The 57,671-nt window shown below is 49.9% G+C and carries 57 protein-coding genes and 2 tRNA genes (2 of these 59 cut by a window edge); 6 read left to right on the forward strand and 53 right to left on the reverse strand.

Annotated elements, in window-relative coordinates:
• The 23 genes from AC07N2_RS15475 to flhD all read right to left on the reverse strand — a co-directional run.
• A protein-coding gene (locus AC07N2_RS15475; RefSeq protein ID WP_494779053.1) for a ShlB/FhaC/HecB family hemolysin secretion/activation protein crosses the window boundary here: on the reverse strand, positions 1-1,267 show its 5' portion. Its footprint begins 482 nt before the window's first position; only the first 1,267 of its 1,749 coding nucleotides appear in the window; its start codon is at positions 1,265-1,267; its stop codon lies beyond the left edge, outside the window.
• Positions 1,268-1,631: 364 nt separating this feature from the next.
• Positions 1,632-2,420, reverse strand: coding sequence for a flagellar motor protein MotD (motD, locus tag AC07N2_RS15480; protein ID WP_494779054.1), 789 nt, complete (start codon positions 2,418-2,420; stop codon positions 1,632-1,634).
• 38 nt (positions 2,421-2,458) lie between these two features.
• Positions 2,459-3,199, reverse strand: a complete 741-nt coding sequence (locus AC07N2_RS15485; protein WP_076591036.1) for a flagellar motor protein — start codon at positions 3,197-3,199, stop codon at positions 2,459-2,461.
• Positions 3,181-3,912, reverse strand: a complete 732-nt coding sequence (locus AC07N2_RS15490; protein WP_076591035.1) for an RNA polymerase sigma factor FliA — start codon at positions 3,910-3,912, stop codon at positions 3,181-3,183. The genes AC07N2_RS15485 and AC07N2_RS15490 overlap by 19 nt, the downstream gene beginning before the upstream one ends.
• A 7-nt stretch (positions 3,913-3,919) precedes the next feature.
• Positions 3,920-4,735 carry a MinD/ParA family ATP-binding protein gene (locus AC07N2_RS15495; protein ID WP_494779055.1) on the reverse strand — a complete coding sequence of 272 codons (816 nt, stop codon included), beginning with the start codon at positions 4,733-4,735 and terminating at the stop codon, positions 3,920-3,922.
• The gene (gene flhF / locus AC07N2_RS15500; protein ID WP_494779056.1) at positions 4,728-5,993 is read right to left on the reverse strand and encodes a flagellar biosynthesis GTPase FlhF; all 1,266 of its coding nucleotides are present in this window, start codon (positions 5,991-5,993) and stop codon (positions 4,728-4,730) included. Before flhF ends, AC07N2_RS15495 begins: the two co-directional genes overlap by 8 nt.
• Complete coding sequence (gene flhA / locus AC07N2_RS15505; RefSeq protein ID WP_076591032.1) at positions 5,990-8,074, reverse strand: flagellar biosynthesis protein FlhA; 2,085 nt, start codon at positions 8,072-8,074, stop codon at positions 5,990-5,992. The genes flhF and flhA overlap by 4 nt, the downstream gene beginning before the upstream one ends.
• Positions 8,071-9,243, reverse strand: coding sequence for a flagellar biosynthesis protein FlhB (flhB, locus tag AC07N2_RS15510; protein WP_076591031.1), 1,173 nt, complete (start codon positions 9,241-9,243; stop codon positions 8,071-8,073). The genes flhA and flhB overlap by 4 nt, the downstream gene beginning before the upstream one ends.
• Positions 9,244-9,397: 154 nt before the next feature.
• On the reverse strand, positions 9,398-10,612 hold the full coding sequence (locus tag AC07N2_RS15515; protein ID WP_494779057.1) for an EAL and HDOD domain-containing protein: 1,215 nt from the start codon (positions 10,610-10,612) through the stop codon (positions 9,398-9,400).
• Positions 10,613-10,671: 59 nt separating this feature from the next.
• Complete coding sequence (gene cheZ / locus AC07N2_RS15520) at positions 10,672-11,328, reverse strand: protein phosphatase CheZ (RefSeq protein ID WP_494779058.1); 657 nt, start codon at positions 11,326-11,328, stop codon at positions 10,672-10,674.
• Position 11,329: 1 nt separating this feature from the next.
• The gene (cheY, locus tag AC07N2_RS15525; RefSeq protein WP_012079943.1) at positions 11,330-11,728 is read right to left on the reverse strand and encodes a chemotaxis response regulator CheY; all 399 of its coding nucleotides are present in this window, start codon (positions 11,726-11,728) and stop codon (positions 11,330-11,332) included.
• A 151-nt stretch (positions 11,729-11,879) separates the two neighbouring features.
• Entirely contained in the window at positions 11,880-12,959 is a 1,080-nt protein-coding gene (locus AC07N2_RS15530) for a protein-glutamate methylesterase/protein-glutamine glutaminase (protein ID WP_494779059.1), read from the reverse strand.
• Between the two features lie 45 nt (positions 12,960-13,004).
• Positions 13,005-13,616, reverse strand: coding sequence for a chemoreceptor glutamine deamidase CheD (cheD, locus tag AC07N2_RS15535; RefSeq protein ID WP_076591027.1), 612 nt, complete (start codon positions 13,614-13,616; stop codon positions 13,005-13,007).
• Between the two features lie 8 nt (positions 13,617-13,624).
• Complete coding sequence (locus AC07N2_RS15540) at positions 13,625-14,503, reverse strand: CheR family methyltransferase (protein ID WP_076591026.1); 879 nt, start codon at positions 14,501-14,503, stop codon at positions 13,625-13,627.
• Positions 14,504-14,629: 126 nt separating this feature from the next.
• A complete protein-coding gene (locus AC07N2_RS15545) occupies positions 14,630-15,121 on the reverse strand; it encodes a chemotaxis protein CheW (protein WP_076591025.1) in 492 nt (163 codons plus the stop codon).
• 14 nt (positions 15,122-15,135) lie between these two features.
• The gene (cheA, locus tag AC07N2_RS15550) at positions 15,136-17,280 is read right to left on the reverse strand and encodes a chemotaxis protein CheA (protein ID WP_494779060.1); all 2,145 of its coding nucleotides are present in this window, start codon (positions 17,278-17,280) and stop codon (positions 15,136-15,138) included.
• Positions 17,281-17,332: 52 nt separating this feature from the next.
• Positions 17,333-17,698, reverse strand: coding sequence for a response regulator (locus tag AC07N2_RS15555; RefSeq protein ID WP_494779061.1), 366 nt, complete (start codon positions 17,696-17,698; stop codon positions 17,333-17,335).
• Between the two features lie 64 nt (positions 17,699-17,762).
• Positions 17,763-18,341 carry a chemotaxis protein gene (locus AC07N2_RS15560; RefSeq protein ID WP_494779062.1) on the reverse strand — a complete coding sequence of 193 codons (579 nt, stop codon included), beginning with the start codon at positions 18,339-18,341 and terminating at the stop codon, positions 17,763-17,765.
• Between the two features lie 18 nt (positions 18,342-18,359).
• Positions 18,360-19,340: a flagellar motor protein MotB gene (gene motB, locus AC07N2_RS15565; RefSeq protein WP_494779063.1), complete on the reverse strand. Its 981-nt coding sequence runs from the start codon at positions 19,338-19,340 to the stop codon at positions 18,360-18,362.
• Between the two features lie 54 nt (positions 19,341-19,394).
• Positions 19,395-20,255: a flagellar motor stator protein MotA gene (motA, locus tag AC07N2_RS15570; protein ID WP_494779064.1), complete on the reverse strand. Its 861-nt coding sequence runs from the start codon at positions 20,253-20,255 to the stop codon at positions 19,395-19,397.
• A gap of 185 nt (positions 20,256-20,440) precedes the next feature.
• Positions 20,441-21,241 (reverse strand): class I SAM-dependent methyltransferase, encoded by an 801-nt coding sequence (locus AC07N2_RS15575; protein ID WP_494779065.1) that lies wholly within the window; start codon positions 21,239-21,241, stop codon positions 20,441-20,443.
• 33 nt (positions 21,242-21,274) lie between these two features.
• Entirely contained in the window at positions 21,275-21,823 is a 549-nt protein-coding gene (flhC, locus tag AC07N2_RS15580) for a flagellar transcriptional regulator FlhC (protein ID WP_076591018.1), read from the reverse strand.
• 50 nt (positions 21,824-21,873) lie between these two features.
• Complete coding sequence (flhD, locus tag AC07N2_RS15585) at positions 21,874-22,191, reverse strand: flagellar transcriptional regulator FlhD (protein WP_076591017.1); 318 nt, start codon at positions 22,189-22,191, stop codon at positions 21,874-21,876.
• Between the two features lie 683 nt (positions 22,192-22,874).
• Between flhD and AC07N2_RS15590 the strand changes: the two genes are divergently transcribed.
• Positions 22,875-23,081 (forward strand): hypothetical protein, encoded by a 207-nt coding sequence (locus tag AC07N2_RS15590; protein WP_076591016.1) that lies wholly within the window; start codon positions 22,875-22,877, stop codon positions 23,079-23,081.
• A gap of 188 nt (positions 23,082-23,269) precedes the next feature.
• Here AC07N2_RS15590 and AC07N2_RS15595 read toward each other — a convergent pair whose 3' ends face one another.
• From AC07N2_RS15595 to cysS, 7 genes are all read right to left on the reverse strand, one after another.
• Positions 23,270-23,821 (reverse strand): hypothetical protein, encoded by a 552-nt coding sequence (locus AC07N2_RS15595; protein ID WP_494779066.1) that lies wholly within the window; start codon positions 23,819-23,821, stop codon positions 23,270-23,272.
• 54 nt (positions 23,822-23,875) lie between these two features.
• Positions 23,876-23,969 (reverse strand) — tRNA-Ser (locus AC07N2_RS15600).
• Between the two features lie 99 nt (positions 23,970-24,068).
• Complete coding sequence (locus AC07N2_RS15605) at positions 24,069-25,322, reverse strand: aspartate kinase (RefSeq protein WP_494779067.1); 1,254 nt, start codon at positions 25,320-25,322, stop codon at positions 24,069-24,071.
• 151 nt (positions 25,323-25,473) lie between these two features.
• The gene (tilS, locus tag AC07N2_RS15610; protein WP_494779068.1) at positions 25,474-26,871 is read right to left on the reverse strand and encodes a tRNA lysidine(34) synthetase TilS; all 1,398 of its coding nucleotides are present in this window, start codon (positions 26,869-26,871) and stop codon (positions 25,474-25,476) included.
• Positions 26,872-26,874: 3 nt separating this feature from the next.
• Positions 26,875-27,849 (reverse strand): acetyl-CoA carboxylase carboxyltransferase subunit alpha, encoded by a 975-nt coding sequence (locus AC07N2_RS15615; protein ID WP_494779069.1) that lies wholly within the window; start codon positions 27,847-27,849, stop codon positions 26,875-26,877.
• Positions 27,850-27,894: 45 nt separating this feature from the next.
• The gene (locus AC07N2_RS15620) at positions 27,895-28,542 is read right to left on the reverse strand and encodes a DNA-3-methyladenine glycosylase family protein (protein ID WP_494779070.1); all 648 of its coding nucleotides are present in this window, start codon (positions 28,540-28,542) and stop codon (positions 27,895-27,897) included.
• Positions 28,543-28,546: 4 nt separating this feature from the next.
• Entirely contained in the window at positions 28,547-29,941 is a 1,395-nt protein-coding gene (gene cysS, locus AC07N2_RS15625) for a cysteine--tRNA ligase (RefSeq protein ID WP_494779071.1), read from the reverse strand.
• A gap of 428 nt (positions 29,942-30,369) precedes the next feature.
• On the opposite strand from cysS, the gene AC07N2_RS15630 reads away from it, so the two are divergent.
• The 3 genes from AC07N2_RS15630 to AC07N2_RS15640 are packed head-to-tail and all read left to right on the forward strand — an operon-like array spanning position 30,370 to position 32,325.
• The gene (locus tag AC07N2_RS15630) at positions 30,370-30,948 is read left to right on the forward strand and encodes a peptidylprolyl isomerase (protein WP_494779072.1); all 579 of its coding nucleotides are present in this window, start codon (positions 30,370-30,372) and stop codon (positions 30,946-30,948) included.
• Positions 30,949-30,992: 44 nt separating this feature from the next.
• Positions 30,993-31,481, forward strand: a complete 489-nt coding sequence (locus AC07N2_RS15635; RefSeq protein ID WP_076591009.1) for a peptidylprolyl isomerase — start codon at positions 30,993-30,995, stop codon at positions 31,479-31,481.
• A 34-nt stretch (positions 31,482-31,515) separates the two neighbouring features.
• Entirely contained in the window at positions 31,516-32,325 is an 810-nt protein-coding gene (locus AC07N2_RS15640) for a UDP-2,3-diacylglucosamine diphosphatase (protein ID WP_494779073.1), read from the forward strand.
• 31 nt (positions 32,326-32,356) lie between these two features.
• On the opposite strand, the gene AC07N2_RS15645 is transcribed toward AC07N2_RS15640, so the two are convergent.
• From AC07N2_RS15645 to rnr, 4 genes are all read right to left on the reverse strand, one after another.
• The gene (locus AC07N2_RS15645; protein WP_494779074.1) at positions 32,357-33,067 is read right to left on the reverse strand and encodes a YceH family protein; all 711 of its coding nucleotides are present in this window, start codon (positions 33,065-33,067) and stop codon (positions 32,357-32,359) included.
• A 10-nt stretch (positions 33,068-33,077) separates the two neighbouring features.
• Positions 33,078-33,821 (reverse strand): serine O-acetyltransferase, encoded by a 744-nt coding sequence (cysE, locus tag AC07N2_RS15650; protein ID WP_076591007.1) that lies wholly within the window; start codon positions 33,819-33,821, stop codon positions 33,078-33,080.
• 120 nt (positions 33,822-33,941) lie between these two features.
• Positions 33,942-34,685, reverse strand: coding sequence for a 23S rRNA (guanosine(2251)-2'-O)-methyltransferase RlmB (gene rlmB / locus AC07N2_RS15655; RefSeq protein ID WP_076591006.1), 744 nt, complete (start codon positions 34,683-34,685; stop codon positions 33,942-33,944).
• A 2-nt stretch (positions 34,686-34,687) separates the two neighbouring features.
• Complete coding sequence (gene rnr / locus AC07N2_RS15660; protein ID WP_494779075.1) at positions 34,688-37,120, reverse strand: ribonuclease R; 2,433 nt, start codon at positions 37,118-37,120, stop codon at positions 34,688-34,690.
• 148 nt (positions 37,121-37,268) lie between these two features.
• On the opposite strand from rnr, the gene AC07N2_RS15665 reads away from it, so the two are divergent.
• Positions 37,269-37,353 (forward strand) — tRNA-Leu (locus AC07N2_RS15665).
• A gap of 182 nt (positions 37,354-37,535) precedes the next feature.
• Here AC07N2_RS15665 and AC07N2_RS15670 read toward each other — a convergent pair.
• The 16 genes from AC07N2_RS15670 to ndk all read right to left on the reverse strand — a co-directional run bounded on the left by AC07N2_RS15670 (position 37,536) and on the right by ndk (position 53,872).
• Positions 37,536-38,072 carry a phosphoribosyltransferase gene (locus tag AC07N2_RS15670; RefSeq protein WP_076591004.1) on the reverse strand — a complete coding sequence of 179 codons (537 nt, stop codon included), beginning with the start codon at positions 38,070-38,072 and terminating at the stop codon, positions 37,536-37,538.
• Positions 38,073-38,098: 26 nt separating this feature from the next.
• Positions 38,099-39,412, reverse strand: a complete 1,314-nt coding sequence (locus AC07N2_RS15675; protein ID WP_494779076.1) for an adenylosuccinate synthase — start codon at positions 39,410-39,412, stop codon at positions 38,099-38,101.
• A gap of 3 nt (positions 39,413-39,415) precedes the next feature.
• Entirely contained in the window at positions 39,416-40,567 is a 1,152-nt protein-coding gene (locus tag AC07N2_RS15680; protein ID WP_494779077.1) for an ATP phosphoribosyltransferase regulatory subunit, read from the reverse strand.
• A gap of 222 nt (positions 40,568-40,789) precedes the next feature.
• The gene (hflC, locus tag AC07N2_RS15685; RefSeq protein WP_494779078.1) at positions 40,790-41,680 is read right to left on the reverse strand and encodes a protease modulator HflC; all 891 of its coding nucleotides are present in this window, start codon (positions 41,678-41,680) and stop codon (positions 40,790-40,792) included.
• Complete coding sequence (hflK, locus tag AC07N2_RS15690) at positions 41,680-42,984, reverse strand: FtsH protease activity modulator HflK (protein ID WP_494779079.1); 1,305 nt, start codon at positions 42,982-42,984, stop codon at positions 41,680-41,682. Before hflK ends, hflC begins: the two co-directional genes overlap by 1 nt.
• 50 nt (positions 42,985-43,034) lie before the next feature.
• A complete protein-coding gene (gene hflX / locus AC07N2_RS15695) occupies positions 43,035-44,153 on the reverse strand; it encodes a GTPase HflX (RefSeq protein WP_494779080.1) in 1,119 nt (372 codons plus the stop codon).
• 35 nt (positions 44,154-44,188) lie between these two features.
• Entirely contained in the window at positions 44,189-44,425 is a 237-nt protein-coding gene (hfq, locus tag AC07N2_RS15700; RefSeq protein ID WP_012079975.1) for an RNA chaperone Hfq, read from the reverse strand.
• Positions 44,426-44,533: 108 nt separating this feature from the next.
• Positions 44,534-45,877 (reverse strand): ribosome biogenesis GTPase Der, encoded by a 1,344-nt coding sequence (gene der / locus AC07N2_RS15705; RefSeq protein ID WP_494779081.1) that lies wholly within the window; start codon positions 45,875-45,877, stop codon positions 44,534-44,536.
• 8 nt (positions 45,878-45,885) lie between these two features.
• Positions 45,886-47,055, reverse strand: coding sequence for an outer membrane protein assembly factor BamB (gene bamB / locus AC07N2_RS15710; RefSeq protein WP_494779082.1), 1,170 nt, complete (start codon positions 47,053-47,055; stop codon positions 45,886-45,888).
• 18 nt (positions 47,056-47,073) lie between these two features.
• Positions 47,074-47,724 (reverse strand): tetratricopeptide repeat protein, encoded by a 651-nt coding sequence (locus AC07N2_RS15715; protein WP_494779083.1) that lies wholly within the window; start codon positions 47,722-47,724, stop codon positions 47,074-47,076.
• 12 nt (positions 47,725-47,736) lie between these two features.
• Positions 47,737-49,083 carry a histidine--tRNA ligase gene (gene hisS, locus AC07N2_RS15720; RefSeq protein ID WP_494779084.1) on the reverse strand — a complete coding sequence of 449 codons (1,347 nt, stop codon included), beginning with the start codon at positions 49,081-49,083 and terminating at the stop codon, positions 47,737-47,739.
• Positions 49,084-49,125: 42 nt separating this feature from the next.
• Positions 49,126-50,394: a flavodoxin-dependent (E)-4-hydroxy-3-methylbut-2-enyl-diphosphate synthase gene (gene ispG, locus AC07N2_RS15725; protein ID WP_076590994.1), complete on the reverse strand. Its 1,269-nt coding sequence runs from the start codon at positions 50,392-50,394 to the stop codon at positions 49,126-49,128.
• Positions 50,395-50,401: 7 nt separating this feature from the next.
• Positions 50,402-51,436: a RodZ domain-containing protein gene (locus tag AC07N2_RS15730; RefSeq protein ID WP_494779085.1), complete on the reverse strand. Its 1,035-nt coding sequence runs from the start codon at positions 51,434-51,436 to the stop codon at positions 50,402-50,404.
• Complete coding sequence (pilW, locus tag AC07N2_RS15735; protein ID WP_494779086.1) at positions 51,429-52,223, reverse strand: type IV pilus biogenesis/stability protein PilW; 795 nt, start codon at positions 52,221-52,223, stop codon at positions 51,429-51,431. Before pilW ends, AC07N2_RS15730 begins: the two co-directional genes overlap by 8 nt.
• Complete coding sequence (rlmN, locus tag AC07N2_RS15740) at positions 52,223-53,386, reverse strand: dual-specificity RNA methyltransferase RlmN (protein ID WP_494779087.1); 1,164 nt, start codon at positions 53,384-53,386, stop codon at positions 52,223-52,225. Before rlmN ends, pilW begins: the two co-directional genes overlap by 1 nt.
• 60 nt (positions 53,387-53,446) lie before the next feature.
• Positions 53,447-53,872, reverse strand: a complete 426-nt coding sequence (gene ndk / locus AC07N2_RS15745) for a nucleoside-diphosphate kinase (RefSeq protein WP_076590990.1) — start codon at positions 53,870-53,872, stop codon at positions 53,447-53,449.
• Positions 53,873-54,080: 208 nt separating this feature from the next.
• On the opposite strand from ndk, the gene AC07N2_RS15750 reads away from it, so the two are divergent.
• A complete protein-coding gene (locus AC07N2_RS15750) occupies positions 54,081-54,770 on the forward strand; it encodes a Bax inhibitor-1/YccA family protein (RefSeq protein ID WP_494779088.1) in 690 nt (229 codons plus the stop codon).
• A 68-nt stretch (positions 54,771-54,838) separates the two neighbouring features.
• Here the strand turns inward: AC07N2_RS15750 and rlmD are convergent, their stop codons facing one another.
• The 3 genes from rlmD to AC07N2_RS15765 all read right to left on the reverse strand — a co-directional run.
• Positions 54,839-56,212: a 23S rRNA (uracil(1939)-C(5))-methyltransferase RlmD gene (gene rlmD, locus AC07N2_RS15755; protein ID WP_494779089.1), complete on the reverse strand. Its 1,374-nt coding sequence runs from the start codon at positions 56,210-56,212 to the stop codon at positions 54,839-54,841.
• Between the two features lie 142 nt (positions 56,213-56,354).
• Positions 56,355-57,389, reverse strand: a complete 1,035-nt coding sequence (gene rpoS / locus AC07N2_RS15760) for an RNA polymerase sigma factor RpoS (RefSeq protein ID WP_494779090.1) — start codon at positions 57,387-57,389, stop codon at positions 56,355-56,357.
• Positions 57,389-57,671: the 3' portion of a peptidoglycan DD-metalloendopeptidase family protein gene (locus AC07N2_RS15765; RefSeq protein WP_494779091.1), read on the reverse strand. Its footprint extends 632 nt past the window's final position; only the last 283 of its 915 coding nucleotides appear in the window; its start codon lies off the right edge, out of view; it ends in the stop codon at positions 57,389-57,391. Before AC07N2_RS15765 ends, rpoS begins: the two co-directional genes overlap by 1 nt.

The raw sequence follows: 57,671 nt of genomic DNA on the forward strand, positions 1-57,671 counted from the left end.
GTGCATCGAGCGCATTGAACGCACCCGTGCCATGACGATAGGTAAGATTCAAATCGAGTGTATTGGCACCCATGAATTCGCGATGCCCAATACCCAACTCCCACCCTGCAGTCCTTCGACGCTGAGTTTGCACTTCAGTGTCATCAATGAAGTTGTCTGACTCTTTCAGATAAGCACGTAAAGACATAGTCGTTTTACGTTGAGCATCTCGGTAAACGACACGAGATAGCTTCAGATCATTGGTCGCACTCGTACCCGAATAGACGTAACTCTGACTCAGGCCGGCGATAGTCTGGAAGTAACGATTGCGCGTAGCGGTTGTACTCAGAGTCCAATATCCAAACGGCACTGAATAATGAACGACGCCACCACGTGTACCTCGTGCTCCACGGTCACCACCACCCAAATCATGGTTGATGCTGACATAAAACAAATCATTCAGCGTCCACCAATTGTCATAGGAAAGGGTCAGGCCACCTTGGTATTTACCCGTTGATTTGGAACCTGAATCATCGATAGAAACGGATACGCGAAAAGGAAAACTCTGCTGATAGGAAATAACCAGATCACTTTGCCCCGGCTGCGCACCTTCTCCTTCGGCCGCTTCAATCTTGATGTCAGCAGCTGCAGTAGGAACACGCTTGAAGTTCTCCAAACCTTGCTCGATGTCGCGCAAATTCAGAATGTCGCCAGACTTGATCGGGATCGCATTCCATTTAGTTCCGCGTGAATCGGAGTCAGATGCAAAGCGTATATTCCGAACACGTCCTGGAATGACAGTAAGAGTCAAATCACCGGACTTGAGGTCTTGTGGGGAAACAAGCACGCGTGTCGTAACAAATCCCTTATCTACGATTGCGTTCTGTATGCGACTCACGACCAGATTAATGCCATTGACACCAAGGCATCTCCCGATGGGCGAGTCTTTTCCATCAATCACACTTTGCAAACCGAATTGAAAGCGATCGGCAGCATCACCTGCTAGTGTGATGCGATCAATACGGAAACATGGTGACTCGTCCTCAGGTAAAAGAGTCAATGTCGGTGTGACCGGGGCCTGTAAGCGCACATCAGGTGTTTGCTCCTGCTGCAGGCGTAATTGCCTTTCACGCTCTTGCTGCCTTAATAATTCATCAGCAGCAAGACTCTGGGCAAATGCAGAAGAAATGCAGAAGAGCCCACTGATCACCAAATGAATTGAAACTAAAAGCGACTTGCGGAAAAAAGGGATTACAGCGACTTGCTCTTGCGTTGCTATTGCGATCATTGAAGAACGTCCTAATATTGCCCAAAAGAAATATTCGACAATATAGAAAGTTGTATGCGATTACATCCCATAGCCATGGGATATTTTGCTAAACATGTATAAATATATTTATATGTTTTTATCTACATATAAGACACATTAAAAACAAATAACTAAATATGTACTTTTACATCTGTAGAAATATCTAATATCAACTAAACAATCACAGAAAATTTGAGGTGCGTGTTTTTACAGCTGCTGCAGCCTTGCAAGGCCATTTTGGCAAGCAAGAATGGAGGGAATTAGATAAAACGGGGGATTTAGAAAATCGAATTTAAAGGGTAACAAACCTAAAAATCAAGGCATAAAACCTAACTGGCAATACTTAGTCTTCCGGCGTTACCGGCACTTCAGTCACCACATCCGGCATGCCTGAGAGAATCATTAACTGCACCCGGCGATTGCGCAAGCGGCCTTCCGGTGTCTCGTTGGTGTCTACCGGCAGATTGGCGCCGTGTCCCATGGCCACCATGCGTTTTTCATCGACACCGCTGTCAATGAAAAGTCGTACGACGCTGCTGGCGCGCACCGCTGACAATTCCCAGTTGGATGGGAACGCTGAGTTGTTAATAGGTGTGTTATCAGTGTGGCCTTCCACCTGAATATCGTTGTCGACCTTTTTCAATACTTGTGCGACGGCACGCAAGGCGGCATCCGATTGCGCATTCAACTTCGCTTCACCTGGCGCGAATAAAACGCTCGCATTAATTTCTACGCTGACGCCGCGATTGGTTTGCGTGACACGCACCTTGCCTTGGCTAATCAGCGGCGCCATTGCTTTGAGGATATCGCGCGCAATATTGGTCATCCGTGCTTTTTCACGTTTGACGATAGCGTCATTGGCACGTTGTGCTGCCGATGATGGTGCGGGAATCGGCAACGACATGATCGCCGTGTTCGATTCGGCCGGGTCTTTCAAGACTGGCGCTTTGGCGGTGACACCACCGAAGGCGATGCCCAGGGAGTTGGAGAGAATGCGATACTTGCCTTCGTTAACAGAAGAGATCGCATACATGACGACGAAGAAGGCGAACAAGAGTGTGATGAAGTCGGCATAGGACACCAGCCAACGCTCATGGTTTTCATGTTCTTCTTCGTGTTTTCTACGTGCCATGGTTGATCAATCTGCAGATGCTGTAAGCAAAACTACCGTTACATCAAATAGATATTCATGCGCTCTTCGATCAAGCGCGGATTGTCACCTGCAGCAATACCGGCAAATGCATCAGCCAACATTTCGCGTTTGAAGATATCGCGACTGACCAGAGCTTTGAGCTTGCTGGAGATAGGCAAGAAAACCAGATTGGCAAAGCCAACACCATAAATCGTCGCCACAAATGCGACGGCAATCCCACTGCCGAGGCGGCTTGGATCTGATAAGTTTTCCATCACGTGTATCAGGCCGAGAACAGCGCCCAAAATTCCGATAGTCGGCGCGTAGCCGCCTGCTGCTTCCCATATCTTGATTGCCAAACGCTGACGCGTTTCGTAAGCGCCGATTTCCATATCCAGCACTTCACGCAATTTATTTGGATCAACGCCATCAACGATCAAACGCAAACCGTGCGCGATAAATGGATCGTTAACATCCTTGATGACGCGCTCCAAACTAAGCAATCCTTCGCGACGTGCGATCACACTCCAACTGGTAATGTCGCTGATCAAAGCTTGATAGTCATCATCCTTCGGCACAAAAACCAAACCCGCCATTTTTACGCCTTGCGCAAAATTGCGCCAACCGCTTTGCAGAAGGACCGCACCTATAGTGCCAACGATGACAATGATGAACGCGGCAGGCTGCACCAGCGAACCCAGCCCTCCTCCTTCGAGCATTTGCCCAACGAGGATGCCACCGAGCGCCAGCGCGATACCAATTAAGCTACCCCAGTCCACGCTTTCTCCCTTAAGTTTGCACGCATCCTGGCGATAGCCTGGCTATGCAATTGCGATACGCGTGATTCGGTCACGCCCATAACGGCACCGATTTCCTTCAGATTCATTTCCTGCTCGTAGTACAAACCCATGAGGATTTTTTCGCGTTCCGGCAGCGCATGAATTGCTTCAATAACTGCAGCACGAAAACCGGTATTCATCAAATTCTGCAGTGGGTCCGGCGACTCATCTGTGCAATAACGATCGAGGAAATGTTCGTTGTCTTCGCTATCGTGGAAATCTTCGTAATACACCAGTTGATGACCGCCGCCATCACTCAACAAATCCTGATAATCAGCCAGTGACAATTTGAGTTGCTTCGCAACTTCGCTCTCGTTCGGCGCACGTCCCAGACGTTGCTGCAAGGTGTTCATTGCCACCTCGATCTTGCGCATGTTTTGACGCATGCTGCGCGGCATCCAGTCACTGCTACGCAACTCATCCAGCATCGCGCCGCGTATACGTTGTACGGCATAGGTTTCGAATTGCGCGCCATGTGTTTCTTCGTAGCGGCTAACAGCATCCAGCAAGCCGATCATGCCGGCTTGAATCAAATCATCCACTTCCACGCTAGGCGGCAACTTGGCTTTCATCTGATGCGCTAGTTTTTTAACCAGGGGCGCATGTTCTCCTACGAGATGATCTTTGTCTGATTTTCCAGCCGCGGTATACATAGGTGATTCAGGCTCCGAACTTGGCGCCATGGGCGGATAAGGTAAAACGTTCTGCAAGACGTCTGAAAGCAACCGATGCACCAGCCATCGGGAAGGCCTCTATCACCGCACGACCAAGACGCGCCGCGCGTGTCGTTTGCTCATCTTGTGGCACAGAGCCTATCGAATGCAATTCCACTGCCAGATAACGGCTGGCAGCTTGTGCCATGTTTTGATAAACAAGCGCTGCTTCCTGCTCGTCTGCTCCAGTCACCAGAATGCTGAACGGACGACGGCCTAATTGCGCATTCAATCGTTTGATCAATGCATAGGCGTTTTTGATCGATGCCGCATCGGGAGAAACTTGCACGACGATATCGCCGTTCGCCATCGCAGGAACAGGTAAATTGCCGTCTTCATCCAGTTCGGCATCAACCATCAGCACGTCAGATTGCGATGCCAGCACGCCAAATGCATTCGACAAACGGCGCAGTTGATTCGCATCACGTGTTGCGGCATGGAGTGAACCACGCGTCAGCGATGCCAGACCGAAGCCTTGTGGCATGGCTTGCACGACTTGATTCAGCGCGCGCTCCTGGCGCGCAACGTCCAGCAAGGTTGCTTGTACTTCTGCCCCCATGCGATGCGTGATGCCATTTGTGGAGACGCAAGCATCCAACAGCACGACATCACTGCCGCTCGATGCAAGCGAGGCGCTCAGATTGACCAGCATCGCGCTTTTTTCTGCCGCTGAAGTGGCTGACAAAAAAGTGAAAATGCGCGGCTTTGGTCCGGCGAGCAGTCGCCGCAGACCTTCTGCCTGATCACATTTAAAACTACCCAAGAATCACCTCACGCAAGCTCTTATCGTTCATCGAACGTGCCGTATTTGCCATCACCAAAGGTATCTCCGCATCACTGAACTGGAACGGCGCTGTTTCGCGCTTGAGTTTAAATGCACGTTCAACCAGATATTGCTGATTGGCGACGTGCAGATCTTCCGGTACGCGTTGACCGTTCGCGACGTAGTATAAGTTCAATTTCTGCCGTATGACTATATCTAGTGCACTACCAATGGTTGCAGCTTCATCCATTTTGGTCAATATGCAACCTGCGAGGCCATTGCCCATGTAAGAACGCACTACTTCATTGAGCGTTTCACCGGTTGAAGTCGCATTCAGGCACAACAGACGTTTGACCTGACTACCAGCACCGGACAACATTGCGATCTGATCTGCGACCATTTGATCGCGCTGGCTAACGCCAACGGTATCGATCAAGACAGTATGCTTGCCTTTCAACTCATCCAGCGCAATGCGCAGGTCAGCTTCATCCTTGACCGAATGCACCATGACACCGAGGATTTTGCCGTAGATGCGCAATTGCTCGTAACCGCCGATACGATAGCCGTCGGTCGTAATCAAGGCAAGCTTGCCAGGACCGTGACGCATAACGCAACGCGCAGCTAATTTTGCCGTGGTTGTCGTTTTACCTACACCGGTCGGGCCAACCAATGCGTAGACGCCACCTTTTTCAAGGATCTCGTTTTCATCACCGATGGTGGTCAGGTTGCGGGTCAATATCGACTTGATCCATTCCATCCCGCTTTGATTGCTAGAACCTGCCGGCAAACGCTCAATCAGATAGCGCGCCAGGCTGGCGCTGAATCCGGCAGCCAGCATCTCACGCAACACTGTGGATTTGACCGGTTCACGCTTGTGCTGGCCGTTCCATGCGATTTCAGTCAATTGCATTTCCAGCATGCCGCGCATCGAACGGATTTCGTTCATCACATCGTTCAGCTCGGCGCTATTGATTTCTGTCGTATCTGCTTGGCTGGCGACATTGGATGTAATTGCCAAAGTGGGTGTATGACCTAACTTGTGCTGCGGTGCCAATGCGGCAAACGTAGATTCAGAAAGTGCTGTTTTTTCGATAACAGGCTCGGAAAGCGAAGCCATGTCTTCACCGGCCAGCGCCAGAATTTCGACACCATCATCCACCGCACGATTGGAAAGGATGACCGCATCTGGTCCGAGTGCTTCACGCACCAAACTCCATGCGCCTCGCGACGTGCTTGCTGTAAATTTTCTAACGTTCATACCTGACCTCCAACTAAGCTAGTTACTCTGATTGTTTTTGAATCCGGGACTTCTGCATGCGACAGCACTTTGAGCTGCGGCAAGGCACGACGCAGGAAGCGCGCCAGCAATGCGCGCAATTGCGCTGGCACCAGCAGTACCGGTGTTAATCCTAATGATTCCTGTTGGCGCGTCGCGGCTTCTGCCTGCGCAGCTATCGTGTCAGCCAAGCCTGGCTCGATGCCGGCGCCTTCGGATCCGCTTGCTTGCAAGGCTTGTGTCAGCAAACGTTCAAGGCGGTTGTCCAATGTCATGACTGACAATTCGTTCGTCGATGGGAACAATTGCTGCACGATGGCACGACCCAATGCCACACGCACCAATGCGGTCAATTCATTCACGTCTTGTGTGTAAGGAGCATGCTCGGACAAGGTTTCGATAATGGTGTGCATATCGCGGATATGGACGCCTTCGATTAACAGGTTTTGCAATACTTTTTGCAGAGTCGAAAGTGGAATCACCTTAGGCACCAAATCTTCTGCCAACTTCGGCGATTCCTTGGCCAAGTGATCGAGCAATTGCTGCACTTCCTGACGACCTAGCAATTCAGCAGCATGCGTTGTGATCAAGTGATTCAAATGGGTCGCTACGACAGTACCGGCATCGACGACGGTGTAACCCATGCCTTGCGCTTGTTCACGCATGTTGGAATCGATCCAGGTTGCTGGTAAGCCGAAGGCTGGATCGCTGGTTGTTGGTCCAGGCAAAGTGCCGCTGACCATGCCTGGATTGATTGCCAAGAACTGACCCGCCAGTGCTTCGCCGCTACCAACTTCCACACCTTTGAGCGTGATGCGATAAGCAGATGGCTTCAATTCCAGGTTATCGCGGATATGTACGGGCGGCGACAGGAAGCCGACTTCCTGTGCGAATTTTTTGCGTATGCCTTTGATCCGACGCAGCAGTTCCCCACTTTGTGATTTATCGACCAAAGGAATCAGGCGATAGCCGACTTCCAATCCCAAGGTATCGACTTGCACAATATCTTGCCAGCTCGCTTCTTCAACTTCCGGCGCCGCTGGTGGTGCAGTCACTTCAGGTTCGACTTGCGGGGCTTTCAATGCACGTTGCGAAATCATGTATGCCGCACCGGCCATGATGCTGGCGAGGAAAAGGAAAGAAACGTGTGGCATGCCAGGAATCAAGCCCATGCCGCCAATGATCGCAGCGGTGATATACAGCACTTGTGGCTTGGCAAACAACTGCCCTACCAATTGACCGCCAATATCTTGCTCACTGGCCACGCGTGAAACGACGATACCTGCAGCAGTGGAAATAATCAGCGAAGGAATCTGCGCAACCAAGCCATCACCAATTGCCAGCAAGGTATAGTTTTCCAGCGCAGCGGAAAAACCCATATCGTGTTGCACCATACCGACGATCAGACCGCCGACAATATTGATCACCGTGACGATAATGCCGGCGATCGCATCGCCGCGCACATATTTACTTGCACCGTCCATCGCGCCGTAGAACTCGGCTTCTTGTGCAACTTGCGTACGACGCAGACGTGCATCCTGTTCACCGATCAAGCCAGCATTCAAGTCGGCATCAATCGCCATCTGCTTACCCGGCATCGCATCCAATGCGAAACGTGCACCCACCTCAGCGATACGGCCCGCACCTTTGGTCACAACCGTAAAGTTGATGATGGTCAAAATCACGAACACCACGATACCAACAGTGTAGTTACCACCAATCAGAAAATGGCCGAAGGCCTCAATCACTTTACCTGCGGCATCCGGACCGTTATGGCCATCCGTCAGCACCACGCGTGTAGATGCCACGTTCAAGGACAGACGCAACATGGTGCTGACCAAGAGCACCGTCGGGAACACCATGAAATCGAGTGGCTTGACCGTGTACAAAGCGGTCAACAATACGATGATGGATAGCGCAATATTGAAGCTGAAGAAAATATCGAGCACGATGGCCGGCAGCGGCAGCACCATCATCGACAACATCATGATGATGATCAGCGGTGCGGCGATGGCTCTCGAACCTTCGCCGGTCATCCAGGCGGGTAATTTCAGGCTATTCATTGTGGCAGGCCATTCGTATCTGCATCTTCTGCAGCAGGGTTAAGGGGATCCATCTCTGGCGGGACATCGAGATCGTCCGGTTTAACCGGACGTGCGCCACCGCTCTTGCTGTATGCGCGCAACTGGAATACATAAGCCAATACTTCGGCCACAGCGATATAGAGTTTTTCAGGGATTTCATCGCCCAATTCGGCATGACGGAACAGCGCACGCGCCAGTGGTGGTGCTTCCAGCAGCACCACATTGTTTTCCATTGCCAGTTCACGGATCTTGGCGGCGACTTCATCTGCACCTTTGGCGACGACCTTCGGTGCGCGCATGCCGTTTTCGGAATATTTCAATGCGACTGCATAGTGCGTCGGATTGGTCACGACGACGTCTGCGGTTGGTACTTCGGACATCATGCGGCGGCGTGCCATCTCGCGTTGTTGCTGGCGTATCTTCGCCTTGATTTCCGGATTACCTTCAGATTCCTTGGATTCCTGACGGACGTCCTGACGCGACATCATCAATTTCTTCGCGTGCTGCCACATTTGATATGGCGCATCGATCATCGCAATAATGACCAAGCCACTCGCAATAAAGATAAAACTGACGACCAGCAAATGGCCCAAATGTTCGGTGCCTGACTTCAACGGTTCCACGCTCAGCGCCAGCACCGCATCAAATTCATAACGGATTACCATCCAAGCGATCCAGCCGATCAGAATGGTTTTGGCAATTGCCTTACCCAACTCCACCGCTGAGCGACTGGAAACCATATTGCCCAAGCCCTTCATCGGGTTCATACGGCCAAAATTAGGTTGCAAGGCTTGTGCACTGAACAACCATCCGCCTATCAACGCTGGTGATGCCAATGCCACCACAATCAGGATTAATGCCGCAGGTGCAAACGCGATCAGCAAATCGATAATGCTGGCGGCGGCATGCGCCAGCAACAACTCCATATCGAAGGCCATCTCGCGATCAAAAGAAAGACCAGACGCCAGCGTGGCGTTCAGTTGAGCGATCATGCGGCCACCGGTGATCCAGAAAGCAGCGCCCGCAGCCAGTAACAGCGTACAGGTCGCCAACTCGCGCGAACGCGGCACATCACCCTGCTCCCGCGCTTGCTCCAGCTTGCGCGGTGACGCGGGTTCAGTCTTTTCGAGATCACTTTCTTCAGCCAAAGCCGACTCCTGAGGTACTCCCGCTGGCATTCAACATGACGCCATACGGACCTATGAGTGGATTATTGGCTAGAAAGCCTTAAGGTGATCGAGGGAATAGGATGGGAAAGATCCCGCTTTTTAAGTCGTGCTAAGCGGGAAATTGAAGGGAAAACTAAATCTTGATGGCTTGCGCCCAGGCCAGTGCGGCCAAATGCGCCTCATTGACCTGACGCGAACTGATGAAAAGAGAGTCAGCCAACGCTGCAATATCGCCATTATTCGGCTCGCATGCCTCGGCAAGTGCCAAGAATGGACCGTACATGCCATCACGCGTCAGCAATGCCTGTGCTACCGGTTCCGAGAGCTGAATTTTACTCAATACCTCTTCCATCGGAATACCCAGCAAACGATCCAGCAGGGAAAACATACCGACCACGAACAGGTTTTCAGCCTCATGTTTGGGCAAAATGCCATGCCCGGCCAATTCTGCAAAGCGACCACGCACAATCGCCGTCTGCATCAGCACGGCCGAATGGCTATGCGTACTTGCCGTGGCCAGCAACAAAGACAACCAGCGATACAAAGGCGAATAACCAAGCATCGTCACGGCATGACGCAGGGATTGGATTTCCGCCCCCAAACCGTAACCGACGTTGTTGATGTAACGGAATAACTTGTATGACAGAGCAGCATCGCGCTTCAGCACTTCTTCCAGCTCGCGAATATCGGCATTTTGCCGCACCATTTCCATCAACTGGACAATGATGAGCTGTGCTGAATTCAATCCCTTTTTCTCAGCATTTGGGCGCTGTGTCAGGTATAGATTGCCTATGAACGCATACAGTCCGTTTGCGACACAATGATCGTATTCACGCCAATCAGCGATCTGACGCGCGACCAATTTGACACCGGCAGATTTCAAACCGCTCTGCTCGATTACTTTTGCATCAACACTATCACGACTGAAGTGCCCCTCAACATGACTGACGACTTGCAAGAGCTGGCTGTTATGCGGCAAAGTATCTGCATCACGCAGCGAAATTCCATAACCTTGCTGTCGCAAGTCACTCACTACTCTGAGCGTTTCTTTATCCGCCAGATCGGCTGAGGTCAGGCGAAATACTGTATTTTTTGCAGGCAGTTTCTTTGCTACATCAGAAGCAATCAAAGCCGGCGTCGCTTCAAAAAACAGCACGCTGTCATTCAGCAACCAATTTGATTCTTTGTCGTGCAATTGCGTAGCGACAAAGGTCACCAGCTCCAGCAAATCCTCATCGCTGGCCATGCCGCCATCTTGTTCATTGCTTTGCCACGACAGCTCGTATCCAAGGATCTGCTGTGTTGCATTCAGCAACGGCTCACGCACGATGAATTTCATTTCAGACATAGGAAATAAGCGGAAAGTACAACGGAAGTCGGAATGACAAACGGCGGCGCATCAATGGATTAGAAACCCAGGCTTTCAAGCAAGTCGTCGACCTGTTCCTGACCAGCAACCACATCATTACCGACTGGATTGATTTGCGGCCCGTTCAGCAAGCCAGTATCGACTTCTTTCTTCTTCTCAGGCGGAGCGTAATCGACCAGTAATTGCAGCAACTGCTGCTCCAAGCCATGCGCCAGCTCGGTAACTTTCTTGATGACCTGCCCGGTCAAATCCTGAAAGTCCTGCGCCATCATGATGTTCATCAGATGCTGTCTGGTTTCTGTCGTCGCACTTTGTGTGGCATTCAGATGAGCTATGGTCTGTTCTGCCAAGGCGCGATATTTTTCTTCAGAAAAGTCGCCTTGCAAGGCTTGCTGCCATTCGGTAGACATTGCGGCGGCATCAGATTGAATGCGCTCTTGCAAAGGACCAGCTGCCTCAGTCGCATTCAAGACACGTTGTGCAGCCTGCTCTGTCATGCGTGCAACGTAATCGAGGCGATCACGTGCATCAGGGATATCGTGCGAAGCACGTTCTATCAATTGATCGAAACCCAAGCCGCGCAGACTCTCATGCAGCGCGCGGGTCATGTGACCAACGCGCGACAGCACTTCGTCGTTCGCCAAATTTGCGTGATCTGTTTCGGATACCGTCTGTGCAGATGAGGCGCCGCTCAACTCAGGCTCCGGCTGCAGCCAGTTTTTCGAAAATCTTCGCGAGTTTTTCGTCCAGTGTCGCAGCGGTAAATGGCTTGACCACATAACCATTTGCGCCGGCTTGTGCTGCCGCAATGATGTTTTCTTTTTTCGCTTCTGCCGTGACCATCAACACTGGTAATTTGGAAAGTGCTGGATCGGCACGAATATGTTGCAACATCGTCAAACCATCCATATTCGGCATGTTCCAGTCGGACACGACGAAGTCGAATTGTTCGCTACGCAATTTCGCGAGGGCCATTGCGCCATCTTCGGCTTCATCGACGTTCGTATAGCCCAGTTCCTTCAAGAGGTTGCGAACAATGCGACGCATTGTTGAAAAATCATCAACAACTAAAAATTTGGTATTTGGGCCTGCCATGAATTACTCCATTAATTCTTTAAATCGTCATCGATCCTGATAAGGAATCGAACATGGTCTAACGCATCGTCTCATTTTGATGCATCGCTATTATGCACCGAGGATACAAGCAAATCGGAAGAAACCAACACTAGCTGTATCAAAAAACCACTTAGACGCGCAATGCGCGGCTGCTATGCGTCGCCAGATGACCCAAAACCATTCCTGGCAGTGCATTTAAAGGGCCAACTTCATGCGTCGCACCGACCGCAATCGCTTCACGCGGCATACCGAATACTACGCATGACGCCTCATCTTGCGCGAAGTTATAAGCACCGGCATTCTTCATTTCGAGCATACCCAATGCGCCATCTTTACCCATCCCTGTCAGAATTACACCGACAGCATTCTTGCCTGCATGCACTGCAGCAGAATGAAACAACACATCGACCGATGGACGATGACGATTGACCGGCGGGCCTTGATCAAGTTGCGTGACATAGTTGGCACCACTGCGCACCAACTGCAAATGCGAATGACCAGGAGCCAGATAGGCATGGCCAGGCAAAATCCGTTCGCCGCCTTCCGATTCCTTCACACCGATTTTGCACAAGCTATCCAGACGTTGCGCAAACGATTTGGTAAATCCAGCCGGCATGTGTTGTGTAATCAGAATGCCAGGGCAATCAGATGGCATCTGCATCAGGAAATCCTTGATCGCTTCGGTGCCACCGGTAGATGCACCGATGATGATCAGTTTCTCACTACTGGTAAGCGGATTACGTATCAATGGTAAAACGCCATCGCCAGTTTGCTTGTTCGGATCGTGCGGCACGATAGGTCGTGACTTGATGCGCGCTTTCGATGCTGCACGAATTTTGTCGGCGATCATCTCGGTATATTCAAGCATGCCGCTCTGAATCGACATCTTCGGCTTGGTCACAAAATCAACCGCGCCCAACTCAAGTGCACGCAAGGTAATTTCCGAACCGCGTTCGGTCAGCGAAGACACCATCACCACCGGCATCGGACGCAAACGCATCAATTTTTCCAAGAAGTCCAAGCCGTCCATACGCGGCATTTCAACGTCCAGCGTTAATACATCAGGATTTGTTTGCTTGATCAAATCGCGCGCGACAATCGGATCTGGCGCCACACCGACAACTTCCATATCCGGCTGGCTATTGATGATCTCCTTCATCACGCTGCGTATCAGCGCTGAATCATCCACGATCAATACTTTAATTTTCATGAGGCTGCCTTGGTATAGCGTTTTTTATAGATATATTTATTTGCATCAAGAAAAGAGTTCCACGTCTCCGCTGACACTGCCAGACTGTAGACGATTCGCATAATCCTGTTCGCGATTGACCAATGTATTGTTGTTCAACTGCCTGAGTTTTTTGACCAATACTTTGCCCGTACGCGGGAAGTAATACACCTTGCGTGGATGTATGTCATTCAAGTCTTCTGCAACGATACGAATGTTTTCTATCTTCAGAAAACTACGTACGAATTGTGCATTACGCTGACCGACATTAATCGAGCTGAAGCCACTCAAGACATTACCGCCGCCAAATACTTTGGCTTCCAGATTCTCGCGCCGCGCACCAGCTTTCAACAAATCATTGATCAGAATCTCCATCGCATACGTGCCATACCGCGCCGATGCAGAAATCGGGCTATCTGCATCACCACCACTATCCGGCAACATGAAGTGATTCATCCCACCGACACCGGTGACACGATCACGTATGCAAGCTGATACGCATGATCCAAGAACGGTCACAATCAGCATATCTTTACCGGTGTAGTAATACTCACCCGGCAAGATCTTGGCTGCGTCGCGATCGAATGTCCGGTCGTAATAGACATTCGTGGCGAAATGTTCTTTGGTCAATTCATTCATAGATTCTGTTATGTTCGACGTGTTGGCGACGAACCCGCTTTCTTATTCTGTTCCAGCTCGTAAACCGTTTTCCCGCGCAACTTGAACGCATCCGTGACATACAGGAAGTTTTCGGAATGACCGGCAAATAACAAACCATCCGACTTCATCAAGGGCGCAAAGCGATCCAGTATTTTTCCTTGCGTAGGCTTGTCGAAATAGATCATCACATTGCGGCAGAAGATCACATCGAACTGTCCCGAAATTGCCCAGTTGCTCGCCAGCAGATTCACCTGTTTGAAGGTAATCATTTGTCGCAGCTCGGGACGTACGCGCACCATGCCTTCTTTGGCACCCTTGCCGCGCAAGAAGAAGCGCTTCGCGCGCTCCGGCGACATTTTATCCAGTCGATCCATCGAATACACACCGTTGGCACCAGTGTTCAATACATTGGTATCAATATCGGTTGCAATGATGCGCACCGGTGGTGTCAAGGTATTGAACGCCTCGCATGCGGTCATCGCAATCGAATACGGCTCTTCACCAGTTGATGCAGCAGAACACCAGATTTCGATCGGTTCTTTAATTTTTTTCAGATGCTCGGCAAGAATCGGGAAATGGTGTGCCTCGCGAAAAAATGAAGTGAGGTTGGTTGTCAGTGCGTTGGTAAACGCTTCCCACTCTTCATCATTGCCACCTTGTTCAAGCTGGTCCAGATAACTAACAAACGAGCCGATACCCGTTGCGCGCAGGCGACGGGCCAAACGGCTGTAAACCATTTCCTGCTTGCTCTCGGCCAAAGCGATGCCGGCTCTTTTATAAATAAGAGCCCGCACTCGTTCAAAATCACGAGCTGTAAACTCGAACTCTTTGGAGCCTTCCGATCTGATCTGAGAAGTCACTTTCATACTGCCGATTTCCCTTTCGCCTGTTGCATATCACGCTAGCTGAATATGCGTCTTTCAATAACCATACACGCGACTGTTTGCGCAGCCTTGTTCTGCTCGCTCACACGGCAATTTTTATTTCAATGATTACGCTGCAATTTTTTCAATCAAACCCATCTCTGTGCTGGACATCAATTTGTCGATATCCACCAAGATCAGCATCCGTTCATCCAAGGTTCCCAAACCGATCAAATAATCGGTATTGAAAGCAGTGCCCATTTCCGGTGCCGGTTTGATTTGCTCAGGTGACAAAGTAATCACGTCCGAAACACTATCCACTACCATGCCAACTACACGGCCACCGATATTGAGAATAATCACGACTGTAAATTGATCGTAGGTCGGTTCACCAAGATTGAATTTGATGCGCATATCGACGATAGGCACAATGATGCCGCGCAGATTGACCACACCTTTGACAAACTCTGGCGCATTCGCAATGCGTGTCACTGCTTCATAACCGCGGATTTCCTGAACTTTCAGGATGTCGATGCCGTACTCTTCCTTGCCTAGCGTAAAAGCCAGAAACTCGTTGCCGTTTTCAGCACCAGTTGTATTGTTTTGTATGTTGTGAATCATAGTGATTCTCCTCCTCAGGAATAAATGGATTCGTCATTCAACTGACGGCTTGAACGTAGTAGTGCTGCAACATCGATAATCAGCGATACGCCACCGTCACCGAGAATTGTGGCTCCTGATATTCCTGCCACCTTACGATAATTCGATTCGATATTTTTGACGACAACTTGTTGTTGCCCGACCAGATCGTCGACAAATAAAGCCGCTTTTCTTCCCTCTGATTCCAGAATAACAACGATGCCTTCAGACGGATCGGTAAAACGTGGTTCGATATTGAACATTTTATAAAGCGGGATCAAAGGCAAATAATCGCCACGCACTTTGACCACCTGCCCTTGCCCACTGATATCTTTTATATCAAGCAATTCCGGTTGCAGCGACTCAACAACATAACCGAGCGGAAGAATATAAATTTCGTCACCGACCTTGATCGACATGCCATCCAGAATAGCCAGCGTCAGCGGCAGAGAAATCGATATCGTCGTGCCATAACCTTTGCTAGAACGAATATCGACCACGCCGCCCATTGCGGTGATGTTCCGTTTGACGACGTCCATACCAACCCCGCGGCCGGACACATCGGTGACTGCTTCAGCGGTCGAGAAACCAGGCGCAAAAATCAATTGCCAGACTTCTTCATCTGGCAAGTCATCCGATACCGGCATGCCTTGTTGCTTGGCTTTAGCCAGGATACGGTCGCGGTTCAAACCACCGCCATCATCACTGACTTCAATGATGATATTGCCGCCTTGATGACCGGCAGAAAGAGAGAGCTGACCGGATGCCGCTTTACCAGTCGCCACGCGCGCTTCTGGCATTTCAATACCGTGATCAATACTGTTCCGTACTAAATGCGTCAGAGGATCGACAATGCGCTCAATCAGACCTTTGTCCAATTCAGTTGCCGCACCATGCGTAACGAACTCCACCTTCTTGCCCAGCTTCGTTGCCAGATCGCGCACCATGCGCGGAAAGCGCGAAAATACATAATCCATAGGCATCATGCGTATCGACATGACAGCCTCTTGTAGATCGCGCGTATTACGCGTCAATTGCGATACGCTATTCAACAAACGCTCGTGCAGCATCGGATCTAACGAACCAGTCCGCTGTTCTATCATCGCTTGCGTGATGACCAGCTCTCCTACCAAATTGATCAGTTGGTCGACTTTTTCTATGCCCACGCGTATCGATGATGACTCCGCACTGACATTCATCTTGTCGGCGTCACGTTTGACGGCAGGCTTCTTATCCGTTGCTGCGGCTGCATGCACTTCTTCTACCGCCAACGCATTCCCTTTGTCATCATCCTGCTCGGCAGTGTCTTTATTGACAGGATCAGGCAAAGGCAAGGGAACAAATGGCGCAAAGAATCCATAACCTTGCGCGTTCTCGGCAATAGTCGAATGCAAGGGTTCGAAGAAACCGTAACCCTGCTCCTCCTCATTGCGGCTGCGATCATCAATCGACTGATGCACGCCTTTAATGACAGCCTCTTCTGTAATCTTTAAATCTTGCGGATCGAGAATGAAAGAGCAAATCGCGATAATGTCGTCGACACCTTCTTGCGTGCTCAGCGTAAATACTGCGCGTTGATCCGGCAGCACATCACGCTGAATTTCACCCAGCAAACCTAACTCTGCCGCCAGCGCATCAACATCGCGTGCAGTAGTTACTGGCAACTCAATCCGGAAGCGACGATCTGTCTGTACTGTGCTTGTCTTGCCATGCGCAGCAGATGTATTTGACGCAGCAGCGGGTGTCGGCGACGCATCCTGCGATAGTGACTCCAGCAACACGCGTATATCAGCGACCGCATCCAGATCGACTGGTGTGTGCAAGCGATGACCATCTAGCTGCATTTTCAACACATCTTTTGCCGATAGAAACGCGTCGACATGTTCAGACATCAATACCATCTCACCCTTGCGTATGCGATCCAGCAAGGTTTCCAGTACGTGCGTTACTTCCGTTAAATCGGTGATACCAAACGTGGCAGCGCCACCTTTGATTGAGTGCGCAGCACGGAAGATGGCATTCAAATCTTCTGCATCAGGGGCTGATACGTCAACCGCCAGCAACAGCTTTTCCATCTCGGCCAGTAGTTCTTCCGTCTCGTCGAAAAACACCTGGAAGAACTGACTCATATCGATGGTCATTGTTCCACTCCGTAGTCTGCGCTCTTGATGATGTCCCTACTCATGGCGAGCCTTAACCGATCACTTTTTTGACAACTTCAGTCAATCGCTGCGGATCAAATGGTTTTACCAGCCAACCGTTTGCACCGGCTGCACGTCCTTTTGCCTTCATCTCGTCACTGGACTCCGTCGTCAATACGAGAATCGGTATTTTTTGATAAGTCGACAAGGCGCGTAATGAGCGAATCAAGGTGAAGCCATCCATGCGTGGCATATTTTGATCGGTCAATACCAGATCGAAAACCTGCGTCTTCGCCTTCTCCAGACCATCTTGTCCATCAACAGCTTCCGTCACCTGATAGCCGGCAGCCCTCAAACTGAAGACCACCATTTGTCGCAATGAACCCGAATCATCGACTGCCAATATTGTCTTTGCCATCTTTACTCCTGCTCACTTTCGTTTCAGGCTTGTACACCCGGTTATCTAAATTTTAGTAGCGCGCTTAAAACAATTCGATATCGCCGCTTTCCATGTGCGTCTGGCACACGGCTTTCCATAATTCTTTTTCCAGATTGCTGCTTTGCGTTCTCAGCGTTTCATTAACCTTAGCCAGCAAGGCAGCCACTCTTTCGTTATCCGCATCTACAGACAGCGCAGCGGCATCCGTACCCAGCATTTCCAGCACATCACGGAATCCAATGACTCTGCGCATCGCGCGACCAATCAATTGGTTCGTCATATCTTGGAACTGTAGACCAGTCACCGCAGCATTCACATGCTGATCAAGCTGAGCCGAATTATCTTGCAACTCCGACATGACCTGAGGTGAAACAGCAGCTTGTTCTATCAGCACATCAACAATCTGCTGCTGCGCAGCCACTGTCGCATGAATTGCCATGAAACTCGCACTCAGTTTTTCAATTGCTTCACTCAGCAAAATATTTGTCTGAATCAGGTCTGTTTCGATTTCTGTCAGATGTTGAGCTCCATGATCTGACAGTCCAGATAATAGATCCTTTATTTGCAGCGCCAACGAATTTTGTATTGTCATGGGAAATACCCGGTCATCATTTTCGTTCACTTACAATCAATGCTCTACTTATCTTGCTACAGGAGTAGGCGCTGCAACTGGAACCGGTGGTTTCACTTCGGATAAATTAGCTCCTACTTCCACCGCATCTTTCGCACTTGCCTTATCTGCCACTTCAACCATCCGATTTTCTTGCGTAATGGAGTCTTCTGTTTTCTTGTTCATCACGATAATGCTGATGCGGCGATTAATTGGATTGAGCGGATCTTTGGTATCAAACAACACTGCAGATGACAGGCCGACAACACGCAAAACCTTGGTCTCTTCCATCCCGCCAGCGACCAGTTCTCGACGTGAAGCATTGGCGCGATCAGACGAAAGCTCCCAGTTGCTGTAGCTTTTTTCACCGCTGGAATATGGGGTTGCATCCGTGTGTCCGGACAAACTGATTCTGTTGGGAATATCGTTGAGCGTCTTGGCGATCTCATGCAGAATCACCTTGGTGTAAGGCTGCAATTCTGCTCTTGCCAATGCAAACATCGGCCGATTTTTTTCATCGACGATTTGGATGCGCAGACCTTCGGTCGTGATATCGATCAAAAGTTGATTTTTAAATTGTTTCAGACCGGGAATTGTTTCGATTGCGCGCTCGATACGCTCTTTCAATGCTTTGAGCCGATCAACTTCCCTCCGCTCCAGCTCTGCCTCTGCAGCCTTCAAGTTGAAGTTTTTTGCAGGCGTCAGGTCTTCACCTTTTTTCTGCTGGCCATCGATACGGGTCATGTCTTTACCACCACCCTTGATGACGCTTGAGCTATCGCCACTGCCAGAACCGCCGGCCATTGCCACCTTCAAAGGTGTACTGAAATAGTCGGCGATGCCTTGCAGATCGCCTTTGGTTGTCGAACCCAACAACCACATCAACAGAAAGAACGCCATCATCGCCGTGACAAAATCGGCGTAAGCAATCTTCCAGGCGCCGCCATGATGGCCGCCCCCGGATTTTTTAATGCGCTTAACAATAATGGGACGGAGTCCTTCGTCAGCCATGCCAGTCTCCGTTAGATTGCGTGTGTTCTTGTGATTTGATAGTGAGGAATCGGTTTATTTTGTTTTCGACTGTCTGATGTGTTCTTCCAACTCACTAAAGGAAGGACGTTCAGTAGAGAACAATACTTTGCGACCGAATTCCACTGCCAGCGCCGGCGCATAGCCATTCAAACTCGCAAGCAATGTCACTTTGACGCATTGGAATATCTTCGAAGATTCATGCAACTTCTGTTCCAATACGCTCGACAGCGGAGAAACGAAACCGTAGGAAAGCAAAATACCGAGGAAAGTACCAACCAATGCGTTAGCAATCAAAATACCTAATTCTGCCGGCGGCAAACCAACCGATGCCATGGTATGTACCACGCCCATCACAGCCGCAACAATACCGAACGCAGGTAAGCCATCACCAATTTTGGCTATGCAATGCACTGGAACTTCGCCTTCGGCATGGTGCGTATCGATCTCGTTATCCATCAGATTTTCGATCTGAAAGGCATCCATATTGCCCGATACCATGAGCCGCAAATAGTCGGTCATGAATTCAATAATGTGGTGATCGGCCAGAACCGTTGGGTATTTGGTGAAAATGGCGCTTTCTTCCGGTGCGTCGATATCGCCTTCAATCGACATCAAACCTTCCTTGCGCACTTTGGTCAGAATTTCAAACAAAAGCGTCATCAGTTCCATATACAAGCTTTTTGTATATTTGGAACCTTTAAAAACGTTAGGCAGCGCTTTTAACGTTGCCTTGATTGCCTTGCCGTTATTCCCAACGAAGAATGCGCCGACAGCCGCGCCGCCGATCATTAACAATTCGATAGGCTGCAACAATGACGCCAGATGCCCACCTGCCAACGCAAAACCACCGAAGACCGATAGCACTACAGCCAAATATCCAATAATGACTAACAAGTGCGCTTACTCCGTTCTTAGGGTTAGGGTGCCATTATTGCCTTAACAATTGCTTATATGCAACCGCCATGGCACTGCACCTGTTGTATCAGGGTTGAAATTGATCGCTTACGCGCTCATACACATTCAACGACCTGAATCCTCGGAACTTGAGTCATTTTGGTGCGCAACTGCTTGAAATAACTTTAGATATGCCAGATGTAAAGCTCAGGGCCATTTACCTCGGGCGATACGATGACATGAGGTGTCACATTTGGAATAGAGAACTCATAACTGAGTAGCATCGTACCGGGGCGCATTTCTGACTTTGCCTTTGCCCACAAAGCAGGCATGGCAACCGGTGATAGATAGGCGAACACAACATCATAATCGGCAAAATTCAACCGACCGTAATCCCCTCTTTCGAAACGCGCCGAACTACCAGCCAACCGCGCTCGCACTACACTCACCAACCATGGCAAGGGTGCAATCTCGGTACCGACAAATCGACTTTCCGGACGTCGTTTGGCCAAATCCAAGACTAATCCACCCAATCCACTACCAATATCAATGAAGTGAAGCTCTTTATCAGGCGGCAACAACTTGGCGACCACTTCCCACGTCGATAAACGAGATGGATAAAATGGAACCTGAGTACGAAATGTCGTCCAGTACAAGCAAAGGAAGAAAAGGAAAGCAACAAGAAAAACAGACGGAGGCAACTGCCAGGACAAAGCCAGCACCAACACAAGAGGAAACAGAAATTGAATCGCGAGCCACCACGGCGCCAATCCGCGCCACCAGGCAAGACCCGCAGCGATCGCGCCTTGCAGCAGCGCGACAACCAGGATATTCATACCCCAACCGAATATCGCGCCGATACCGCGCGCGATAAGTAATACGATAAAAAACGAGATGATTTGAAGCAGGAGGGCTTGTACTGCAGGTATCTGGAATACTGCTTTAAGAGGCACCGACTTTGCGCCGGAGCGCCCCACTTTCTTCACACAGACACTCTTTTCAAGAAATAAACGATCCGATCAAGCTGCCAGCAAGTTTGCGGCGGCCTTGGCGCGCTTGGTTTTACCTGCTCTGGATGGCATGTGGCACAAGCCACAAGTGTAATTCGCATTCAAGTCCAGACGATGAACAACAAAGTGTCCACCGCATTCGCTGCAACATGCCGTCGCCAGCATTTTACTATCGAAGAAGCGTACCAGGGTCCAGGCACGTGTCAAAGACAAAACCGGCTCGCCATCTGCACCCAATTCAACCTGCTCTTGATACAACTTGTATGCCTTCATCACTGCCTGGATGCCGGAAATCTGCGCATGCTCGACCAGATATTTGTGTATACCCATAAACAATGAAGAATGGATATTCGGCTGCCAGGTAATGAACCAATCCGTCGAAAATGGCAACATGCCTTTTGGTGGCGAGACACCGCGCAATTCTTTATACAGCTTCAGCAAGCGTTCGCGCGAAAGCGAAGTTTCCGATTCCAGCAATTGAAGTCTTGCGCCCAAATTGATGAGCTCGATTGCAAGTTGAATTTCCTGGGATTCTGTGACTACGCTTTTCTTGGCCATTTTCTCGCTCACTTCTGAATAATTACGACAACACGATCAGTGATGATGACTTAAGCGATTTGCTCAACTGCTTGTCCAGCCATCAAGATGGCAGCATGGGAATGCGCCAACGAGCGATCTTTATTGTAATTAGTCAACATGCCGAGGATGGCGCCGTCGTCGAAACGAAAACGGGCAAGCATCATATTGGCACCGGCGAGTTTCAGGATTTGCGAATTGTTCATGCCTTCGATCAAATCAGCGATTTCATTGCTAATTCCCAAACGGAAGATCGCGGTCGCTTTGTCGGAACGGATCATTTGTTGTGCAAGCATTAAGTAACCCAAATTAGCGTCACGAATTTCAGCAATGATGTCGTTATTGGTCATGTTATCCCCTGAGCTGTGAATTTCCTGGCAGCAATGTGTGAGCCAGTGAATGCATTCTGAAGGGGGAAACAAATGGCTGGAATAGGCACTATTCTGTATTTTTATACAGAGCAGACGACAATAGGCCGGTAGGCGTTTGTCTTACAAACGTCGACCAGCATTCGATACGCCTTCACATGAAATGAGGCGGAGAGCGGCTTGTATATTGCATCTGAGCATTTAATCTCTGTTCAGATGTTGCTTTTAAAAAAGCATGTTTTTAGGCAATTTTTCTGATTTCAGGAACTCAGAATCTTCAAAAAAATCAGCCTAAGAGACAAAAAAATGAACTTCTTTTGACCCTCTTGTCTCTTTAACGGCACGTTTTTGTAGAACTTTAGGGTTCAAACAAAATATTTATTAAAAATTTTAGAAGTAAAAAAATTAATAAAGTACCGCTATCTGGTTTTGATAACGGCAGTGGAAAGCAGAACTTTAGGGTTGGATTGAAATAAATTTGATTTATTTTCGATTTATTACAAATTCATTATCAAAGCGACACTTATATTGATCGCAGAAGTTTCATCTTGCGAATTGCCTAACCATAAATTGCCAATTAAGCAATTGAGGCAATCACCAAGCAATGTCGCCAGCACCGCAAAATCTGGTATTGTTATCCCACCCTCAACCCAAAGGAGACTCTTATGGATTTGGTAGAAAAATTCGATGCCAAAGGAAAGACCGGTGCCGCTTACCACGTTGAGGTTTATCAAACTCCAATCGCCGCACTGGACCCGGATTTACTTCCAGGTGCCAAAACCTATAAGTTGGCAGATGGACGCGCACTGGATCCACTATCCGATGCGAAATTCAAAATTGTTCAAACCGGAGAAAAAATTTACAGGCTTTAATACATCCAGAACTTCTTCAATTGAGTAAATCGATCACGTTTTTGGAAAATTAAATCCGCAGAGCAGGCGCCATCATTCAGTTGCGACTACCCTCTCCTTACTACACATAACAAAAAGCCCGCATCATGACGATGCGGGCTTTTTTACATGGCTTGGCGAACTAACTCGGTTCGCACTTTTAAAAGAGATTAGAAGTACTGTTCGACGATTTCGCCAAATGCAGCTTCTGCAGACATTCCTTTTTTCATCAGATTGGTAATCTCTTGCGAATAAGTGCGGATGTCTTCTGGCAATGTCTTCACATTGTTTTTGAAGTATTCATATTTCTGAATATCGATCAGATCGCCAGGTCTAACCGCAGGAGCGCCGCTATTGCGACTGGTGCTACGCACAGCACGCGTGGTTGTAACGACCCGCTTTACGCCTACATTGGCTATTGCAGCCTGAATTTGATCCAGCGTAAATACCTTGGTAGCGTTGGCACCGACAAACTCATCTTCTGCTGGATGCAGCAAATGATTATTGCTGTCGAACGCCATTTTCTTTTCAAAATTATTGATGACCTGGTAGTGCGGCTTCTGCCCTGGCCCGTTTAATGCAAACTGTACGCGATCGCCATATGAGTTCATCTGCGTTACAACATCCTTCAGGTAATCCGCTGTCAGCGTGTCCATCTTGCCGTCCCAGCGCTTCGTTCTCTTCGTGTTCAAAATGCGTACTTCCAGTAAAGGTGACTTCATCCAATTCGACTAAAGAAAAAAAGCCCTTGATTTTCATCAAGGGCTTTCAATTCTTGGAGGAGGCGGTGGGAGTCGAACCCACGATACAGGTTTAAGCCCGTATGCTTCCTTAGCAGGGAAGTGCCTTCGACCACTCGGCCACGCCTCCACATTACTTCAACAACGTCAACAGCCCGTCATTGAAAGGTTCAGCATCATAACTTTTCAAGCATAACTGGTCAACCCAAACTATGCATTTTGCTATGACTTAATTGTTTTTTTCCAGATCAAAAGTTTTGTGCAATGCGCGAACAGCCAATTCCATGTATTTTTCATCGATCAAAACGGAAATCTTGATTTCCGAAGTCGAGATCATTTGGATATTAATGCCCTCTTCCGACAAGGTACGGAACATTTGTGATGCGATGCCAACATGGCTACGCATGCCAACACCAACTACGGATACTTTCGACACTTTGGTATCGCCCAAAATACTGGCAGCACCGATATGTGCTTTCACGCTTTCATTCAGGACATCCACGGCCTTGGCATAATCGCCACGTGGCACGGTGAAGGTGAAATCTGTTTTACCGTCGACCGACTGGTTTTGGATGATCATGTCGACTTCAATATTGGCCGCTGCGATCGGGCCAAGAATTTGGTAAGCGATACCTGGACGATCTGGTACGCCCAATACTGTGATCTTCGCTTCATCGCGATTAAATGCGATACCGGTGATAGCGGCTTGTTCCATATTTGTATCTTCCTCAAACGAAATCAGTGTACCGGATTTTGCTTCCTCTTCCAGCGACATCATAGGGTCGGTCAGCGACGATAATACGCGAGTCGGCATCTTGTAGTTGCCGGCAAATTCGACGGAGCGTATCTGCAGCACTTTCGAACCGAGCGACGCCATTTCGAGCATCTCTTCAAACGTAACGGTATTCAGGCGGCGCGCTTCTGACACAACGCGCGGATCGGTCGTGTACACGCCATCGACGTCGGTGTAAATCAAGCACTCTTGCGCTTGCAACGCGACTGCCACAGCAACAGCAGAAGTATCCGAACCACCGCGTCCCAGCGTCGCGATATTGCCTTCATCGTCCACGCCCTGGAAGCCGGTAATGATGACAATGCGACCTGCATCCAGATCTTTTTTTACTTTGACGTCATCGATCGATTGAATGCGCGCTTTAGTAAAAGCGGAATCAGTCTTGATCGCAACTTGCCAACCTGCGTAGGACACGGCTTCTTTGCCAATAGACTGCAAAGCCATTGCCAGCAAGGCGACAGAAACCTGTTCGCCGGTCGAAGCCAACATGTCCAGTTCGCGCGGATTTGGGTTTGGCATCAACTCTTTGGCCAATCCGATCAAACGATTTGTTTCGCCGGACATTGCCGATGGCACTACGACGATTTGATAACCTGCGTCATGCCATTTGGCAACGCGTCTGGCGACATTCTTGATGCGCTCGGTGGAGCCCATCGATGTGCCGCCGTATTTGTGAACGATTAAAGCCATAAGGGTAGCGGGAGAGCGCTTGAAAAATGAAAAAAAGCGTTAAAAATCAACCCTCGACTTTACAGCTTACAGCGCAGAATGACAAGTACAGGACGGCTACATCATCGCATTCTGCTTATCAAAACAGCCAGAATGCGATGAGGAAACGCAATTATGTCTGATCGAATTGCCAACGCAATTGAATATGAGCACCGGTCTCGGTGCTAAGTTGATGGCAGTCCATGCCGATTCCCGCGGCAAATAACAATTGCTTGCCTGCAAAAACTAGCGGCAAACGTTCTCGCTCCCATGCAGGAACGTCACAAGCTTGATAATGATATTTCAGACTTTTGGTCGGGCGATTCCAGGCCGGTTTCAAACGTTCACCACCGCTACGCAACTGAATCGTCAACGCTTGCGAACGTAACCACTCTACTGCCATGCCCTGCTCTGCTGTTTCGAAAAACATGGTGCCGCCGAATTCGGCAAAGTGCATCTCCGCTTCACCGTTCCAGCGAAAAGCCAGCGGCACTTGCTCCAGCATTGCAGGATCCAGTTTCGGCGTGATGAACACCAAATCACGATGCCGTCGAATGTGACAGTCCGCATGCGTGACGCACAACTGCGCATCATGTTTGGCTTCCAGCAATTGCGACCGCATTTCATTGAGCCAGGAAGTCGATGGCATGCGTACGCCGCGCGAACCGAACCAGTAACGCAACATGTTATCGATACGGTCAGAGCTGAACTGCTTCAATTTGGAGATATCAAGGCACTCGCCATCCAAACAGATGTGCAAATCCTGTGCAGCCAATTCAATTAACAAACGCTGCGCCGATTGCGCGTGCTGCGCAGTTCGCGCAAAGCGTTGCTGAAAACCAGGAAAATGCTGTTCTAAAGTTGGCATCACCTGATGACGCAAAGCATTGCGTGCATAGCGAGGATCGAGATTCGATTCATCTTCGACAAACTGGATCGCATGAGCTGTGACGTATGCCTGCAAATCCAAACGTGCCACCTGCAACAAGGGACGTCCCATCAACAAGTTGGCATCACCCAATAAATCTGCTGCATGATTTGCACTATCCATACCGGACAAGCCAGCTACGCCAGAGCCACGCAACAATTGCAGCAATACGGTTTCTGCTTGGTCGTCCTGATGATGCGCAGTCAACAACAAGGGAACCTCGTGCGCACGACACATCTCGCCCAAAGCAGCGTAGCGACTTAGCCTTGCAGCTTCTTCGATGCCGTTTTTTTCCTTCTTGCCGATTTGCACCTTGCGTGCATCGAAGGTAACGCCCAACGCTACACACTGTTGCTGACAATGCGCCAACCATTGATCAGCATTTGGACTCAAACCATGATGAACATGGAAGGCAAAAACTTCTATCTGCTGCGACTGCGCAGTCGCGTGCAACAAATGCAGTAGCGCTGCGGAATCCAATCCGCCGCTATAGGCAACTGCAATTTTTGGTATGGCAACACCGGAAAGAGAAACGCGCGTCCGGATCTCCCCTAACGCGCGTTCAAATTCACCTTGCATAGACGCAGTATCTTTATTCGTCACGCATCATTCCGGTGTGTTGAGCTCTTTGAATTTCCCATAGCTCATCAATTTTTCATGGCGTGCTGCCAGCAGATCCTTGGTTTTGACACCTTGGAATTGACGCACGGTATCAGCCAATGCACGCTTGACCAATGCAGCCATCTGCTTAGGATCGCGATGTGCACCACCCAAAGGTTCATTGATGATCTTGTCAATCAAGCCCATCGCTTTCAAACGATGTGCGGTCAAGCCCAACGCTTCCGCTGCATCAGATGCACGTTCTGCCGACTTCCACAGAATCGATGCACAACCTTCTGGCGAGATCACCGAGTAAGTCGAGTATTGCAACATCAACACAGCATCGCCAACTGCAATCGCCAGCGCGCCGCCGGAGCCGCCTTCGCCGATGATGGTCGCAATCAGCGGCACTTTCAATTCCGCCATGACATACAGATTGTGGCCAATCGCTTCCGACTGTCCGCGCTCTTCTGCATCAATACCTGGGAAAGCACCTGGCGTATCGACAAAAGTGAATACCGGCAAACCGAATTTTTCAGCCAGCTTCATCAGACGCATCGCCTTGCGATAGCCCTCTGGTTTAGGCATACCGAAGTTACGCATGCTGCGCTCTTTGGTATCGCGACCTTTTTGATGGCCGATGACCATACATGGCATGCCGTTGAAGCGCGCCAGACCACCGACGATGGACAGATCGTCCGCATAGCTGCGGTCGCCGTGCAATTCGTGGAAGTCAGTGAAAATTTCATTCACATAATCCATGGTGTATGGACGTTGTGGATGGCGCGCAATCTGGGACACTTGCCACGGCGTGAGCTTGGCGTAGATATCCTTGGTCAGTTGCTGGCTCTTCTTCGACAGGCGATCTATCTCTTCCGAGATATCGACTGCAGAGTCATCTTGTACAAAACGCAGCTCATCGATCTTGGAATCGAGTTCTGCAATCGGCTGTTCAAAGCCGAGGAAAGTCGTTTTACTCATCGTGCACCCTTTTGATTCAACACGCGGTGGATTTCGTATCTCTACCTAGTTTGTTGCCGCTACCGAATCCAGACTGCGCCATAGATACCAGGTCGCAACAGTACGGTAAGGCTCCCAGTTGGCGGCAACTTCTCGCGCATCGCTACGAGAAACCGGCTCGCCAGAAAAATAGTTACGGCTAATGCCAGCCAGCAGACCAAGGTCGTCCAGCGGCAAAATATTCGGTCGGAGCAGATTAAATATCAAAAACATCTCCGCTGTCCAGCGTCCGATACCGCGAATTTGAATTAACTCTGCGATAACGTCTTCATCTTCCATCTCGGCCCACTTGTCATAATTGACACGTTTTGCCTTGAAATGGTCCGCCAGATCGAAAATATACTCTGCTTTACGCTTGGATAAGCCACAAGTTGCCAGCTTGTCACCAGCCTTGATAACTTGTGCCGGCGTGCATTTTGGACAAACTTCAAGAAAACGCTGCCAAACCGAGTCGGCCGCTTTGGTCGAAATTTGTTGTCCTATGATAGAACGTGCCAATGTAGAAAATGGCTCACCGCGGCTAACCAGATGCAAATCGCCGAACTGAGGGATCAGCTTGCGCATAATACGGTCGCGCTTCATCAGCTCGACCTTGGCATCCTCCCAGTAGGCTGGCAGGATGCGCATTTCTTCAGTGGAGATCGTTTTCCCCATCAGATCAAGCCCTTCGCCATTCAGTCACTCCACCCGGTTTATCTTCCAGGATGATGCCTTTTTCCAGCAGCTCGGCACGTATGCGATCTGCTTCGGTAAAATTCTTTGCTTTTTTTGCATTTACGCGTGCGGCAATTTGCTCGATGACAAATGTTTCCATATCGCCACCATCCTCATTGGCCAGTCCGGCATGCAAGAATTGCTGAGCCGGGCGCTGCAAGAGACCGACTATACCAGCGAGTCCGACCAGTTGGCGCGCCAAAGCAGGCGATTTTGTTTTATTGATTTCATTTGCCAATTCAAACAACACGGCAACCGCCAGTGGCGTATTGAAATCGTCATTCATCGCCTCCGCAAAGCGTACTGCATGCGCTTCCGTCACATCCAGCGATGAATTATCCGGCGCCACATCCTTGAGCGCGGTATACATACGCGTTAGTGCATTGCGGGCATCGTCCAGATGCGCGTCGGAATAATTGAGCTGACTGCGATAATGCGCGCGCAAGATAAAGAAGCGCACGACTTCGGAATCGTATTTCGCTAATACTTCGCGGATGGTGAAAAAGTTGCCCAGCGACTTCGACATTTTTTCATTGTCGACGCGCACAAAACCATTGTGCATCCAGTAATTGACGAAGGTATGCTGGTTCGCGCCTTCGGACTGGGCAATTTCATTTTCGTGATGCGGAAATTGCAGATCGGCACCACCGCCGTGGATGTCGAATTGTTCACCCAGCAATTCACACGCCATTGCAGAACATTCGATATGCCAGCCCGGACGACCACTGCCCCACTTGGAAGACCACTTTACTTCTTCCGGTTCGGATTCTTTCGATGACTTCCACAAGACAAAATCCAACGGATCGCGCTTGCCGGTATTCACATCAACGCGCTCACCGGCGCGCAAATCATCCAGTGATTTGCCCGACAGTTTGCCGTAACCGGGAAAGTCACGGACTGAATAGTTCACATCACCATCAGATGATTTGTAAGCGAGGCCATTACGCTCCAGCGTTTCAATCAGGCCTAGCATCTGCGGCACATAATTGGTTGCGCGCGGCTCGTGATCCGGCTTTTGCACGCCTAGCGCCGCGGCGTCTTCGTCCATCGCATCAATGAAACGCTGTGTCAGCGCAGAAATGGAAACGCCATTTTCGGCGGCACGCTTGATGATCTTGTCATCGATGTCGGTGATGTTGCGAACATAAGTCACTTCGTAGTTCGAAGTACGCAACCAGCGTTGCACCAGGTCGAACACCACCATCACGCGTGCGTGTCCGATATGACAATAGTCATATACCGTCATCCCGCACACATACATGCGGACTTTGCCCGGTTCGATAGGAGTAAACGGCTGCTTCTCACGCGCCAGCGTATTGTAGATCTTCAGGGCACTCATGAATGGTTGTCTGTTTCGGCTAAGATTTGTCACAAGACTGGCTGCGCATCGCCATTTACGCGCATCAGCAACTCCGGGTCGCAGCTACGGCGACGCCGCCAAAACACTTAGTCATACTTCTTTTTGATAAAATGCACGTTTTCGCGGCAGTATAGCATTGATAAAAACCGTAACCGCCGACCAAATTTGTTATCCAAGCAACAGTCAGTGGCATATCGATTTTTATTTTTACGTTTCCCAGCTTCGATAAAATCGGCGCAAAATTCAAGAAACATCTATAACTAAGCCGCAAGCGGGACGGCATAATATGACAGTGCGCACGATCACGCAACCAGACTAGGGATTGAATATTAATTCATCGTCATTATCTTGGATGATGTTCCATACGCTGCAAACTACTCATCTTCATTTAAACGAAAGAAGCTCGAATGAAATTTTTCCGTCGCCAAGCCATGACTATGGTTGCAGCAATATCACTGTCAGGCATGTTGCAACTTGCGCATGCAGCAGATACGCCACAAGTATTATTGAAAACAAATATGGGCGATATCGTGCTGGAACTGAATCAGGAAAAAGCACCGAAATCAGTAGAGAATTTTGTACAGTATGTAAAAAGCGGCCAGTACAATGGCACCATTTTTCACCGTGTGATCGATGGCTTCATGATCCAAGGCGGCGGCTTCGATAAAGACATGAAAGAAAAAGCGACGCGTGCGCCTATTCAGAACGAAGCAGCGAACGGCCTGAAGAATGACATCTATACGATTGCGATGGCACGTACCAGCTCACCGCATTCGGCAACTGCGCAATTCTTTATTAACACCGCCAACAACAGCATGCTGAACTATCCTAGCCGTGACGGTTGGGGCTATGCCGTCTTCGGCAAAGTCATCAAAGGCACCGAAGTCGTCGACAAGATCAAGAACGTCAGCACCGGCAATCGGGGCGGCCATCAAAACGTACCGACCACGCCAGTGATCATTGAGTCAGCTTCTATCATTAATTAATTTTCATCACCGTTTTTATCACCCTACATTTATCAAGGAATAATATGGCAGTCCTCCTCACCACCAATCACGGCAACATCACTATCGAACTCGACGCAGAAAAAGCACCTAAGACAGTCGAGAACTTCCTTGCCTACGTTAACTCGGGTCACTATGCCGGTACCATTTTCCATCGCGTGATCGATGGTTTCATGATCCAGGGCGGCGGCTTTGAGCCAGGCATGAAACAAAAGCCAACCAACGAACCAGTTGAGAATGAAGCCAAAAACGGCCTCAAAAACGATGTCTATACCTTGGCAATGGCACGTACTTCGGCACCACACTCTGCTTCTGCACAGTTCTTCATCAACATCAACAACAACACTTTCCTCGACTATCCAGGACAAGATGGCTGGGGTTACTGCGTATTCGGCAAAGTAATCGATGGCACCGATGTCGTTGAAAAAATCAAAGCGGTCAAAACAACACGTAGCGGCATGTTTGCCGATGTACCAGTGGAAGACGTAATCATCGAAAAAGCTGAAGTTATCTAAGCATCGCTTCTGCACAGCCATCTCGATGCATGATATGACCTCCTCTTTATCCTCTGCTTCGACGAATCAAGCGCAGCCTGAAACGGCTGCGCTTTTTATTTCCGATTTGCATTTACAGGTAGCAATGCCACGTACCACGCAGGCATTCTTCTACTTCCTGCAACATCAAGCTAGAAAAACAAAACAGCTGTATTTACTCGGCGACATCTTCGAAGCATGGGCTGGTGATGATGACATTTCCGATCCATTCAACCAGCAAGTCGTCAATGAATTAAAGAAGCTCAGCACAAGTGGCGTGGCCATATTTTGGATCGCAGGCAATCGCGACTTTCTGGTCGGAAAAAAATTTGCAGAAACAACCGGCATCACTCTACTACCTGATCCCTTTGTTACCACCATTGCAGGACGCTTGATCGTGCTCACACACGGTGATGCTTATTGCACAGATGATGCCGCGTACATGCAGTTTCGCGTACAAGTACGACAAGCTGAGTGGCAACAGAATTTCCTCGCATTGCCACTCGCGCAACGCAAAGCAATTATCGAAAATCTTCGTGCAGGAAGCCGTGCTGCGCAACGAGAAAAATCTTACGACATCATGGATGTCAACGCGACTGCGATCGCAGAACTATTCGCACAAACTGCAACAGCAACCATGATTCATGGACACACACATAGACCTGCTCGCCATGACTATCAAGAAGGTGGCAAGACGCTTGTACGTTATGTACTGTCTGATTGGGATCTGGATGACGCTGCCACACCACGTGGTGACTGGCTGGCAATCGATACGACTGGAGAAATCCGTCGTTTTAACTTGAATGGACTTGAAGTCGGCAACTGATTTTTGCTCCCTGCTTCAAGCCCTTTATCGATTATTCAAACTGCTGTTTGAATTGCTGAAACTGTGCAGACAGCGCGGCAACTTCCTGCCGTAGAGCAGCGACTTCTGCCTCCAACTGCGCCACCCTATCCTGTCGACTCACATTGCTCGCAATACTACTTGGTGAACTTGTGGCAGCTTCACTCGACTCAGGAAAAACTTCACCCGACAACAGCGGTGCATAACGCGCCTCTTTGGTACCAGGCGTACGAGGCAAGCGCGCAACCAAAGGTGGATATTTATCGATCAAGAATTGCAGCGCTGCTTCAACATCCGCAATCGCAGCGAATTCATGCAAGCGACCTGAGCGCGTGCGAATTTCGCCAGCAGTCTGAATGCCGCGCAACATCAAAACCGTCAGGACCGCCAATTTATCCTGTTCCAGCGACCATTTCATGCGCAGTCTGTGCTGATACTTGGTGACGCGTGCACCTGCCTGATTAACCTCCGCAACGAACTTGCTTTCTATCAGACGTTGCAAAATGCCCTGAACGTCCTCTTCAGTCAGCGCCATCACCGGATCACGACTCGTTAATTGATTGCAGCCGTTGGTCAGCGCATTGATAGACATAGGATAGGCATCCGGCGTCAACGCTTCTTTTTCTGCCAGTACTGCCAACACACGGATTTCGCCAGCATCGAACGTGAGCTGTCCGTTGTCTTGCGACTCTGGGGATGGGGAATTCGTTACTTCATCATTCATGTATAAGTGCTTACTCGACCAGCTTATTCAGCTCTTCGGGATCAAATTTTTCTGTGGTAATCAAGGTTTCGCAATCGATTCCGGCGCACTTCAAAGCTGCCAGTATCTTTTCGATCTGATGTTCCTGCGTTGCCGCATTATCGATCAAGCCGTGCAATGCCTTGGACAAAGGATCGTCACCGTTAGGTGTCACGCCATAAGCAGCAAACATGCGTGCGGCCGCTTCATCACGAGCATTATCTTTCAAGATAATGCGTGCCGGATTACCAACTGCCGTCGCACCTGCTGGCACTTCACGCACCACCACGGCGTTCGAGCCAACCTTGGCACCTTCGCCAACGGTAAAACCACCCAGTACTTGCGCACCTGCGCCGATGATGACGCCAGTGCCTAAAGTTGGATGGCGCTTCGCACCTTTACTCAGGGAGGTACCACCCAGCGTGACGCCTTGATAGATCGTGCAGTCATCACCGACTTCTGCGGTTTCACCAATCACCACACCAAAACCGTGGTCTATAAATACACGACGCCCAATCTTTGCACCTGGATGAATTTCAATACCGGTCAACCAGCGTGCAATATGCGAGGTAAACCGCCCCAGCCACTTGAGATCATGCAGCCAGAACCAGTTGGCCCAACGTTGCATAACAACAGCGTGAAACCCCGGATAGCAGGTAATAACTTCCCATTCATTGCGCGCAGCGGGATCGCGGGCAATGATATTGGCTATATCTTCTCGAATACGACTAAACATGGAATGAATATGATTATGCGAAAAATGCTCGAACAACAATATTAGCCTGTTATAGCAAAACGTGGCGGGTGTTGAGTATTTCACCCAACACCCGCCACATTGCACGGCTATTCTGGTTGACTATGAACCGGTAGCGATCCGCTGTCTGCGGGCTTCGTACAAGCAAACGCCTGAAGCCACGGATACGTTCAAGCTCTCGACGGAGCCGAACATTGGGATGCCGACCAGCACATCACATGTTTCGCGCGTCAGGCGACGCATGCCCTCACCTTCAGAACCCATGATCAGTGCGGCCGGACCGGAGAAATCAGCTTCGTACAAGCCTTTTTCTGAGTCATCAGTCGTACCGATCAACATGATGTCGCGTTCTTTGAGTTCACGCAGCGTGCGTGCCAGATTCGTCACCGTGATGTAGGGAACTGTATCCGCCGCACCGCTGGCAACTTTGGCTGCTGTTGCATTCAAACCGACTGCACGGTCTTTAGGTGCGATCACAGCATGTGCACCAGCGCCATCGGCTACACGCAAGCATGCGCCGAGATTATGCGGATCGGTAATACCATCCAAGACCAGCAGCAAAGGCGGGCCGTCGATAGCATCAAGCAATTCATCCAGATTACGTGCCAGCGATAATTCGCCAGCCTTGGCCACCACACCTTGATGGCGACGTGTACCAACGATGCTGCTCAGGCGTGCATCGTCAGCTGGGATGATGCGTACCTTGGCGCCTTCTGCTGCGCGTATCAAATCCTTCATACGCTGATCGTGACGACCGGCGTCAATATAAATTTCTTCTACCGAAGAGGCTTCATGGCGCAAACGCGCCGTGACGGCGTGAAAGCCGAAAATCATCTTGCTCTTCATTTTTATCGCTTCTTCTTACTTGGTTTAGGGTGCACGGCTGGTGCACGCTGTTTGTTAGGCGTAGCCGGGGTACGTTTGGCTTTCGCTTTCTTGCCAGGAGCGGCCGCAACAGACGTTGTCTTTGCTGCACCTTTCTTCTCTGTTTTTTGTGTACGTTGATGCTCGCTATCAGCGCGACGTGCTTCGTTTTTCAATACTGTACGAATGCCCGGCTCTGTCACGAGACGCAAATCAATTTTACGTGCATCCAGATCGACACGGCTGACCTGTACCGTCACGCGATCTGTCAGTTGATAGCGTATGCCGGTACGTTCGCCGCGCAGCTCATGACGCGCCTCATCGAATTTGAAATGATCCGCGCCTAACTCGGTAACGTGGACCATGCCCTCGATAAACAAGGAGTCCAGTTGCACAAAAATACCAAACGTTGCGACACCGGAAATCACACCCGTAAATTCCTCGCCCAGCTTGTCACGAATGAAATAGCATTTGAGCCAGGCTTCGACGTCACGCGATGCTTCATCAGCACGACGCTCATTCGCCGAGCAATGGATGCCCAAGGCTTCCCAGATCGCCAGATCGCCTTCTGCCTTCTGTTTGCCCTCAGCCTTGTCTTGCGCATGCTTCTTGCGCGCGGCAGGCGACAGCATCGTATTCAGCACGCTGGTATCGATGCCTCTAGGCTCATAACGCTTGCCTTGCAGGATCGCCTTGATGGCACGATGCGTCAGCAAATCCGGATAACGGCGAATCGGGCTGGTGAAATGCGCATAAGCTTCATATGACAAACCAAAGTGACCGATATTCTCAGGGCTGTAGACAGCCTGCTGCATCGAGCGCAACAACATCGTTTGCAACAACAACGCATCCGGCCGCGTTTTGATCTTCGGCATCAACTCGGCATAATCAGATGCAGTTGGCTTATCACCACCGCCCAGATTCAAACCAACCTGTTTCAGGAAGGTACGTACCTGATTCAGCTTTTCCTTGGTCGGCAAGGCATGCACGCGATACAGACTGTGATGCTTGTGACGTTCCAGCAAATCAGCCGCACAAACGTTGGCCGCCAACATGCACTCTTCAATCAGCTTGTGCGCTTCGTTACGAGTGCGAGGCAGAATTTGTTCAATCTTGCCGACTTCATTACAAACTATATAAGTTTCAGTCGTTTCAAAGTCAATCGCACCGCGCGCATGACGCGCTTGCAACAAGGCTTGATAAACACCATACAGATTCAGCAGATGCGGCACCAAGGCTGGACGCTTCGCCGCTTCCGTGCCTTTGGTATTACCGAGAATCGCAGCAACTTCTGTATAGGTCAGGCGCGCAGCAGAATGAATCACTGCTGGATAAAATTGATAAGCCTTGATTTCGCCTTTGGTGGTAATCACTGCATCACACACCAAAGTCAAACGATCAACGCCCGGGTTCAACGAACACAAGCCGTTAGACAATTTTTCCGGCAGCATAGGAATCACGCGACGCGGGAAATACACTGAAGTACTACGTTCCAGTGCATCAACATCCAGCGCTTCGTTCGGCTTCACATAATTGCTGACATCGGCAATCGCAACGATCAGACGAAAACCATCTGCGCGACCGATTTTGCATGGCTCGCAATAAACGGCATCATCAAAGTCGCGTGCATCTTCGCCATCGATAGTGACTAGCGGCACATCACGTAAATCAACGCGATCATGCAGATCAACTGCACGCACTTCGCTCGGCAGTTTGGCTGCCGCTTTTTTCGCAGCTTCGGAAAATTCATGCGGCACGCCGTACTTGCGTACAGCGATTTCGATTTCCATGCCGGGATCGTCGATGTCGCCTAAGACTTCAACTATTTTTCCGACTGGCTGGCTGAAACGCGAAGGCTGTTCAGTCAACTCAACGCTGACGACCTGCCCTGTCTTTGCCTTGCCTGGCGAACCGGCCAGCATGATGTCTTGACCGATGCGCTTGTCTTCCGGCGCAACTACCCAGACGCCGTTTTCATTCAGCAGGCGGCCGATCACATGGCTATTCGCACGCGATACCACTTCAACAATGGTGCCTTCTGGACGACCACGGCGATCCGTGCCGATGATGCGCGCTTGCACGCGATCACCATGCAATACTTTTTGCATTTCTTTTTCAGGCAAAAAGATATCGGCGCTGGCGTCGTCTGGAATCAGAAAGCCGAAGCCGTCACGATGACTGCTGACGCGGCCTTCAATAAAATTGGAAGAATGGGCAAGTTGATAATTGCCTGCGCGGTCGGGCTTGATCTGCCCATCGCGCTCCATCGCGTTCAAGCGGCGCATCAGGCCGTCCATCTCGTCAGGCTTTACGCCGAGAGCGGTAGCTAGTGTTGATGCGTCGTGCGAACCGGTGGCCGTACGTAAGATGCCGAGAATTTCCTCGCGGCTGGGAATGGTATAAGAGAATTGGCTCAAAAGCTGTTTTGGTTAATTGTTATTAGAACGGGAGTCAGTGTAACGGACGACGACGATGTTTGCATAATAAGTCGATAAAGATGCAAATTCGATGCAATCGATGGTTGACTTCCAAGAGGGTTCCGCTATACTGCTCATCTTTCAGAAGGCCCACGTGGCGGAATTGGTAGACGCGCATGGTTCAGGTCCATGTGCCGCAAGGTGTGGGGGTTCGAGTCCCTCCGTGGGCACCAAGTTATTAAAACCCCGTTGATTCGTCAACGGGGTTTTTCTTATTCAGGCTGTAGTTTTTCACAGTCGCGTTCACAGTTTAATCTTGGCAAAGCTCTTTGCCAGTCATCATCCTTCTGCAATTTTCAAAGAATTAATATTGCCTGTGCAAAATGACACGTCAGTGACTGCATCGCAATAGCGCTTATTCCACATTACCTCGTTTTAACCATGCCGCCAATTGGTGCGGACGCAAGCCGTCATAATCTTCAAACGGTTGATGTATCCATGGATTGCTAGGTAAATAGTCGAGATAGAAATCCGGCTTAACTGATGAGCAAGCTTTGTACCAGATGACGGCAGACTTTACTTCTGTCACCGCATGGAATTGCTCGGAAAGATGGCGTTGCACTTTTTCCAGCGTCACGCCAGAATCAACCAGATCGTCGAGCAGCAATACTTTGCCACCCAGCGATCCGCGACTCATTGTGATGTGTTTGGCGATGTCGAGAATGCCTTGCTCTGTGCCCGCTTCTTCACGATATGAGCTGGTCGATAAAATCGCCAAGGGCACATCGAAAATACGCGAGAACACATCACCAGGCCGTAGGCCGCCGCGGGCCAGACACAATACCTGATCAAACTTCCAGCCGGACTCATGCACGAGCAAAACCAAACGTTCGATTGCATGGTGATATTCATCCCATGTAACCCACAAATCCTTATCGCTTGATTCTGGCATCGCGCATTCCGTCCGGACTAATCTTCTTATTTGAATGGATGACGCAATACGATTGTTTCTTCACGGTCAGGACCGGTCGAAATCATATCGATAGGCACACCGACCAATTTTTCAATGCGATCAATGTAGGCACGCGCATTTGCTGGCAACGCTTCCAACGTTTTCGCACCAACTGTTGTTTCTTTCCAGCCTGGCATTTCTTCGTAGATTGGTTCGCATGCTGCTGCATCTTCTGCACCAACCGGGAAGATATCAACAGTTTTACCGTTGAGTTTATAGCCTGTGCAAATACGCAGCGTTTCCAAGCCATCCAGCACGTCAAGCTTGGTAAAGCACATGCCAGTTACACCGTTGATCTGCACCGAACGTTTCAACAAGGCTGCATCGAACCAACCACAGCGACGTGCACGGCCGGTAACAGTACCGAACTCATGACCGACTGTTGCCAGATGCTTGCCTACGCCTGTATCTGTTGGCAATTCCGATGGGAAAGGACCCGAGCCAACGCGTGTTGTGTATGCCTTGGTAATACCGAGGATGTAATGCAACATGCCAGGGCCGACGCCAGAACCCGTAGATGCATTGCCTGCCACACAGTTACTGGAAGTGACGTATGGATACGTACCGTGATCGACGTCCAGCAAGCTGCCTTGTGCGCCTTCAAACAAGAGGTTTGCACCTGCATTGTGAGCAGCATACAAAGCACTCGATACGTCACCAACCATAGGCTTCAAACGTGGCACATCGGCCAGTGCTTCATCCAAGGTTTTTTGATAGTCAACAGTCGCTACCTTCAGATAATTCGCTAACACGAAGTTGTGATAATCGAGGTTCTCTGCCAGTTTTTCTGCGAAGCGTTTTTCATTCAGCAAGTCAGCAGCGCGAATCGCGCGGCGTGCAACTTTATCTTCGTAAGCTGGGCCGATACCTTTACCGGTCGTACCGATTTTTGCATCGCCACGTGCCACTTCACGCGCCACATCCAATGCGGTGTGGTACGGCAAAATGATAGGGCAAGCCTCTGAAATTTTCAGACGCGAAGGAACTTCAACGCCAATCGCATGCAGTTTGTCGATTTCACGCAGTACATCAGGTACCGACAAAACAACGCCGTTACCGATATAGCACGCTACGCCTTCGCGCATGATGCCGGATGGGATCAATTGCAGTGCGGTTTTATGACCGCCGATCACTAGTGTGTGGCCTGCGTTGTGACCGCCTTGGAAGCGCACTACACCTTGTGAATGATCTGTCAGCCAATCGACGATCTTGCCTTTGCCTTCATCGCCCCATTGGGTACCGACTACTACAACGTTTTTTGCCATGCTTTTTGTTGACATCACTTAACCTAAATTTTTGATAATCCAGTTGCCATCTTCAAGTACGAGTACGCGATCGCACTCAAACTCGTCCTGATCGTTTTCGTAGCCGGGCAAGCTTTGAATCACAACTTCCCCTGCTTTGCGCAATGCGACAATTTTTGTACGCAACAATGGTTCGCGACCCCAAGGCGCACGAATCGCACGTTTGCGTTCTGCGACTGGCAACAAGCGCGCCAGTTCGCGTAAATCCATAGAAAAACCAGTGGCCGGACGTGCGCGACCGAATGCTTCGCCAACGTGATCGTAACGACCACCGCGTGCCACAGCATTCGGCAAGCCTGGTACGTAGATCGCAAACATCGCTCCGCTCTCGTACTGGTATCCACCAAGATCCGCCAGATCGATAGTCACACTCGCCTCACCGGCCAGCTTAACTAATGCAGCCAACTCATCCAATGCTTTGGTGATACCAGGCAATGCCGGCAACTCTTTGCGCGCACGCGCAAGTACTGTTGCATCACCATACAAACTAGGCAATGCGAGTAAGGCACGGCGAGATTCTACGCCGTACGAAGCAGTAATTTCTTCCAGCGCAGGCACATCCTTCGCCCGCAAGAAAGTATACAGTGCGCCCTCGTCTTTTTGCGCGTTTATGTCATTTTCGATAATGGCGCGCAACACACCAACGTGACATAAATCCAAGCGTACATGCGTAAAACCAGCCAAAGCCAGAGAAGCCAGCGCCAGTTCCTGGATTTCGGCATCGGCTTCCAAACCAGCGTGGCCGTATATCTCGGCACCGATTTGCAAAGGCTCGCGTGTTGCATGCAAGCCATTAGGGCGCGTATGCAATACGCTGCCGGAATAGCAAAGACGCGTCACTGAGGCACGATTAAGCAAATGTGCATCGATGCGCGCCACTTGTGTTGTCATATCTGCACGCAAGCCCAAGGTACGACCAGATAACTGATCGACTAACTTGAAGGTACGCAAATCCATGTCATGCCCGGCACCGGCCAATAATGAATCGAGATACTCCAGCATCGGCGGCATGACAAGTTCGTACCCGTACAGGTGGAAGTTGTCGAGAATGACGCGACGCAGTTCTTCAATTTTGCGCGCTTCAGACGGCAAAACATCAGCAATATTTTCAGGCAATAGCCAATTTGGCATGACGGGAAACTAAGTAGTCAGAAAAAAGAAAAGGAGATATGGCATATATCAAGCCCATATCACCAAGGTACTTGGCAGCAGTCAAATCCAACATCAGATCATGTCTGCCGAGAAATTCATTTGCGTTTATGCATGCAGTCGCCACAAAAAGAAACTGCATGAAGTGAATAGAACATCACTTCATGCAAAGTACAGGTATATCGTCTTTACGACAGCCCTACATTATTTCTTCGCTGCGGTGCCACTAGCTCCTGGATTCTTGAAATATTTAAAGAACTCAGAGTTAGGATCAATCACAAGCATGTCGTTACGCGTTTTAAAGCTGGCGCGATATGCCTCAAGGCTACGATAGAACTTGTAGAACTCTGGGCTTTGCCCAAAAGCTTGCGCATAAATCTGCGACGCTTTGGCATCACCCTCACCGCGAATCTGCTCTGCATCACGATAAGCTTCCGCCAAAATCACGGTACGCTGTCTATCTGCATCTGCACGAATTTTTTCAGATTCCGCAGCACCAGTCGAACGCAATTCATTCGCAACACGTGCACGCTCTGATTTCATCCGATCAAAAACAGACGCATTGATTTGCTCTACATAATCGACGCGCTTCAGACGGACATCAACAATCTCGACACCGATTTGCTTGGCTTCTTCGGTTACTTTTTTCTGAATGCCGTCCATCACCTTGCCGCGCTCACCGGAAATTACTTCCCGCACAGTGCGCTTGGTAATTTCGTCATTCAGCGATGCCTTGACGATTTGTGCCATACGATTTTGCGCACTACGTTCATCACCACTAAAGCTGACGAAGTACAGACGCGGATCAACAATGCGCCACTTAACAAACGCATCGACCAGAATATTTTTCTTCTCTGCAGTAATAAAACGATCTGCATCAGGTGTATCCAGCGTCAGGATACGCTTATCCAGAAAGACGACATTCTGGAACGGTGGCGGCAACTTGAAATGCAAACCAGGTTCGCTGATGACACTTTTCACTTCACCCAAAGCAAACACGATTGCGTACTGACGCTGATCAACCACAAACAAGGTCGAGGACAAGGCGACAACTGCAATCACCGCAACGATGACATAAGAAATAAGGCGATTCATTATCGTACCTCCCGATCACGTGAATTACGGCTCTCACGCGCACGAGACTCCTGCGCCTCTAATGCCGTCGTGTCCGGTGGTGGCACAGACGATGCAGGCGGTCTGATTGCGGCAACATCGCTTGCCGCCGAAGCTGGCGCAGCAGTTTGAGCAATCAATTTATCCAACGGCAAATAAAGCAGGTTGTTACTACCTTTTGAATCGACCATGACCTTAGTAGTGCTTGAGAAAATTTTCTGCATCGTCTCGAGATACATACGGTCTCTCGTCACTGCAGGCGCTTTTTGATATTCAACCAATACTTGCTTGAAGCGAGAAGCCTCACCTTGCGCATTCGCAGTAACGCTTGAACGATACGCTTCCGACTCTTGCATCAAGCGCGATGCCGCACCACGTGCGCGAGGGATCACATCGTTTGCGTAAGCCTGGCCTTCATTTTTTTGACGTTCGCGATCTTGTCCTGCTTTAACCGCATCATCGAATGCAGCTTGCACTTGCTCTGGCGGTTGTACGCCCTGCATCGTGACATTGGTAATCTGTACGCCGGACTTATAACGATCAGCGATTTGCTGCATCAACTGGCTACTATCGAATGCAATTTTTTCGCGACCTTCATACAGCACGAAATCCATTTTGCTGCGACCAACAACTTCGCGCATTGCGGTTTCCGCGACTTGCTTGACCATTTCTTCATGCTCACGATTATTAAATATCCAATCGGATGCATTTTTCAATGTGTACTGCACAGCGAACTGAATATCGATGATGTTTTCATCTTCAGTCAGCATCAGTGATTCTTGCTGTTGTTTGTTCTTGACGTTGCCGCGATAACCGACCTCAACCGTACGGACTTGTGAAACGTTCACAATCTCGTGACTTTGAATCGGTGCAGGCCAGCGCCAGTTAAAACCAGCAGGCGTCATATGACTGAATTTACCAAAAGTCATAACCACGCCGGTCTGACCTTCTTGCACAATGAAGAAGCCGCTGACCAGCCACAAAAATGCCACGATAGCTGCGATCACCGCAGCACCGATACCGGCACCCTTCATATCCGGCTTGAAGTTCATGCCGCCACCAGAATCACCGCCGCCATTACCGCCACCGCCGGTTTTTTTATTACCGAACAGGTTGCTCAAGCGTTGATTAAAATCGCGCCATAGTTGATCCAAATCAGGCGGACCATCATTCGGCCGTTTGCCGTCTTGATTCTGGTTCTTGTTGTTATCATCGGAACCACGACCCCAACGAGGGTCATTGAGCGAGAACTTCAAACCAAATTTTTTGAGTAGGGAAACAAGCATTCTTTTGCGGTCCGGGCTGAAAAACAATAAGTTGGAATGCCAAGTAATTCTTATATCTTGACGTCGTCAGATGCAACTAGTGACACATCTTCAAATCCAGCGGCGCGCTCTTTTGCGCATTCGGCTATCGCTTCACGCAATAGATCCAATCCACTTCCAGTCTGGGCACTTATAAAAACACGACGAATTTTATCATATTCATCACGCTCTAAAGCAGGTTCCAGACCGGCGGCATCAATCTTGTTCCAAACCAGAATCTGCGGGATATGATCTGCGCCAATTTCACGCAATACCATATTTACCTGCTCGATCTGCTCCATACGAACCGGACTGGCACCATCGACAACATGCAATAGCAAGTCAGCATGAATTGTCTCTTCCAGGGTGGCACGAAATGCTGCCACCAGTTGATGCGGTAACTCACGAATGAAACCTACCGTATCGGAAATCACTACATTACCGGCTTCACCCAGATAAATGCGACGCGAAGTAGTATCCAATGTCGCAAATAATTGATCAGCCGCCAACATTTTGGTCTTGGCTACTGCATTAAACAAGGTCGATTTCCCTGCATTGGTATAACCAACCAAGGACACAGAAAATGCATTATTGCGACCACGGGCACGACGTTGCGTTGCGCGTTGTTTGTGCAATTTTTCCAGCTTGGCACGTAAAGCTTTAACCCGATCACCCAGCAAGCGACGATCTGTTTCCAACTGTGTTTCGCCTGGACCGCGCAAACCAATACCACCCTTTTGCCGTTCCAAGTGAGTCCAGCCACGAATCAGGCGTGTTGCAAGATGTTGCAACTGTGCCAATTCAACTTGTACTTTACCTTCATGGCTTTGTGCACGCTGCGCGAAGATATCCAGAATCAGACTGGTGCGATCAACTACACGCACTTTCAGATGACGCTCAAGGTTACGCTGCTGCGCCGGCGACAAGGCATGATTGAAAATGACAATATCAAGCTCGTGATCGACAACTGCATCAGCGATTTCATTCGCCTTGCCCGAGCCGACAAACAAAGCCGCGTCCGGACTGGAACGCTTGCCTGTGATCGTCATGATCGGATCGGCGCCTGCCGATCTGGAAAGAAGGGAAAGTTCTTCTAGGCTTGCAGCGAAATCGCCTTTGCCAAAATCAAGGCCTACCAGTACTGCGCGCATATTAATACTGCACCAGCGACTGGATTACGCGGGTCTTATTCAGCTTCTGATTCAAGGCTCAGGTTCACGGCACGTGCAGGAACGACGGTCGAAATTGCGTGTTTATAAACCATCTGCGTGACGGTATTACGCAATAAAACCACGTATTGATCAAAGGATTCGATATGACCTTGGAGTTTGATACCGTTGACGAGATAAATCGAAACGGGAACATGCTCTTTGCGTAAAGCATTGAGGAATGGGTCTTGTAACAGTTGCCCTTTGTTGGTCATGACAGCTCCAGTGTGTTGTTGTGTTTAAGAGGTTGAGGCATCTTGCTTTTTTTCAAGAGTCTTACCTATTGGAATGTAATCGATTTCAGACTTTTTCGCCAAATCGCCTTACTTCTCCGACCGCGAGAAAGGATTTTTCCCAGAACGCAACTCGATACGTAGTGGAGTCCCAACCAGCGAAAAAGTTTCTCGAAAATGTTTTTCCAGGAAGCGCTTGTAATTTGCATCGATCGCATCCAAAGCATTGCCATGAATGACAACAATCGGTGGGTTCATGCCGCCTTGATGCGCATAACGCAATTTAGGACGGATGGAACCCTTACGACGTGGTTGTTGATGCTCAACCGCTTCGATCAAGGCGCGCGTCAATTTAGGCGTCGACAGATTCGACATCGCCGCAGCATAAGCGCCATCGACGGACTTCATCATAGGGCCGATACCACTGGATTTCAACGCGGAGACGAAATGCGTTTTCGCAAACGAAAGGAAACCTAGCTTGCGCTCCAGATCAATCTTGATCTCGTCGCGTCTATCGCTAGTCAGACCATCCCATTTATTCACACCGACAACAAGCGCTCTGCCCGACTCCAAGATGAAACCCGCGATATGCGCATCCTGCTCGGAGATATCCTGCTGTGCATCTAGCAGCAACAGCACGACATTCGCTTCAGAAATGGATTGCAAGGTTTTGACAACTGAAAACTTCTCGATCGCCTCGAACACTTTGCCGCGACGACGTATGCCGGCGGTATCGATCAAAGTGTACTGCTTACCTTCACGCTCAAACGGAATCTCGATTGAATCGCGTGTAGTGCCGGGCAAATCGAATGCGATGACGCGTTCTTCGCCCAGCAAGGTATTGACCAGCGTTGATTTTCCGACATTCGGACGACCGACAATCGCCAACCGAACGCTGCGATCCTTGGACTCAGGAAGCTCTTCTTCCGGCGGCCGTTGCGCAAAAGCGATATTCAACGACTCTTCAACCAAATCATTTACACCATCGCCATGCGCGGCGGAAATGACGTATGGATCGCCCATGCCGAGTTCATAAAAATCAGCGGTCACCATCGTGTACTTCATGCCTTCGGCCTTGTTCACGACCAACATCACCGAACGACCGGATTTGCGCAGGAAATCTGTGATGGTTTTATCGTGCGGCGTCAAACCTTGGCGACCATCGACGATAAAGATCACGACGTCAGCTTCAGCTACAGCCTGCTTCGTCTGCTTGGCCATCTCATGCATGATGCCTTCTTTGGCAACAGGCTCGAAACCACCAGTGTCGATTACGAGGAAAGGACGTTCACCCACACGGCCTTCGCCGTAATGCCGGTCACGCGTCAAGCCCGGAAGATCGGCGACCAACGCATCACGCGACCGGGTTAGTCGATTGAATAGCGTGGATTTGCCGACGTTAGGTCGACCTATAAGTGCAATAACCGGCTTCATCAAATGTTTTACTCAGCCGCAATTGCGACCAATGTTCCTGATTGAGTTTGAAAAATAAAATTCGCACCAGCGAGAACCGGCACGCCAAGAATCGGGCTGCCATCAGTACTCACACGTGCCAATAACAAGCCATTTTCTTTAGAGAAAAAATGGATATAACCCTGATAATCTCCGACTGCAACTGCACGACCGGAGGAAATCGGTGTCGACAGACGACGGTTTTTCAACTGATCGTTCTGCCAAAAGCTGGTACCAGTATCGCGTGCAAAGGCTTGCAATTCGCCACGCTCATTCGCCGCATACACTGCGCGTTCATCAACATCCACGCCGACATCGCTGGAAAAGGCTTTGCCCCAACGTGGTGTCCCGCTAACCACATCAAAACACGCAACGCGCCCTTGATAAGACACTGCACAGATATCGCGGCCAGCTACGAAAGGTGCGCCGGAGATATCAGCAATACGTTCTAGTTCCGTCGTGCCGCGTGGATCACCTACCGCAACTTCCCAACGTGGAGCGCCCGTACTCAACGCTACGGCCAACAAGCGACCACCAGCCAAACCGATATATGCATTCCCATTGGCAATCGTCATACCTGGCGATGTACGTAATGTCAGCGGCGGTGCCGTACGTTGTACAAACCATTTGCGTGTGCCTGTTTCTGCATCATACGCAACTACACGATTGTCCAGACTACGTACAACGACCGTATCCTGCCCTACCGCAGGGGTAGACAATATTTCGCTGCTGGCTTGCGCCTTCCAACGTAATTTGCCTTGACCATCAAATGCCAGCACTACGCCTTTTTCGCCTGCAACGACTATCGTGTCACCATCACTGCCTACACCTGCCGTCAATGGCATGCCAGCATTGATGCGCCATACGGATTGTCCGTTTGTCGCATTAATACGTGTAATCGTACCGTCTGCTGCCGCAGTAAAGATATCGTTTCTAACCAATGCTGGCGTAAACGCATAGTTACCTGCCTTGCCAACCGATGCAGACCACGCAGTACGCGCATTCAATGTCGGCTGCTTGATTTCAACCAGCGCAGCCGGCGCATTACGCGTCGATGGCTTGCTCGCAAACGGATTCATCGAGGACAAAACAGAACACCCTGCCGTTGCAAACAGCAAGCCGACAGACAGAACTTTTAATGCGGTCCGAAACTTCTGCATCTCTTTTCCTTTAAGCATTTATGCTGCTTTTTTTTCTGGCGCACCACCAATAGCATCCAGTTTGATCTGGATCAGCTGGCGAGCAGGATTCTTTGCGTCGATTTTGTCCAATGCTGCTTGATACGCTGCACGCGCTTCATCCAGCTTGTTTTGTGCAACAAGAATGTCGCCCTTGCGATCGCTGACCACACTGGCAAACTGCGCAGGAAAATCGCCAGCCAGCAACTTCAAACCTTCGTCGTAAGCTTTTTCGTCGAGCAAGATACCAGCCAAACGTACTTTCGCAATCGCCTTGTATTCGTCATTCAGACCTTTGTCGATCACCCATTGCAATTGTGCTTTTGCAGTTTTGAAGTCGTTCGAATCGAAGGCCGATTTAGCCGCAGCCAAAGCACTCATTTGCGCATAAGCAGTACGCGAAAACTTGTCTTCCATATCGGTAGCCGCACGCTGTACTTTTTCCTTATCTTGCGCAGTGACTGCTTTTTGCAATTCCTCATACAACTGAGAAGCCTGCAAAGATTGCGTACGCTGGTAGTAACCCCAACCAGCCCAGGCCGCATAAGCGCCCAATACAATAATCAGCAACCAGGTAACGAGATTGCCGTACTGATTCCACCAGGATTTAAGAGTGGCCAGTTGTTCTTGTTCTGCGTGATCGTATGCCATGATGGTCCAATATTAGTGATGATAATGTACGTGTTCGTCGTGCGAGTGATCGTGCGCACCAACGATTTGATCGACCAGATAATTCGGGATGCTATCGAACTCAACATTCGACTGATTGGCACCTTCAGAACCGCGCATTTCCTTCACGACTGCGGTGCCTTGTGCGATTTCGTCTTCACCGATAATGACAGCGTATGCGGCGCCACTACCATCTGCACGCTTCATTTGCGACTTGAAGCTACCGATACCGGCAGCTGATGCGCAATGCAATACAACGTCGAGTCCTGCATCACGCAAACGTTCTGCGACTACCGATGCCTGCAATTGCGCTGCATCACCTTGATGCACGATATAAACGTCACATTGATTCGGCGCGAACTGTTCGCCGCTAGCCTTCATCAGTTCCAGCAAACGCTCAACGCCCATCGCAAAACCACAAGCTGGTGTTGGCTTGCCGCCAAACATTTCAACCAGCGGATCGTAACGACCGCCGCCGCATACCGTACCTTGCGAACCTAGTTGGTCTGTGACCCACTCGAATACCGTGCGATTGTAGTAATCCATACCGCGTACCAAACGCGGATTGATCGTGAATGGAATTGCATTGTGATTCAAAATCTTTTGCACGCCTTCGAAGTGCGCACGCGATTCTTCGCCCAGATAATCAAGAAGCTTAGGCGCAGCATTAACCATATCCTGCATCGTTGGATTCTTGGTATCAAGAATACGCAAAGGATTGGTGTGCAGACGTTTTTGCGCTTCTGCATCCAGCACGTCTGCATTCTTTTCAAAGTATGCGATCAAATCGGCGCGATGCTTGTTGCGCTCTTCTGCATTACCAATCGAGTTCAACTCAAGACGCACATCCTGCAAACCAAGATCGTCCCACAAGCGCTGACACATCATGATCAATTCGGCATCGATATCCGGACCGGAAAAACCGATTGCTTCCGCACCGATCTGATGGAACTGACGATAGCGGCCGCGCTGCGGTCTTTCGTGACGGAACATCGGGCCGGAATACCAAAGACGCTTCGGGCCATCGTAAGTCAGATTATGTTCAAGCGCTGCGCGCACTACGCTGGCGGTACATTCAGGACGCAGAGTAAGTTCGTCGCCATTCATCGAATCGGTAAAGGAATACATTTCCTTTTCAACGATATCGGTGACTTCACCCAAGCCACGTGCGAACAATGCAGTCGGCTCGACGATAGGCGTGCGTATCTGTTGAAAACCGTAGCTCTTGAGCACAGTGTGCACAGTGTTTTCGAACAATTCCCACAATGGGGCATCGGCAGGGAGAATGTCGTTCATTCCCTTCACGCCAACGATTTTTTCTATTTTTTTGGTATCTGACATTTATTTTTAAAGACTTATTTTCTATTACTTGTTTACTGCGATTTAAACGGCACTACGTTCTTTGCCGTAATGGCTCTTGACGTAGTCCAGCACAATCGCATGAAATTCTTCGGCAATATTGTCGCCACGCAGCGTAACTGTTTTTTCACCATCGACGAATACCGGCGCTGCCGGCGACTCGCCTGTGCCCGGCAAACTGATGCCGATGTTCGCGTGCTTTGATTCACCAGGACCGTTGACGATGCAACCCATAACAGCGACATTCATCGCCTCGACACCTGGATATTGTTTCTTCCAAACCGGCATCTGATCACGCAAATAGGTTTGAATTCCGTCAGCCAACTCCTGGAATACAGTAGACGTCGTACGTCCGCAGCCTGGGCATGCAATCACCATAGGCGTAAATTTACGCAAGCCCATGGTTTGCAAAATTTCCTGCCCGACGATGACTTCTTTGGTTCTGTCGCCACCTGGTTCCGGTGTCAGCGAAATACGGATCGTGTCGCCTATACCTTCTTGCAACAAGACCGACAACGCCGCCGTCGATGCCACGATACCTTTGCTGCCCATCCCTGCTTCGGTCAAACCTAGATGCAGAGGATAATCACAACGACGCGCCAGCTCGCGATATACGGCGATCAAATCCTGCACGCCAGATACCTTGCAGGATAGGATGATGCGATCACCAGCCAAGCCCACTTCTTCAGCACGCATCGCGTTTTCAATCGCAGACGTCACCAGTGCTTCATACATCACGGCCTGTGCAGTCCATGGATTCGCTCTTGCCGCGTTTTCATCCATGATGCGCGCCAACAGCTCCTGATCCAGACTGCCCCAGTTCACGCCTATGCGCACTGGCTTATCAAAGCGGCATGCGGTTTCTATCATTTGCGCAAATTGTGTATCGCGCTTATTACCTTTACCTACGTTACCTGGATTGATGCGATATTTCGCCAGCGCTTTCGCGCAGTCCGGATAATCGTTCAGCAATTTGTGACCGTTGTAATGAAAGTCGCCGACTAGCGGCACAACGATATCCATCTTGTCGAGTTGCTCGCAAATCGCCGGCACGGCAGCTGCAGCTTCCGGCGTATTCACGGTAATACGCACCAACTCAGAACCAGCACGCGCCAATTCCTTGATCTGAATTGCGGTACCGATCACATCAGCCGTATCGGTGTTGGTCATCGATTGCACGACAACCGGTGCATCTCCGCCTATGCGAACTTCGCGTCCGCCATAACTAACAACCGCTGTGCGACTTTGGCGACGCGTCAAAGGACCTGTGGCAATCGGATTGGATGACGACATAAGCGATTTATTTCAAATTCAATCTGGCGACGTTGCTGCTATTTCCGGTAACCACATCTACTGGATCACCACGCAAGGTCACATCTACACCCGCAGCATTACCAATCACAACCGAGACCGGTCCGGTGACGGCGATGGCTTCAGAGGAACCTGCTTTCATCAAACGGGAAACAATCACACTATTGTCCGGACGTTTAATTTCTACCCAAGAATCCTGACGCACATTAATTGCTAACGCGTTTTTGCTATCAACTGGAGTTGCCGGCACTGGTGCTGTTGTCGGCAGAGGTTTCGCAACTGGGACTGTAACCACAGCGCTTGCAACAGGCGCCACCACTGCCGGCTTGGCCGCTGCAACAGGAGGAGTTGGCTCACTGACAGGCTTGGCGACTTCAACAACTTTCGCTTCCACTGGTTTCGTGTCAGCTGCCCTCGCCTCTATCACTTCTTCAAGGACTGGAGGCGTTTCAATCACGGCACCCGACTGAGTTTCTGCCAGCTCAATAGGAGCCAGTTTTTCTTCAACCTTGGACAAGCCTGAAGACGAAGCGCCGTGCGACAGCAAGCCCATGCGTTGACCAGCGTAAGCCAAGACAGCAAGTGCAACCAGAATACCAATTCCGATCACTGCCTTGGAACGGAAACCGCGTTGATTCACAGACAGCAGTCTCGTTTCTGAAAACGATGCCGAAAGCGGACTACGCTCAGGAGGCAAGACGCTAGGAGCAACCGTATCATCCTTGATAGCAGCAAGGATAGGCGCAGGATCGACTCGCAACACTTTGGAATACGAACGTATGAATCCACGCACAATCACCATGCCCGGCAAAGCCGCATAGTTATCGTCTTCCAAGGCCTGTATCTGACGACTGGCCAGATTCAACTGATTGGCAACCTGCTCTACCGTCCAACCGCGCTCTTCGCGCAAAGCGCGAAGTTGCGTACCAGCCGAGATACGAGGCTCAAGGTTTTCCACTTCCGGTGCTTGCTCTGGCGCAGCATCATTATTCATTGTTTCATCCACTGGAACGTCATCATTCATTAAAAGCTCCACGCTGATAGGCCGCAAATTCTGTCGAGTCCGGATAGCGGCGACGTAACTGCGTCACGAGACTACTTTCCGCGGCACGATCCCCCGCCTTGCGTTCAATTTTTATTGCCAACCACAACACTTCCGCGCTCAAGACATCTGCCTTCGTCACGCGGTTGATATAAAACTTTGCACGCTCCAAATCGCCACGCTCATAATTAAGACGCGCCAGATTCGTACTCGTTGTCGGATTACCCGGATCCTGACGGAAGGCCTCAGTAAAATAACGCTCCGCTGCGACCTTGTCTTTCAAGATCAAGCTGCAGGTACCGGCGTTATTCAACGCCTTGGCAGGCGACTGATAATTCTTGCTGCGCAAGGCGGATTCAAAATATGCGATAGATTGATTAGCGCGTCCGTTTTGGCACAAGAACCAACCGTAGTTATTACTTAAATCCGGATCATTCGGAGCCAATCGAATGGCGCGCTGAAAGTTCTCTTCAGCCAAGCGTGCTTCGCCTTGATCCATATATATCAATGCGGCCATGCTATATGCATCGGCAAAATTCGGATCGGTTTGCAATGCCAGCTTGGTCTCATCCAAGGCAACTGTCATTTGACCTTGCTGATAGTAACCAATGGCTAATTGCAAGCGTATGCGTGCACGTCTTTGATTCTCTGTCTTGTCGAAGCTGGTTGTCAGCTCACCATCAGGTGCAGCAGGTCTGGCGGCACAACCCAGCAACAGGATTGCAGATAACAAAGAAACTACCAACCAGCCCGATCGGCGCACTGTCATCAAGATGAAATCTCCACAATGCGTCCAAAATTCTTGCCAAATTTTTCCTGATACTCCGCCATCTTCTTCATGCGATCCTGCACTTTCGTGCGGTCCTGCACTTCACCAGCCAATTGTCCGCAAGCGGCATCGATATCATCGCCGCGTGTCTTGCGTATTGTGGTGATGATGTCTGCATCCATCAATACTTGCGCAAAGGCTTTGATGCGCGGATTTTGCGAACGCGTCAAACCCGATTCAGGGAAAGGGTTGAACGGGATCAAATTAAATTTGCACGACACATCCGCCTGACGCACCAACGCGACCAGTTCGCGTGCGTGCTGATCAGTATCGTTAACGCCATCCAGCATGCAATATTCAAAGGTAACGAAATCACGTGGCGCGAATTCCAGATAGCGCTTGCAAGCAGCCATCAACTCGACCAACGGGTACTTCTTGTTCAGCGGAACCAGACCGTCACGTAAAGGATCGTTTGACGCATGCAGCGATACCGCCAGCGCAACTGCGCAATCCTGCGACAGCTTGTCTATCATCGGCACCACGCCGCTGGTCGACAGCGTCACGCGACGGCGTGACAAGCCATAAGCGTTATCGTCCAGCATCAACTTCAATGCCGTAACGGTTGGTTCGTAGTTCAGCAAAGGCTCGCCCATGCCCATCATCACCACATTGGTGATTTGGCGCTCGCCCTTAGGGCCAGGCTCTATACCTTTGGTTCTACGTAATTCAAATTCCGCCATCCACAGTTGGCCGATAATTTCACCAACCGACAGATTGCGGTTAAAGCCCTGCTTGCCCGTCGAACAAAAACGGCAATTCACCGCGCAACCGGCTTGCGTAGAAATACACAAGGTGCCGCGGTTTTCTTCAGGGATAAAAACTGTTTCTACTGCATTACCCTGCCCCACATCGACCAGCCACTTGCGTGTACCGTCGGAAGAGGTGTGATCAGAAATCACAGTGGGTGCAGCAATGATCGCGCGCGTAGCCAGCTTGTCACGCAGCGATTTAGCCAAATCGGTCATCGCGTCAAAATCGCTCGCGCCGAATTGGTGTATCCAGCGCTGCAATTGCTTGGCGCGAAACGGCTTCTCACCCAACTCGCCGCAATAAGCGATGAGTTGCGCAGGATCCAGGTCCAGCAGATTGGTGAGAGTCGTCATAAAACTATTCCTTGAAACCGTTCGATCATCAGATCACTCTGCAACGAACGGAAATTCAAATTAACGCGAGTAAACGTTCAATGCTGGGAAGTAATAAGCGATTTCAACTTTCGCTGTTTCTTCTGCATCGGAACCGTGTACTGCATTTGCATCGATCGAATCAGCGAAGTCAGCACGGATGGTGCCTTTTTCTGCCTTCTTCGGATCAGTTGCGCCCATCAGGTCGCGGTGCTTGATGATTGCGTTTTCGCCTTCGAGCACTTGGATCATTACAGGACCGGAAATCATGAAATCAACCAGGTCTTTGAAGAAAGGACGTGCGCTGTGCACAGCGTAGAAACCTTCGGCTTCAGCACGCGACAATTGCGTCATGCGAGCAGCGACGATTTTCAGGCCTGCGCCTTCGAAACGGCTATAAATCTGACCGATTACGTTTTTTGCTACTGCATCCGGTTTAATAATCGACAGTGTGCGTTCGATTGCCATCTGAAAAACTCCAATAAAATGAAAGGGTTAAGACAAAATTCTGATATTTCAACTAACCTTTAATTCTACCACGAAAGCCCCTCTACTTGAAGTAGCAGCAAGCTCTTTTAAATGTGAAGATAGCGTTAAGAACAGAACCGTTTATACTATGAGCATGTCAAGAACCTGCTTGGCAACAACTCGAGCTTGATATCAACTTGGAGAAAACATGAGCAATCTACAGCAGACCTTTGGGTCTACCTATGACACCACGGCGGTTCGCCATCGCGTATTGCGAAATACATATTGGCTGCTCGCCCTTTCGATGATTCCAACCGTGCTAGGCGCATGGCTGGGCGTGCAGTTCAAGTTTGCATTCTTTGCCGGCAGCCCTTTCATGGGCATGATTATCTTTTTAGCAATTGCCTTCGGTTTCTTCTATGCAATTGAGAAAACGAAAAATTCCGGTTTGGGCGTAGCCCTGTTGCTGGGCTTCACATTTTTCATGGGCTTGATGCTGTCTCGCTTGATCGGCCACATACTCGGCTTTGCCAACGGCACTACGCTGATCATGACGGCTTTTGGCGGTACGGCAGCAATTCTTGGCACGATGGCAACGGTAGCAACCGTTTCCAAACGTGACTTCAGCGGCCTAGGCAAATGGTTATTCATGGGTGTGCTGGTCATCATCGTGGCCGCAATTGCAAATATCTGGCTGCAGTTGCCAGCATTGCAACTGACGATCTCGGTTGTGGCGATCGGCATCTTCTCTGCCTTCATCTTGTACGATGTACAACGCATCATCAATGGCGGCGAAACCAACTATGTCACGGCGACGCTAGGGATTTATTTGAGTGTTTATAACGTTTTTGCCAACTTGTTGTCCTTGCTTGGCATCTTTGGTGGCGAACGCGACTAATCACTGCAGTTGAAACAAATAAAAAAGCCGACTTTAAAGTCGGCTTTTTTCATGCGCTTAACAGTTACTCAAGCAATTGTATCCCCTGCATCACGCAACTCAAAAACAGCCATCGATTCCACATGCGAGGTATGCGGAAACATATTTACTACGCCTGCATTTTTCAACGTGTAATGACCATCATTGACCAATACGGCAGCATCACGTGCCAACGTAGACGGGTTGCAAGAGACATATACGATACGACTTGGCAGCATGTCGGGACGACTCTTACCCAACTCAGACAAGGCTTCACATACAGCCAATGCGCCATCGCGCGGCGGATCAATCAACATACGATCGAATTTTCCCAACTCGATAAAGTCCTCAGCCTTGGCTTCAAACAAATTGCGGCAATAAAACGAAGTTTTTTCAGCCAAACCATTCGCCGTTGCATTTTCCAGCGAGCGCTCAGTCAGGGTTGTGCTGCCCTCTATACCAACAACTTCGCGCGCCTGCGTGGCAATCGGCAAAGTGAAATTACCCAAACCGCAAAACAGATCAGCAATACGATCAGTTGGCTGCGCATCCAACAAACGTAAGGCGCGCGCCACCAGAACGCGATTAATCTGATGATTTACCTGAGTAAAATCAGTCGGCTTGAACGGCATCTTCACGCCAAACTCTGGCAAAGAGTAATGCAGGTTGTTATCCGTCGGATAGAACTGGTAAGCGCTATCCGGACCAGCCGGCTGCAACCACCATTGCACCTGATATTCATCGGCAAACGACTTCAGCTTGACCTCGTCCTCTGCCGATAACTCAGTCATGATGCGCAACACCATCGCCGTCACTTTCACTTCTTCGCCTTGCCCAATGGCCAATTCAATTTGTGGCAAATGATCGATGATAGAGAGCGAAGCGATCAAGTGACGCAAAGGTACCAGCATCTCCGACACATTTGCAGGCAGGATTTCGCAAGTCTTCATGTCGGTAATGAAGGATGATTTCCGCTCATGAAAGCCAACCAGTACGCCACCTTTTTTCGGCACATTACGCACCGATATCCGTGCACGATAGCGGTAACCCCAAGTCGGCCCGTGTATCGGCCGCAACATGGTTTCAGCTTTTACCTTGCCGATATGCTTCAGATTATCTTCAAGTATGCGCTGCTTCAACGCGACCTGTGCCGTTGGCTCCAGATGCTGCATGGAACAACCACCACAAATGCCGAAGTACGCACATTTCGGCTTGGTGCGCAGCGATGATTCTTTCAGCAAGACCATCATTTTGGCGGCTTCCCAATTCGCTTTCTTGCGATAGGAAGAATAAACAACGCGCTCTTTCGGCAATGCGCCTTCGACAAAAACAACTTTGCCTGGTGTGCCATCTTCATTTTTCAGATGGCCGACACCGCGTGCTTCCATGTCGAGGGATTCGATATCAATAATGGTTTGCTGCATAGGGATTGAATCAGATAATCAAGCCGAAGATCGGCTTGTGTTTAATGAGATAAGAAGTGTGAACTATTTCCGGAAGGACGAATGATAGCAAACTACATTGCCGACATCGCAAAGGATGACAAACGCCTATCCTGTCTAATGTCTATAACAATGAATCTTTGCCGACGCCGGTTCGCATTAGTGAACGTTTCAACTTCACCAAGGCTTCTTGCTGAATCTGTCTAACCCGCTCACGCGTGACATGCATTTCTGCCGCCAGCGCTTCCAGCGTCGCGGGATCATCGTTATCCAGACCAAAGCGGCGAGTAATTACCAAACGCTGCTTATCGGGCAGCTTGTCCAGCCAGTCACGCACCAAGACTGTCATTTCATGATGCTCAGCCAGTGTGTCGGGATCATTCGCATGATCGCCCTGCAATAAATCCATCAAGCTTGATTGTGGATCACCATCCAGCGGCGCATCCAATGACGTTGCATGCTCGGACAAGGCAAGAATATCCTGCACATCCTCAACACTGCGATCAACCAGATGTGCAATATCTTCTGCAGTCGCATCCTTGCCATCGTGATGCTGCGCTTCCAAGTGAAACTTGGCGCGCAGAGTTTGATTCAGCTCACGCACGACATGTACCGGCAAACGTACAGTACGGGCCTGATTCATGATCGCACGCTCTATGCTTTGACGTATCCACCATGTCGCATAAGTCGAGAAGCGAAAACCACGCTCCGGTTCAAACTTATCGATGGCACGCATCAAACCGAGATTACCTTCTTCGATCAAATCGAGCAGGATGACACCCCGATTGATGTAGTGCTTGGCGATCGATACAACCAGACGCAGATTGTGTTCAATCATTTTTTGGCGTGCGGCAAAATTACCTTGCTTGGCCAAGGTTGCGAAATGCACTTCTTCCGCAACCGTCAATAATGGGCGCGCGCCGATTTGATTCAAATAATGCTGCGTCGCATCGGTCGATAACTCCGTCGCCAGAACCTTCTTTAATTCATCAATGCCGGCGACTTCAATCGGTGCAGCGCGCTCAGCCAACTCGACAACGTCACTATCCTCGTCGTCGATATCGGATTTGTCCGCATCGTCCGGCTGCAGCGAGAGATCAGTAGGCAGTGCGTCCGAGTTCTCCTCGTCTTCTGCCTGTGCGTCGCGGTTGCGTGTCATTAGCGGTTAGGTAGAAATTTGGATGGATCTACAGGTTTGCCTTGCTGGCGAATTTCGAAATGCAGCTTCACCGCATCGGAATCGGAATCACCCATTTCCGCGATCTTTTGTCCTTTAGTGACGTTCTGGCCTTCTTTCACGAGTATCGCTTTGTTATGCGCATATGCGGACAACAAGTTACTCGTGTGCTTGACGATGACCAGATTGCCATAACCGCGTATGCCGCTACCTGCGTACATGACTTTACCTGCACCGGCAGCCATCACCGCCTGCCCGGACTTG

The organism is Herminiimonas sp. GW821-FHT09C12 (assembly GCF_059416385.1).

Coding starts and splice junctions, on each gene's coding strand:
- motD (WP_494779054.1), bottom strand. CDS start 2,420: ATGGCACGTAGAAAACACGAAGAAGAACATGAAAACCATGAGCGTTGG.
- AC07N2_RS15490 (WP_076591035.1), bottom strand. CDS start 3,912: ATGTATACCGCGGCTGGAAAATCAGACAAAGATCATCTCGTAGGAGAA.
- flhF (WP_494779056.1), bottom strand. CDS start 5,993: ATGAACGTTAGAAAATTTACAGCAAGCACGTCGCGAGGCGCATGGAGT.
- flhA (WP_076591032.1), bottom strand. CDS start 8,074: ATGAATAGCCTGAAATTACCCGCCTGGATGACCGGCGAAGGTTCGAGA.
- AC07N2_RS15515 (WP_494779057.1), bottom strand. CDS start 10,612: ATGTCTGAAATGAAATTCATCGTGCGTGAGCCGTTGCTGAATGCAACA.
- cheY (WP_012079943.1), bottom strand. CDS start 11,728: ATGGCAGGCCCAAATACCAAATTTTTAGTTGTTGATGATTTTTCAACA.
- AC07N2_RS15530 (WP_494779059.1), bottom strand. CDS start 12,959: ATGAAAATTAAAGTATTGATCGTGGATGATTCAGCGCTGATACGCAGC.
- cheD (WP_076591027.1), bottom strand. CDS start 13,616: ATGAATGAATTGACCAAAGAACATTTCGCCACGAATGTCTATTACGAC.
- AC07N2_RS15540 (WP_076591026.1), bottom strand. CDS start 14,503: ATGAAAGTGACTTCTCAGATCAGATCGGAAGGCTCCAAAGAGTTCGAG.
- AC07N2_RS15545 (WP_076591025.1), bottom strand. CDS start 15,121: ATGATTCACAACATACAAAACAATACAACTGGTGCTGAAAACGGCAAC.
- cheA (WP_494779060.1), bottom strand. CDS start 17,280: ATGACCATCGATATGAGTCAGTTCTTCCAGGTGTTTTTCGACGAGACG.
- AC07N2_RS15555 (WP_494779061.1), bottom strand. CDS start 17,698: ATGGCAAAGACAATATTGGCAGTCGATGATTCGGGTTCATTGCGACAA.
- motB (WP_494779063.1), bottom strand. CDS start 19,340: ATGGCTGACGAAGGACTCCGTCCCATTATTGTTAAGCGCATTAAAAAA.
- flhC (WP_076591018.1), bottom strand. CDS start 21,823: ATGGCCAAGAAAAGCGTAGTCACAGAATCCCAGGAAATTCAACTTGCA.
- flhD (WP_076591017.1), bottom strand. CDS start 22,191: ATGACCAATAACGACATCATTGCTGAAATTCGTGACGCTAATTTGGGT.
- AC07N2_RS15590 (WP_076591016.1), top strand. CDS start 22,875: ATGGATTTGGTAGAAAAATTCGATGCCAAAGGAAAGACCGGTGCCGCT.
- AC07N2_RS15595 (WP_494779066.1), bottom strand. CDS start 23,821: ATGAAGTCACCTTTACTGGAAGTACGCATTTTGAACACGAAGAGAACG.
- AC07N2_RS15605 (WP_494779067.1), bottom strand. CDS start 25,322: ATGGCTTTAATCGTTCACAAATACGGCGGCACATCGATGGGCTCCACC.
- AC07N2_RS15615 (WP_494779069.1), bottom strand. CDS start 27,849: ATGAGTAAAACGACTTTCCTCGGCTTTGAACAGCCGATTGCAGAACTC.
- AC07N2_RS15620 (WP_494779070.1), bottom strand. CDS start 28,542: ATGGGGAAAACGATCTCCACTGAAGAAATGCGCATCCTGCCAGCCTAC.
- cysS (WP_494779071.1), bottom strand. CDS start 29,941: ATGAGTGCCCTGAAGATCTACAATACGCTGGCGCGTGAGAAGCAGCCG.
- AC07N2_RS15630 (WP_494779072.1), top strand. CDS start 30,370: ATGAAATTTTTCCGTCGCCAAGCCATGACTATGGTTGCAGCAATATCA.
- AC07N2_RS15635 (WP_076591009.1), top strand. CDS start 30,993: ATGGCAGTCCTCCTCACCACCAATCACGGCAACATCACTATCGAACTC.
- AC07N2_RS15640 (WP_494779073.1), top strand. CDS start 31,516: ATGACCTCCTCTTTATCCTCTGCTTCGACGAATCAAGCGCAGCCTGAA.
- AC07N2_RS15645 (WP_494779074.1), bottom strand. CDS start 33,067: ATGAATGATGAAGTAACGAATTCCCCATCCCCAGAGTCGCAAGACAAC.
- cysE (WP_076591007.1), bottom strand. CDS start 33,821: ATGTTTAGTCGTATTCGAGAAGATATAGCCAATATCATTGCCCGCGAT.
- rlmB (WP_076591006.1), bottom strand. CDS start 34,685: ATGAAGAGCAAGATGATTTTCGGCTTTCACGCCGTCACGGCGCGTTTG.
- AC07N2_RS15670 (WP_076591004.1), bottom strand. CDS start 38,072: ATGCCAGAATCAAGCGATAAGGATTTGTGGGTTACATGGGATGAATAT.
- AC07N2_RS15675 (WP_494779076.1), bottom strand. CDS start 39,412: ATGTCAACAAAAAGCATGGCAAAAAACGTTGTAGTAGTCGGTACCCAA.
- AC07N2_RS15680 (WP_494779077.1), bottom strand. CDS start 40,567: ATGCCAAATTGGCTATTGCCTGAAAATATTGCTGATGTTTTGCCGTCT.
- hflC (WP_494779078.1), bottom strand. CDS start 41,680: ATGAATCGCCTTATTTCTTATGTCATCGTTGCGGTGATTGCAGTTGTC.
- hflK (WP_494779079.1), bottom strand. CDS start 42,984: ATGCTTGTTTCCCTACTCAAAAAATTTGGTTTGAAGTTCTCGCTCAAT.
- hflX (WP_494779080.1), bottom strand. CDS start 44,153: ATGCGCGCAGTACTGGTAGGCCTTGATTTTGGCAAAGGCGATTTCGCT.
- hfq (WP_012079975.1), bottom strand. CDS start 44,425: ATGACCAACAAAGGGCAACTGTTACAAGACCCATTCCTCAATGCTTTA.
- der (WP_494779081.1), bottom strand. CDS start 45,877: ATGAAGCCGGTTATTGCACTTATAGGTCGACCTAACGTCGGCAAATCC.
- bamB (WP_494779082.1), bottom strand. CDS start 47,055: ATGCAGAAGTTTCGGACCGCATTAAAAGTTCTGTCTGTCGGCTTGCTG.
- AC07N2_RS15715 (WP_494779083.1), bottom strand. CDS start 47,724: ATGGCATACGATCACGCAGAACAAGAACAACTGGCCACTCTTAAATCC.
- hisS (WP_494779084.1), bottom strand. CDS start 49,083: ATGTCAGATACCAAAAAAATAGAAAAAATCGTTGGCGTGAAGGGAATG.
- ispG (WP_076590994.1), bottom strand. CDS start 50,394: ATGTCGTCATCCAATCCGATTGCCACAGGTCCTTTGACGCGTCGCCAA.
- AC07N2_RS15730 (WP_494779085.1), bottom strand. CDS start 51,436: ATGAATGATGACGTTCCAGTGGATGAAACAATGAATAATGATGCTGCG.
- pilW (WP_494779086.1), bottom strand. CDS start 52,223: ATGACAGTGCGCCGATCGGGCTGGTTGGTAGTTTCTTTGTTATCTGCA.
- rlmN (WP_494779087.1), bottom strand. CDS start 53,386: ATGACGACTCTCACCAATCTGCTGGACCTGGATCCTGCGCAACTCATC.
- ndk (WP_076590990.1), bottom strand. CDS start 53,872: ATGGCAATCGAACGCACACTGTCGATTATTAAACCGGATGCAGTAGCA.
- AC07N2_RS15750 (WP_494779088.1), top strand. CDS start 54,081: ATGAGCAATCTACAGCAGACCTTTGGGTCTACCTATGACACCACGGCG.
- rlmD (WP_494779089.1), bottom strand. CDS start 56,212: ATGCAGCAAACCATTATTGATATCGAATCCCTCGACATGGAAGCACGC.
- rpoS (WP_494779090.1), bottom strand. CDS start 57,389: ATGACACGCAACCGCGACGCACAGGCAGAAGACGAGGAGAACTCGGAC.